We start from the raw sequence: 55,125 nt of genomic DNA on the forward strand, positions 1-55,125 counted from the left end.
GTACCCTAAACCGACACAGGTGGACAGGTAGAGAATACCAAGGCGCTTGAGAGAACGATGTTGAAGGAACTCGGCAAAATACCTCCGTAAGTTCGCGAGAAGGAGGCCCGGGTCCTACGCAAGTGGAATCCGGGGGCACAAACCAGGGGGTGGCGACTGTTTATTAAAAACACAGGGCTCTGCGAAGTCGCAAGACGACGTATAGGGTCTGACGCCTGCCCGGTGCCTGAAGGTTAAAAGGAGGGGTGAGAGCTCCGAATTGAAGCCCAGGTAAACGGCGGCCGTAACTATAACGGTCCTAAGGTAGCGAAATTCCTTGTCGGGTAAGTTCCGACCTGCACGAATGGCGTAACGACTTCCCCGCTGTCTCCAACATCGACTCAGCGAAATTGAATTGCCTGTCAAGATGCAGGCTTCCCGCGGTTAGACGGAAAGACCCCGTGCACCTTTACTACAGCTTCGCACTGGTATCAGGATTGTGATGTGCAGGATAGGTGGTAGGCATCGAAACCGTGACGCAAGTCGCGGTGGAGCCTCCCTTGAGATACCACCCTTCGCACTCTTGATATCTAACCGCGGTCCGTTATCCGGATCCGGGACCCTGCGTGGCGGGTAGTTTGACTGGGGCGGTCGCCTCCTAAAGAGTAACGGAGGCGCGCGAAGGTTGGCTCAGAGCGGTCGGAAATCGCTCGTTGAGTGCAATGGCAGAAGCCAGCCTGACTGCGAGACTGACAAGTCGAGCAGAGACGAAAGTCGGCCATAGTGATCCGGTGGTCCCGAGTGGAAGGGCCATCGCTCAACGGATAAAAGGTACGCCGGGGATAACAGGCTGATACTGCCCAAGAGTCCATATCGACGGCAGTGTTTGGCACCTCGATGTCGGCTCATCTCATCCTGGGGCTGGAGCAGGTCCCAAGGGTACGGCTGTTCGCCGTTTAAAGAGGTACGTGAGCTGGGTTTAGAACGTCGTGAGACAGTTCGGTCCCTATCTGCCGTGGGTGTAGGATACTTGAGAGGAGTTGCCCCTAGTACGAGAGGACCGGGGTGAACGAACCACTGGTGGACCTGTTGTTGCGCCAGCAGCAGTGCAGGGTAGCTATGTTCGGACAGGATAACCGCTGAAGGCATCTAAGCGGGAAGCCCCCCTCAAAACAAGGTATCCCTGAGGGCCGTGGAAGACCACCACGCCGATAGGCCGGAGATGTAAGTGCAGCAATGCATTCAGTTGACCGGTACTAATCGCCCGATAGGCTTGATTTGATCCAGTAACAGACAGTGTTACGGAAAAACCAAACAAGCAAACACATCCCATAATACAAACGCTTGGACAACGTTGATTGCAGCCGAACGCATTTGGTAATGTCCCCGTGACATAACTCAGGTGCGGTCTCTCGCGCATTTACTTCGTAAATACGCTGCCGACCGCCACACGAGAAAAATCCAAATGCCTTCGGTATTTGGATTTTTCTCGGTTTGGTGGCTACAGCACAAGTGAAACACCCGGTCCCTTCCCGAACCCGGAAGTTAAGCACTGTCGCGCCGATGGTACTTGGGCTCAAGCCCTGGGAGAGTAGGTCACCGCCAAACCTAGTAAAATCCAAATATCTCTCAATACGGTCTCAAAAAAACCTGACGCGGGATGGAGCAGCCAGGTAGCTCGTCAGGCTCATAACCTGAAGGTCGCAGGTTCAAATCCTGCTCCCGCAACCAACACAATTTCCTCATATATATCAAAGGCTTCGGATCTACCGTCCGGGGCCTTCTTCGTGTTCACCCCTTCCGCACCCGCCGCAAGATGCAATAGACCCGCCAGATCGCCCTCAAGGGTCAGATCCAGGCCAGCGCCCTCCGCCGCAGGCGTCAGCACGATCCGCTCCACCAATGCGCGCAGTGCCTCCTTGGCCTCTTCCATGCCTGCGGCGGAACCAAGGCCCTTGATCAGCCGGGTGACCCGCTCCCGGTAGGCCTCTGCCATCGACGGGTGAAACACCACCGTGTCCGGGGCAGGGGTCTGCTCCAGCTCCCGTTCCAGCTGCTGGCGCCGCGCGTCGAGCTCGATCATCCGGTCCTTCACCTGATCTGCGGGAATGCCTGCGATGATTGCATCCACCAGCTTCTGGTGATCGCGCTTGGCACGGGCGAGCGCCTGTTCCTTTTCCTTGCGGTTCCCGGCGGCTGCGGCCTTCAACCGGTTGCGCTCGGCAGTGTATTCCTCGCAGAAGATCTGCACCGCGTCCGGATCCATCAGGTGGTTGGCCAGCGCATCCAGCACCCGGGCTTCCAAGTCGGCCTGTTTGATGGTGCGCTTGTTGCTGCAGACTGCGGCACCCTTGTTCCGGGCCGGGGAGCAGCCGAAGCTGTCCTTGGAGACCTTGGCAAAGCCGCCGCCGCAGCAGCCGCAGGCCATCAGGCCGGAGTGATCCTCCCCCAGTGAAGTGGTCCGCCGTTATGTTTAGGAAAACGGAGGATCAGAATGGGAACGAAGCGGCACAAACCCGAAGAAATTGTCACGAAGCTGCGGCAGGTTGAGGTGCTTGTCGGGCAAGGGATTGCGCGGGTGGATGCGATCCGCGAAGTACGCGTCACCGAGCAGACCTATTACCGCTGGCGCAAACAGTATGGCGGGATGGGAACCGACCAACTCAGGGAACTCAAGCGATTGCAGAAAGAAAACGAACGGCTGCGTCGCGCCGTCTCGGACCTGACCCTGGACAAGCTCATCCTGACGGAAGCTGCGAAGGGAAACTTCTGTGCCCCGCCCGCCGCCGGGCCTGTATCGACCATGTGCGCAGCCTGTTCAGGGTGTCTGAGCGGCGCGTCTGCCGCGTCCTGAAGCAACACAGATCCACGCAGCGCAAGCTGCCCAAGGGCCGGGCGGACGAAGCACGCCTGGTTGCGGACATGATCGTGCTTGCCCGCCAGTATGGCCGCTACGGCTATCGGCGGATCGCAGCATTGCTGAGAGGGGCAGGCTGGCAGGTCAACGACAAACGGGCCGAACGACTATGGCGGCGTGAGGGGCTGAAAGTGCCAATGAAACAACCTAGGAAGGGGCGTCTGTGGCTGAATGACGGCTCCTGTGTCCGGCTGCGGCCAGAATACCGGCATCACGTCTGGAGCTATGACTTTGTCCATTGCCGGACGGAGGATGGCAAGGTCTTCCGCACGCTGAACATCCTCGATGAGTTCAGCCGGGAATGCCTGGCGATCCGGGTGAAGCGAAAGCTGAACTCAGGTGACGTGATCGACGCCTTGAGCGACCTGTTCATCCTGCGCGGTATCCCGGCCTATATCCGGTCTGACAACGGGCCTGAGTTCGTCGCCCAGGCTGTCCGGGACTGGATTGCAGCCGTTGGTGCCAGAACCGCTTACATCGAGCCTGGATCACCCTGGGAGAATGGGTACTGCGAAAGCTTCAACGCCCGGCTCCGCGATGAACTGCTCAACGGTGAGATATTCTACGGCCTCCGCGAGGCTCAAATCCTGATCGAACAATGGAGGAAACACTACAACACCAAGCGACCACACAGTGCTCTGGGGTATCGCCCACCCGCGCCGGAAACCATCGTTCTGGTGGATCAAAGGCCGGTCATGCACTAACAATCAAACCGGACCACTCAGGTGGGGCTGATCACAGGCTTTGGCCGCTGTTCGAGAGGGGGACACGTTTATCGTGCCTAAATTGGACCGATTGGCCCGTTCCGTCCCGGATGCGCGCCTCATTGCGGATCAGCTCGAGGCGAAGGGCGTTAAGCTCGCCCTTGGCGCGTCCGTGTACGATCCCTCTGACCCGATGGGAAAGATGTTCTTCAACATCCTTGCGACCTTTGCCGAATTTGAGTCCGATCTCATTCGCATGCGGACCCGTGAAGGCGCGGCTATCGCCCGCGCCAAGGGCAAGCTACGTGGCAAACAGCCCAAGCTGTCAGAGAAGCAGCAGAAAGAACTCCGTCGCATGCACGCCACCGGAGACTACTCCATCAGCGACCTGGCTGAGGTGTTTTCCGTGTCCAGACCTACAGCTTATCGGACCCTGAAACGGACACAGACCTGACCTTCGATGCGTTATGATCGAACTGGAAAGACGCGAACAAGGACGAAGCCGCTACCGCGGCAGGGGCGCCCGGTGATACCGTTGCGGGATGATCTGACGACTGAGATTTTGGGAATGGGCGTGTCTGTCTGACGATTGGGGTCTCTCAATCAACAGACAGGAGGGTCCCATGGCGGACACAAAGACCACACCGCTTCGAGAGCGGATGATCGAAGATATGCGGATCAAAGGGCTCGGGGAGAGTTCGCAGAAAGCGCATATCAGGGCCGTTCGATATTTTGCCGAGTTTCTTGGCCGGTCGCCGGATACTGCAACGCCCGAAGACCTGCGCGCTTACCAGCTGCGTATGGTGAACACGAATGTCACCCCTTCGACCTACAATGTGCGGCTTGTCGGGCTGCGGTTCTTTTTCGAGATGACATGCCAGCGCCCGGAGATGAAGCAATGCCTGCACTACCGCACGGAGCCAAGGAAGCTACCGGTCGTGTTCAGCGCCGAAGAGGTGTTCGAGCTGCTGAAGGTCGCGCCCGGCCCGGGGCTGAAGTACCGCGCTGCACTCAGCATTTCCTATGGCACCGGGCTCCGGGCGTCGGAGGTCTGCAATCTCAAGGTCACCGATATCGACAGCGACCGGATGCTGATCCATGTCGAGAAAGGCACGAGAAAGGCACGAGAAAGGCAAGGGCGGCAAGGATCGCAAGGTCATGCTGCCGCCTGGCCTTTTGGCGCTTCTGCGCGACTATTGGCGCGAGGCGCGGCCGGATGGCTGGCTCTTTCCAGGCAAGCCCCGGATCAATCCGCTCTCACCCCGCCAATTGCACCGTGCCTTCAGCGCAGCCAAGCATCTGGCTGGGATCAAGAAGCCGAGGAGCACGCTGCACAGTTTGCGCCACAGCTTCGCAACCCGCCTGCTAGAAGCCGGAACAGATGTGCGGGTCATTCAAGTTCTGCTTGGGCACGCCAAGCTGAGCACGACGGCGCAATACACCCATGTCGCGACCAAGCTGATCCGCGACACCGACAGCCCCTACGAGTTGCTGGTGCAGCTCAGGGACCGAAGGCCGGAGTGACGCGCGCGGGCAGTGCCGCGCCCGAAGCTGGAGGTTGCTGACATCTTTCGAACCCACGGTCCTGCCTATCGGCGGGCCAATGCCGGGCATCTGAACCTGGCGCAGTTGAAGGCCATGTCAGCGATTGAAGCCTGCCGAACGGGGGCGCTCGGCGCCCGTGTCGGCTTGACCAGTGTGCTGCACACCTGGGGCTCGGCGTCGTGCTGAAAGCACGCCTCCGGCGTGGCCCCATCATCCCCACATCCACATGATCGTCCCGGGTGGCGGCCTGTCGCCGGACGGCACCCGGTGGGTCGCGTGCAAGCCCGGATTCTTTCTGCATGCACGCGTGCTGTCGCGGCTGTTCCGGCGGTTGTTTCTGGACGGGCTGATGGCGCTGCACGGTGCCGGGCACTTGAGACTCTTCGGAGATCTTGTGGGATTGGCAGACGCACCCGCCTTCGCTGAATGGCCGGCCCCGCTGCGCAAGATCGACTGGGTTGTTTATGCCAAACCGCCCTTCGGTGGTCCGGAGGCGGTGCTTGCCTATTTGAGCCGGTACACACACCGCGTGGCGATCTCAAACCATCGCCTGGTCAGCGCTGACGCCGACACCGTAGCGTTCCGCTGGAAGGATTACCGGATCAAGCGCGGGGACCGGATGAAGGTGATGCGGCTCAACCGACGAGTTCATCCGCCGCTTTCTGATCCATGTCCTCCCCGGCCGGTTCCACCGCATCCGGCACTATGGCTTCCTCGCGGGCAGTGGTCGCAAAGAGAAAGTCGCCCGGGTCCGCGCGGTTCTCGGAACGGCGGGCTCTGGCGAACCGGATCAGCCAGCAGACGGCCTCAAAGAACCCCTGACCCTGCGCGAACCATGCCCCGATTGCGGCGGACCCATGCGCATCATCGAAACCTTCCGGAGCGGTGAGGTTCCGCGATCCCGGGTACCGCCAAGATTGCAGGCTGCATGATGAAAAGCCCGTCTCACAACCACTCTGAGATCAGAAACTTCCCATGCTGGTCAACGGTGCGCTTTGGCCTACGCCCGTGCTCGCAGCTCAAGACGATGAAAACCGCCCCGGCAAGACCCGCGAAGTTTCCAGACACTGCCCCAAAGGCCGTGCCGCCAATCGCCCAAGCTCAGCAAACCCCGCGAAAATTCCACCAATATCCATGGCGGATGCCTGCGCTTTCCCCATAGCGCAGCATACACATCCCGCGGCTTCCACCTTGTCAGATTTGTCAACGCGGGCCACCCCGCCAAGCCCAACCTAACCAACTGGCCCGCATCGACAAACCTTAGACATTCAAGGCCGGCATTAAATAACAACTTCACTATGCCATGTCCTTCTAAAGGCTGGTATCTGCGGCGTATGATCAACAACTCATCTATTGCCGCACATCTCTTTCTTGTTTTTGCATGTCTTGCATGGGGCGGTTCCTATGCGGTTGGCCGATTTGGCTTGAGCGAAGGATCGGCCCTTTGGCTCACTCTTTGGAGGTGGGGACCGGGCTCGGTTCTGTTCGCTGCCTATCTAATTTCAAAATGGGATCAGCATGGGTCAATTATCCGAGCGAACCTACCGCGCCTGACACTGATTTCAGCATTGGGCGTCGTCGTGTATCCAGCGACGCTGTTTATGGCTGTCGCTCAGACCACGGCACTTAACGCATCCCTTTATCTCTCCGTCGCGCCAGTCTTGATCGTGCTGATTTCGTCCTTTGTCTGGAAAGAACGGGTTGGATTGGTTGGTGCAGCGGCAGTATTGTTTGGCCTACTGGGCGCGCTTGTTTTGGTATTCAGGGGAAGTTTAGAGGCTCTCTTCGCGTTCCAGATCGCAAGTAGTGATATTTGGGCAATCGTATCCGCACTCGCGTGGGCCGGATATTGCGTGTCGTTGCCTTTGAAACCTGCGGGCTTATCAGAAGTGTCATTTCTCGGTGTGCTGGTGGTGATAGGCAGTTTGGTATTGGCTGCTTTAGCGGTTGCAAGCGGAGGTGTTGTTCCGATGCCCGACACCCCCTTAGTTGCATGGTCGATGGTTTATTTCGCGCTGTTCCCTTCCATTTTAGCGTTCCTTGCTTGGAATTGGGGAACAAGGCGTGTCGGACCTTCTATCGCGGCCCCATACAACAATTTGGTCCCGTTCTTTGGAGGTGCGCTTGGCGTTCTTTTGTTGGGTGAGAGGATTGAAACCTACCATCTTTGGGGTGGCAGCTTTGTTTTGCTGGGATTGGTCCTGAACAGTATGCGCCGTTGAAAGCAGCCGTTCGTGCAGAACGCAGCATCAGTTATTATGGGCTCATGCCGTAGGTTCACCGCGCCCAGCCTGAATGGCGGATCTCTGAGACAGAGGCCGTTCGCTTGGTCGGGCTTGGACTAGCAGTGAGCGGACTATGCTGCCATTGCCTTTCCGGGTGTTTGCTGACGCAGCAATCGTTTGCAGGTGCGGCGCGCTCATCGCTGCGTTGCAACCGAAGTCGCGAGACCGGCCATTCAAAGCCACTCTGAGACGCTGAATTCAAACCGCCCTTTCGTTGCAGCCAGGAGCTGCTAACGAAGAGCGGGACAAAGCGTGAATTAGCTGCGCATCCCTCCAATGGCAAAGAGTATTTTCGTCGGCCCGTCCAATGTGAAACTGCAACTCGTTGACAGGGGAACAGTCCTCGGTACAGTCACACTGTCCACTCAGATCAGGGAGGGTTGGATGCATTTCAAACGTTATCACGACCGAACCCGTGGACCTGTCTTGGCCCCGCAGAATGGTTTGCGGGGTTGATCAGACGCTTCTTTCACGAGAAAAGCCTTTCGGTAGAGACGCCTTCGGGCTGCTTTTTGCCAAAGTGAAGCTTACCCGCGTCTGATATCCGCGCTCGGCTTCGTGCTGCTCCTGATGCCCATGCAAACCTAGGATCCAACCCGGAGAACCCCGGGGCGGATACTTTTCGCTTTTCAGGGCATTATCGGACAATTTCAAATGAATAACCTTTTCAAAATCTATCGCCGCGCGCTTCCGCTGAGTCTGGCAAACATGTCTCTGGCCGCATTGGTCTTTACCGACATGGCCATGCTGGGACACCACGATCTTTCGGGGATGGCCGAAGGAAGCATCATGATGCAGGTCTATCTGGTAATACTGGTTCTGGGTGAGGGCATCGTGTTTGGCTTCAGCCCAATCTACGGCCGCAACCATCGGGACAAGGGGGCGGGCGAACCGCACATCGGAGCGCTTTCGGTGGTCCTCTGGCTGATCGTGTTCTATGCGCTTGTCGGCTTAACCATGCTTGCTCAGGCCAATTGGGTTCTGGGCTCTTTTCTTAAAAACTGGTCGGTTTCGGACAGCGCCCATTCCTATGTCATCCTGCTGGGCATTGCGTTGCTTCCGAACCTATTCTGCATCGTCTTCTGGGAACTGTTGGCCTTCGAGGAAAAGGAAATTCTGGTGTTGTATGGGGCACTGGTCCAGTTCGGAACCAACATCACTGCGAACTATGCGCTGATCTTCGGTCATTTCGGAGCCCCCGCACTGGGGCTGACTGGCGCGGGTTGGGCAACAATGATCTCCTCCACCCTTGGTGCGGCGGTAATTGGTCTTTCCTGCAGCAGGCATGTCGATGGTTTCGCACAGGTTGGCCGCCACCTGTTTAGGGACGCCCGAAAAAAAATGCGTGTCGGGTTTGAAATTCTTAGAACCGGTCTACCTGCCGGGATAACCATCATGTTGACGATCAGCTTCCTGAGTCTCTCCCTGGTGTTGATGGCCCAGTTCGGTACGCAGGCTGTCGCGGCCCACAGCGCCGCCATGCAAATTAGCGAGGTTTTGGTGCTCTTTGCCCTGGGTTTCGGAGATTTTGCAGCCATCCGCTTTGCGTCTCTCGGAGATCTTAACCAGGAAACCGCAAGGCGCGAGCTATCGCAGATCCTTCACGCAGCCCTGCTGCTCTTCGTGCCGCTTGTTGGTCTTGCTCTTCTGGCGCGGCCTGTCCTGGCTCTGGTCTTTTTTGACGTGGGAGGCCCTGAATTCGAAGCGGTGACGGCCCTTCTGTATGCCTTTACCCTCTGGTCATTGCCGTCACTGATTTTCAGCCTTGTGCTTATGGTCCTGCTGGGCAGCCTACGGGGTGTTGGGGTGACAACCAGGTCAGCGATTGTTGTGCTTTTTTGCTACTGGTTATTTGCGGTCCCGGCGCAAGTCTTCTTGCTCAGGCAACAAGATCCTATGCCGGTCTCAATCTGGCACGGTCTTGTGCTCGGTTTCCTGTTAGCGACCCTTGTTCTGGGCCTGCTGTGGAACCGTCTCATCCTCCCAAAGAGCGCCCATTTGCACGAATCCTGAACTGCTGCCACGGCGCGTAGAGCGGTGCCCCGGTCGCAATAAGCATCTGATGAAAGGAACAAAAATGACGATGTTCACTTAAGCAGGCAACATCGGCGCCGAAACTGAGGCGCATTTTTCACACGGGCTTTTTGAAGAACCTTGAAATTCTACCTGCTTGAAGTTTCCAAAGAAGGCGGACCCCAGCTCAAAATCATTCCACAACAAGGATGACATCAAATGACCAATGTCTCATACCGACGTTCAAATTCCGCGGATGCACAAACGGTTTTTGAACTCGTTTCGCGCTCAGTTTCTCGGCTGGCTCCCACACCTTATTGTCAGGAAGTTGTTGACACATGGATGGTCGGCCGCGTCGCAGGTGACTATCAGGAGGATTGCGCTGGAAAAGTTATCTGGATCGCGGAACTGGACGGCGAACCAATTGGCTTTGCGCATGGTGAGGCCGGAGAGGTAGTTCGCCTCTTCGTAGATGCCGACCATACGGGTCTAGGTGCTGGCGCTGGCCTGATGCAGCGTGCTCTTGAGGATGCCCTTCCCAACAAAAGCGGAATAGTCAAAATCGAGGCGACGCTTAACGCGGTTCCATTCTACCAGAGATGGGGTTTTGCTAAAGTAGGAAACGGCGTGTTTTCTGGGCGAGATGAAAACCTTCCGCCAATTGATATCGCCATACTTGAAAAGGTGTTCTGACTGGTAATCTGCGCTTCGCTTCCCGACATTCATGTGGTGCGCGGCACTAGGGGCTTTGGGCCCACTGCCGCCGAATGCCAACGCAGCAAGCACCGCGATAGGGACAGGACGGTACCGGCCATCAGCGAAATCGGCTAAACCCTTGAACTTCAGCGGTCTCTTTCGCGGGGCGGCCGTTCGTTTCTAATGAGCCGACCTCCGGGCCGGAAGCGGCGAAATAGGGTGAAGAGCCCACAATGACCGATGCTGCGGGATGGACGAATGGCTGGTTTCAGAGCTCCTAGGCTCTGGCCTCATTGAGTTTCAAAGCCAGTAGATAACGAGGGCTGCAAGCGCGATTGCTGACAGGAAGACTTTTGGGCATCTGTCGTATCGTGTTGCAACCCGCCGCCAGTCCTTCAGCCTGCCGAACATAATCTCAATGCGGTTGCGCCGCTTGTACCGGCGCTTGTCGTATCTGATGGCTTTCTTGCGCTGCTTTCGACCGGGGATGCAGGCGCGTATCCCTTTGTCTTTCAACGCTTCTCTAAACCAATCGGCATCATACCCGCGATCTCCGAGAAGCCATTGGACGTCAGGCAGGCCACTTAGCAGCGCCTTTGCACCGGTGTAATCACTGACCTGTCCGGCGGTCACGAACAGGTTCAGTGGACGCCCCTGGCTGTCACAGATTGCGTGCAGCTTAGTGTTCATGCCGCCCTTAGTGCGCCCGATCAGGCGCCCACGCCCCCCTTTTTAACCCCAAGACTGGAGGCCGTACGGTGTGCTTTCAGGTAAGTTGCGTCCATTGCCCGGCAGGGCATCACGAGGTGATGTCCCGAGAGGGGATCATCACGGTCTTTTCCTCACCGTGATCAGCAGCCAGACCGGCCATCATCTGGGCAAAGATGCCTTTGTCGCTCCACCGCTTCCAACGGTTGTACAAAGTCTTGTGCGGGTCGTAATCTTTGGGAGCATCACGCCAGCGCAAGCCATTGCGATTGATGAAGATAATTCCGCTCAGAACACGCCGGTCATCAACACGCGGCTTACCGTGGGACTTCGGAAAATAAGGCTCAAGACGGGCCATCTGCGCGTCCGTCTGCCAGAAAAGATCAGACATATCACCGCTCATTTTTCGAACCGTGAATCACACCACCCACCGGAAATCAATGGGTCCTGACCCTAGCGATCGCGAACGTTTTAGCGGGGTCTAGGCTCGCACCGCTGGGCGTGTCGAAATCGGCGATCGCACCCCAATGCAACGGCAGAACTGTTCAACTCTGCCGGGTTAGGATCAAACCTATGCGTTGACGATATTCATCAACAAATTCAGCGAACCGTCCCAGGCGTTTCAGTCAAACTCGAAGCGTAAAACGGCACTCTTGCACGAAGCTGCGCGGCGATACCTCTTCGAATTTCAAGGATTGGTACCCAACTAAAATTCTGTCGGGCAACTTCATTTCTTAGGCCGATTGCATTTTCAGCGCTTGCCCGTCGTGCTTGTCAGACGTTGCGGCCTCTGCCAGCACGGCGGCCACGTCGGCGCGGCTGGCCTTTGCAGACGGATCGACCTTATCGCCAAGAATGACATTGTCACTGCGACCGTCATCAGTCAGCGAGACGGGCCGCAGGATGGTATAGGTCAGGCCGGACGCCATGAGGTGTTCGTCGGCGTCATGTTTTGCCTTTAGGTAGTGCGCCAGGTCGCCCGACGGGTCGGATTGATCCGCGCCAATGGAACTGAGCATCACGAAGCGTTCAACGCCCGCGTCGTTCGCCAGATCGATCAGCCGCATCGCGCCGTCGCGATCCACCTTATCGGTCATCTCGGGCCCGGTCGATCCACCAGAACCTGCAGCAAAAATCACTACTTCGGCTCCGTCGCAAACGCCCGGTTGCAGGTCGGTCAGATCGCCGTGCCGCAGGGCTGTGCCTTCGGGCAGGGTCGATGTATCAGAGCTTTCGCGGACAAATGCAGTCACGTTGTGGCCTTGATCCAGCAAGTTCTGAGTCAGATGCAGGCCGGTCTTGCCGGTGGCACCGGCAATCAGGAAATTCATCGGCATAAGAGAGTCTTTTCGTTAAATTCAAGCGGGCGGTGCCATCGGGCCCGCCGCTCGGGTTGCAGCGATGTAGCCGGGCTGTTCCTGCAACGCGTCCCAATAGGCCGCGATTTTGGGATGATCGGCCAACAGGCCCAAGCGCGCCAGCAACGCGATGATATAGGACATCTGGATGTCCGCCAGCATCGCGGTGTTGCCGAACAACATCGGCCCGTCACCGATGGCCCGCGCGATATAGCCAAGGTTGGTATCGAGCGCCGCTTTTGCATCGTCAGGCACCGGGTTTCCCTGAAATGCGGGCATGATCGCCCGCACGGCAACCTCGGCAAAGGAGGCCTCAACATAATCGAATAGCGCTTCGTGCCGCCAGTAATCGGCCGTGTCGCGCGGCGGCGTGTGGGTGTCGTCGTCGAACTTGGCCGCCAGATAACGCAGGATCGTGGTGGATTCCGCGATCATCTCGCCGTCGTCGTCGATCACTGGGGATTTGCCCAGCGGGTGAACCTTGGACAATTCATCGGGCGCGCGAAAATCGTCTGTCCGGTTATAGCCGATCCGGTTGCAGGGCTGGCCCAGATCGGCCAGCAGCCACAGGATGCGGGTGGCGCGGGAATACTGCAGGGCGTGGAGCGTAATCATGGCAGGCGGATCGCTTTCATCTGTAAGTGGTCGTTCGTGCGCTCACCGGGTCTTGGTCGCACGGCCCAAACGAGGACGTCCCAAGGTATCGAGCGCACATGATGCAGGACTAGAGCAGCGCCAGCAGTTTCTTGGCCGCATGTTCCGAAGAGGCCGGGTTCTGGCCTGTCACCAATTTTCCGTCCGTCACCACAAAGGATGCCCAGTCTTCGCCCTTTTTGTAGTCGCCACCGTTCGACTTCAGCATATCCTCGACAAGGAATGGCACGACGTCGGCCAAGGCCGACAAACCGCCAAACCCCTTACGCATGTCCGTGACCCCGGCCGCCAGCCAGACCTTTGTGTTTGCCGGAACCGGGATCACGTCGAAAGCTTCCGGATCAATGCGGCGAGCGCATCGGGATCAAAGCCGCCCTGAACCTTCAGGCGGTGGCCGTTGGCAAGTTCCACCTCGATCTGCGCACCGGCATCCGGCCGGGCTGAAGCAGGCTCAGCGTCCAGAACTTCAACCGGGAGGAAGCGGGGTACTTCCTGCTCCTCATCGGCCTCCGCCGCAAACCGCGGCTCTTTAAGCCAATTGAAAACCTGATTGGCATTCACATCGTAGCGCCGCGCAACTTGGGCAACCGATACACCGGGCACCCGCGTCTGCGCGCAAATCATGCGCTTCTCGCGTTCAGACCAAGTCCGCCGCCTGCGCCGCTTCGACATGTTCCACTCCGATAATGTCCATTTGTTCGTTAATGGACATTATCCCTCACTTACGATCACCGTCAGTGCGGGCAGACCGGACGGTTACGGTAATGCTGACAAACCAACAGGAAAACCGGCAGCCCACCGCTTAACCGCGCCGGCCTGCCGGAGATGCATGACGCTTGCTGCGATGACGCGGCCTCAAGTCAGCCAATAAGCCAGGACACATCGGTGTATCAGGCGGCTCTCTGAGGCCATGTATCAAAGAGGGGCGCATGCAGCATAGGTTTCCTGGCTAGTCACACATGGCACAGGCAGAAAAGTGCTTTGCTGTCTCTGCCTGAGCCAGTAGCGGGTTTAAGACCGTCACAGTTATCGCTCTTGTACACTGGAACGCTATCAAGCCGGCACTTAGGCTGGGCCAGCCCCTGCCCGGGATTTGTCATCTGACGGCACCAGGATCGGCCAAGCAGCTGCATTCAACGCGGACCAATGGTCTGAAGACACCGAGATGCCACGCTCCAGCGACTGATCATAATTGGCCGCCAGCTGCGCTGCGGTGACTTCGAACCGCTGCAGTTCAGGATGCTCGGCCTGCCGCGTGACTGCATCCGCCAGCAAGGCTGCCTGCGTAGTACAGATAATGGTCAGAGCAGAAGTCTCTTGTCCTGCTCCGGCGTGTTCCACCCTCCAATAGTTGGGGAACACCGCGCCGCTTTCGAAGCTGGCCCCATGCCGTCCAGCCTGATCGCTCCAGTAGGCGGCGATATAGACCCCTTGCTGGGCTACCAGCGACAGGCTGCGCAGGATCAAGTCTGGATACCGGCAATTGATCAGCTCCACGATGGCAAAGCTTGTTTCCTGTGCCTTGGCAAAGGCGAGATCAGCCGCGAGGGAGCCGTGCTCACAGACTTCGGCGCCGCCCGCGTCAATAACTGCGAGCCCTGCGTTTTCATAATCCAGCCGAGGCGCCACGCCGCCTTTGGGGGCTTCGGGCGGCAGCGTGATGCGCTCAAACCCGCCCAACCCGCACATGTGCGACCAGGTGATCAGCTGTGCAGCATCCTCATAATCTCCGGTCTGATGTCCGGCACCTTCATATGCGCGTGACAGCGCCGCGATCATTTCGTTGCGGGAAACTCTCATGCCCGGACCTCCTCCATTTGGGGTTTCAGCGGCAGGAACCAGCTATCGTATGTCTGGCCGATGTCCTCGATCAGCGGGGCGCCTTGGTACATAGTGTTGCGCACCCACAGTTTGGAGCGCGGGTCGAATTTACTGACGCCGAAGAACGCCAGCTTACAGCGCAGCATGTCCATCGGGCGGATGTCGCGGCTGGCCAGATTGGCCCGGATTTCCGCGTATTTGTGCCGGGACATGGTTTGAATGCGGCGCACTATGCTTTTCATCGCCGGGTGGCGCAGCAGGAAATGCACCACATCGCTGTCGGTGTTTTCCGCCAGGTCCTGTATCAGAAGATCATAGCATTCGCGCACCCGGCGCCCGATCGGCAGCGGCATCTGCTTTTCCACCCCTGGATCGGCCCCGGCAAAACCCAGCCGCGGCTCAAGCTTTTCTTCCGAGCGATACCAGAAGGCATCGGTCTCAGTGGCGTCGGAAAAATCGATCTCCAGCGCCCAGCCGTACCGGGTTTCGATCAGCTGCCGCAGGGCTGCAGTGCTCATCGCCGGATCAAGCACCGGGTTGGGAATTACGGCAAAATTGTCTTCCAGATCATTGACCAGCTCGGGGTGGATTTCCAGGCAGATGGAGTTGACCAGTTCCTGGGTTTCCAGACTCCAGGCATCGCGGGCGTAGTCCGTCAGCTCCGACCAGGTTGTCAGCTGATCGCCTGAAGCGGCCAGCCAGCTGTCCACTTCGCTCAGTTCCGCAATCAGTATTTGGTTGCGGTCGATCTGCTCGGCCTCGCTGGTGTGGCTTTCGCCGAAGTGCTGCTTGGCACGGCTGACCAGATCGTGGAACAGACTGATGCGCCAAGCGGTCGGAGCCGCCTTTTGCAAGACTTGCGCCAACGCCGTTTCGCGCATTTCCACCCATTGGCTGAATAATTCGCCATGGTTGATCAGATATGGCGCCATGCCCAGGCCCGTGGAATTGCCGATGCCAAAGAACCGCTTCAGCCGACCGTCCAGCAACACCGCGGTATCCGGTGTGCGGGATTTGGCGACATGATCCACCTGGTCCAGACTGAACTGGCGCAGCATGAAGCAAATGAACATTTCCGGTGCAAACGGGCGGTTGAAATCCGGAAACTTCGCCCGGACCTTGTTCCAGTCCGCCATGCCCAGTTTGCCGCTGCCGTAAACCGCCGTCGTTCGGTAGAGATAGCCGACTTCGGCAATGCGCTGCGCGTCGGGCTGGCGGCCTGCGCTCAACTCATCCAGCACATAGCTGAACAGCCGGGAAGAACGGTTGGCCCGCGACAGGCTGAACACCCGCGCATCAACCCGGCCCGCTTCCTGTTTCGGCACATTGCGGCGCAGGTCCTCCAGCCAAACATCATCCACCAGGCCTTCGCAAAGCGCCATGGTCAGATCCCAACTGGTTGCAATGACCCGGTCATTTCGCTCCTCATCAGGCAATTCGGTGGAAAACAGCACAAAGCTGAAAACCCCATTGGGCGTTCGGATTTCATAGATGGCCGTGCCGTAGCCCTCCGGGTCCAGATCAAACAGCCGGCGGCTGATGTCCCATTCTTCCTTCATGATCCGCCGCACCAAAGTGCGCATGAAGCTGAGCGTTGAAGAATGCAATGACCCCAGGCGTTGCAGATCCATGACCTCCGCCTCCGGCCGCATCCTTTCGGTAAGTGCTGCGAGCATGTAATGCCCTCCCATTTCAGTCCTGCGCGTTCGCAGACAGCTTTGGCCGGGAAGGGAAGCCAAGTAAAATTTGAAGAATCGAAAGACTTATAAGTCAGGCAAATAAATCAGCCCTCGGTAACTGATGCCTCAACAGTCCGGTTCGGAAACCGCGCGGAAATCTGCCGTGCCTGTCCCTGCAGATACTCCAGAAAGCTCTGAGCCACAGAGGACAGCGGGCGGTCTTTTGCCACCACCAGCTGAAGCTCCCTGTACAGAGTTGGCGCCGACAGGCTGCGGTAGACCAATGCCGGGTTAAGGTAATCCGGTGCCGCCAGCGCGGGCACCGCAGACACCGCTTCGCCGCTTTCAACCAGTCCGGCCAGCGCCGCCATCGTCAGCACTGTGAAATCGGGGCTGGTTACAGAGGCCGGCAGCCCTTCACCCGCCTTGGTCAGACGGCTGACCCCGGTATCCTTGGCCATACCGGCAAACGGCAAACCATCGAGGCAATCCCAGCTCAGCGGCTCAGTGCGGCGCGCAAGTTCCTGGGTGTTGCGGCAGATCAGCCCAACCTGATCGCGCAGAAACGGCAGATAGGTCAGCCTGGGATCATCAGACCAGCTGCTCGATACCCCGAAATCGGCACGTCCTTCCAGCACCTGCGCCTCCACTCCGCGCGCGTTGTCGTCCTGCAAGTGGATCTTTGCCTGCGGCATCTCTGCCGCAAAGCCGCGCATCGCTGGTGGTAAAATCCGCACCGCCGCCGAAGGCAGCACCGCCACCCGCACCTGATTGAACTGATCCTGCGCGCTGGTCCTTACTGACAGGACTGAGGCTTCGATATCGTTCAGAATCTTCTCTGCCTTCGGCAGCAGTTCCTGCCCCTGCGCGGTCAGCTCAACCGACCGGGTGGTCCGCTTCAGCAGGGACACGCCAATAATTTCCTCAAACTGCTGAATACTCAGCGTAAGTGCCGGCTGCGACACCGCCAGATTTTGCGCGGCCCGACTGAACGAACCGCACCGAGCCACCGCAACAAAGGCGCGAAAGTGTTTGAGAGACAGGTTGCGGGCGATTTTTGTCTTCATCCCTGGAACCTATTACTTGCCAGCCAGCCACTGAATGGGACAAAACGCCTGCGGCTGAGCATCCTGCCAGTGTTGCGATCGTTCAAATTACACGCCCCGCCGTAGAAAAACCAATCTAATTGACGTCTGTAGTCAACGCCGTTTTACGCCCAGCGACATAAGCGCAAGGGGCGGTCAGCGTTTAAGCGAACAGCAAGTTTGGGTCATCAAGTCTTACAGCTCAAGCGAAGGCCAAGTTCACGGCTTGAGCCTCCCTACCTGAACTGGTCCTTTGCATTGTGTAGTTTCACGGTTTCAACTCCGCTGCACCTTGAATGAATGGCCGAGATCTCCGCTGCACCGCAGACCGGCTTTCCATGCCAGCACAGAAAATTCTTCCACTTTGCTTCTGCAGCACAATTTTGACAGGTCCGCTATGGGCTCTTCACCCAATTTCGCCGCTTCCGGCCCGGAGGCCGGCTCACTGGACACGAACGACCGCCCCGCGAATGAGCCTGCTGAAGTTCAAGGGTTTAGCCCATTTCGCTGATGGCCGGTTCCGTCCTGTGATAATCCCCCCGTTTTTGCGGGGGCATGGTCGTAGAATTTACGCGGCCATCTTCCGTTTCTGTGCGGGCGTCATCCCGCCGTTGCCCATGTTGGGGCGTTCATGGTTGTAGGACCAGAGCCACTCGGTGGCAATCTGCTGGACCTCCTCAATGCTTTCGAAAATGTATAAATCCAGCCATTCGTGCCGGACCGTCCGGTTGCAGCGCTCGACATAGGCGTTCTGCTGAGGCTCTCCGGGCTGGATGTATGCCAAGGCAATGCCCCGGTTCCCGGCCCGTTCCATGAGGGTGCCGCTGACGTATTCCGGGCCGTTGTCGACTCGAATTGCCCTAGGGGCACCACGCCATTCGATGATCTGGTTCAGGGCTCGAACAACCCGTTCCGCAGGCAGTGAGAAGCCGATCTCAATGCCCAGTCCTTCGCGGTTGAAGCCGTCCAGAACGTTCTGCAGCCGGAATTGCCGTCCATCCCCCAGCCTGTCGGCCATGAAGTCCCCTATCGGCGATGCTGGCATCGCCTGCCGGGCAGGGATCGACCAGACCTCATTCGGGACCTCAGGCACAGCCAGTTCGTCCGGCTTTTCCCGCTTCAGACGCTTGCGCGGCGTTCGCCATTGGGCTTGAACCAATGGCGCCTCAATGGCTCACTCCGCAGGTTCAGCTCCAGTTCGTGGCAGATCCGGTAAACCCGCTTGCCTATAACAGCTGCAAGAACCGCCACTGCCCCAAATGCCAGTGACCGGCGGCACGCGATTGGATGGACGCCCGCGCGGAGGATCTGTTGCCGGTGAAAAATTTCCACGTGGTCTTCACGATGCCTGCCGAGATCGCTCAGATCACCTATTGGAACAAGAAGGAAGTCTGTGGGCTTCTGTTCAAGGCGAGCGCAGAAACAGTGATGACGATCGCGGCAGGCAGCCCGATGCGGCCACTGGGTTAGCAATCTGCATCTAAAGAAACTAATCTAGCCTTCAAAGGCCAGGCCGCGGGATCGGGAGGCAGTCCGGCCGTCGAGAAATCAACCGCCCGGCAGAGTGGACGTAAGCCAGGGGCTTCAGGAAAAACTCCGGCGCAATTGGATTGCGCCGGAGTTCAGGGCTTAGGAAGTGAATTTCTTCAGCTCGCCGCTTTTCAGGCGGTCGGTATAGGAAAAGAGTTCCTTTTTCACCAGTTTCATCAGGAAATAGAGGCAGAAGATGTTGACCACAGCCATGGCAAAAATCGCTGCATCAGAGAAGTCGATGACCGGACCCAGGCTTGCTGCTGCACCAATCACAATGAAGATGCAGAAGATGATCTTGAAGGTCAGCTCTGCCAGCTTGCTTTCGCCAAACAAGTAGGTCCAAGCCTTCAGCCCGTAGTAGCTCCAGGAAATCATCGTCGAGAAGGCGAAGAGCACAACTGCGACAGCCAGGACATAGGGGAACCAGCTGATGCCGGAGGCAAAAGCGGCGGAGGTCAGCGCAACACCAGAGTTGCCATCGACAGTTGCAATGGCTGTGCCCGCTTCATTCAGCATGTAGTTGCCCGTCGCCGGGTCGATAAGCAGCTGCTGCGAGATGACGATCACCAGCGCCGTCATGGTGCAGATGACAACCGTATCAATCAGCGGCTCGAGCAGGGACACAAAGCCTTCGGTGATCGGTTCCTTGGTTTTTACCGCAGAGTGGGCAATCGCTGCCGAACCGACACCAGCCTCGTTTGAAAAGGCCGCCCGTTTGAAGCCCTGGATCAGCGCGCCAACCATGCCGCCTGCCACGCCAAGACCGGTGAAGGCGCCGTCAAAAATCTGGCCGAAAGCCCAGCCGATCTTGTCATAGTTCACCACCAGAATGACCAGTGCGGCGCCGACATAGAGGATCCCCATAAAGGGCACGACCTTTTCTGTGACATTCGCAATGGATTTGATGCCGCCAATGATCACGGCAAAGACAATGCCAGCAAAAACGAGTCCGGTGATCCAGCCCGGATAGTCTCCGACAATGCCGGATATCTGGGCATGTGCCTGGTTCGCTTGGAACATATTGCCGCCGCCGAGTGCACCAAGGATGCAGAAGACCGAGAACATGACCGCCAAGAACCGCCCGCCCGGCAGGCCAAGTTCTTTGAACCCCTTGGAGATATAGTACATTGGTCCGCCGGAAACGGTCCCGTCGGAATATTCGTTACGGTACTTCACACCTAGGGTGCACTCGGTGAACTTCGATGCCATGCCCAGAAGGCCTGCAAGGATCATCCAGAACGTCGCACCAGGCCCGCCGATTCCAACGGCAACCGCGACCCCTGCAATGTTGCCAAGGCCGACCGTGCCGGAAAGAGCGGTGGCAAGCGCCTGGAAATGGCTCACTTCGCCCGCATCATTGGGGTCAGAGAAGTCGCCTTTGACCAGCTGGACAGAATGTTTGAAGAAGCGGAACTGAACAAAGCCGAAATACAGGGTGAAGATGCTGGCAGCGATGACCAGCCACATTACAATCCAGGGAAAGCTGGTGCCTGGAAACGGTGCAAATATCAGCCCTACAAAGGGGCCGGTCAGATCCGCAAAGACCTGATTGACCTTTTCGTCAATACCCATCGCCTCCTGGGCGGAAAGCGGGGTGGACGCGAAGGCCGCGGCTGCGGCCAGCCAGAGTTTGGTCATTTTCATGATCTTGCCCCTATCCTACAACCGTGACAGGCACATCGGCGTGCATCACGAGGTTCTGCGTCGAGCTGCCGAAAATGCGTTTGGCAAATCCGTCCGAAGAGACCCGGCCAACGATGATCTGCGACCCGCCGTTTTCGACTGTGATCTTGTTCAGGGTCTCTGCCACATCGCCGTGCCGCACCAGACCGGTTGCCTTGAACCCGGCTTCTTCCAGCGCGGTGACAGCAGGTTCGACAATCCGGCTGTTGGCCAGTTTGATCTCCTCCTCGCGCCGTTTGTGGCGCTGAGCGTTTTCTTCGGGGGTCTGAAACGTAAATGGCGACCATTCGATGACATAGACGGCAAGCAGCTCACAAGCGTCGATTTTCGACGCCAAGTCCTTTGCAAAGGCGAGTGCGCGTTCACCGGTATCTGTCCCGTCAAGCCCTATGACGATTTTGACAGTCATTTTTTCCTCCGTGTGCAGTGTTTTTTGACTTGGAGAGCGGTTGCTCCCGGATTGAGGCAGGCGGGATGCAAATGATTAACGTCCTTGATCCCCGGGATCAGTATCAGTGATAATCACTAGTAATTGGGCATGTTGTCAGCGTTTGTGCAGGAAATATTGCCTGAAACCAGCCGAAGAACAGGAAATATCACTGATGAGTAGGGATTTGGACAAAATTGACAATCGGATCCTGGAAGAACTGGAATCTGACGGGAGACTTTCGATTGTCGAGTTGTCTCAGCGGGTGAACCTGACCAATACCCCCTGTTCAGACAGGGTCAAGCGCCTGGAGAAATCCGGGTACATCAGCGGCTACCGGGCAGTTTTAAACAAGGAAAAGCAGGGACTGGGCCATTTGACCGTTGTGCAGGTTTCACTTGCGGCAACTGGCGGTGATAATTCGCTTGATGCGTTTAACGCGGCTGCGGCCTTAGTTCCTGAAATTGAAAGCTGCCTGATGATCGCCGGTTCATTTGACTATCTTCTGACAATCCGCACCCGGGACATCTCGCATTTCCGCCAGGTTCTGGGGGACAAAATCAACAGGCTGCCGAACATCCACCAGACCAATTCCTATACAGTTATTGAAGTTGTAAAGTGATCTGTGGTGGAGGGGGCGGAGTTCGGCACGGCTGGGCTGCCAAGCTCAGCAAAACGCAATCCAGAAAGTTGGAACTCGCGGCAATGTTCCTTGGCGTTTCCTGGCGGAAAACCCTTGCCGCAACCGGAAACCCTTGCCGCAACCGGGGCCGCCACCTCCTGCTGGATTGCTGCTTTTAGAAAAATCAGCCAAGTGCTTCGCACTCGCAGCAGAGCAGTCACTGCGCCTGATGCGAAGGTCGAGTTTGGGCTGATCCAGTGGAGAAACACCTGCTCGCACGCGCAGCATTTTGGCGATTTGACAGAGCACGCACGCCTTCTCTGTTAGGCTTTGCGCAACTGCTGCGGTGCGGAGAGTATCTTGGCCGGTTTCCGGAGTATCTGGACGGTTGCGGCGAGGAGGGATTCGTCATTTGCATCGCATGCACGGTGCGAGCCGCTCAGGTGCTTGAGGGTGTGGAAGAACTTTTCCCAGGCCCACCCGTCGTATTTAACGTAGGCCTTCAGCCATGCTTCAGACGGTTCTCGGTCGTTCGGAGAGCTGGCCAGCGGGTCGATTACGATTTCTGAAAACACTTCCTCGTCTATCCCCCGCTCATCGTTTGCATAGCGCGTCAGCCCCATCCGGCCAAGCGCTTCAAGGAGGTTCAGAATGGCCCGGTTCAGCGGTCTTGCGACTGCCGGGTCAACCTCTTGTGCGCCTTGGCGGTGGCGCTGAAGAAAGATTGCGATCTTGGCGATTGCCGGCGCCAGCGACGCATGTGGATCCATTGAATGAAAGTAATGGAGAACGGGGTAAGAGCGGTGGCGTTCGGCAGTCAGAGAGATTGCTGCCACAAGTGAGACCAACTGGAGCTGGAACTGGTCCTCCTGGCAATCCTGCATGAGCGTGCGGAGGTTGTCCGGCCTGCTCCGGCGAGGGCAGGAACTCAGCCGGGACGTCAAGTATCCATGTGCGGAACATGCTGTAGAGGATGATCTGGCTGATTGCGGCAATTGCGAATGCGGCGAGGCCGATCCTGGGAAGCAAGCAGATGCCTGCCGCCACGGCCTAGTCGAGGATCAGATAGGAAACGTCCAGGCTTTGCCACTTCAGCGGTGCCGCCGACCAACTGAACCCTTTCATTCCCGTCATACTGGCCACATGCACTCAGGCGCCATACAGGTAGGCAGTGGAAAGAAGATATTTGAGCCGCGGATGCAGAAGTTCCATTGCTGTAGCTCCTTGTGAGGGACGGCCAGTTGGCCGGTATGGAACCCGTGCCAGAAAGATTGAAGGTTGGCAGCCATGACAAAGGCCGACAAAATTCTGCTTGAGCCGTCGACGGTCAGCTTGAAAAGAATGTGTACGAGGCTGTCACCGTGCCGCCCGATGGCGGGCTCGTCCGATCCTGGTCCGGCTTTGAAGTGAACACGGCTAGCTGTGCTGTCGTGACGCCGGCAATGCATGGCACAGTTCTCGCCGTCGGCGGTGTCGAGGATGTGATTGCAGCTGCCTGTGGAAATGAAGTCCTCATGAGCTGGCTGCGCAAGGATTCGGAGAGCGTCGCGCGGGTTGGGTCGGTGTGTACGGGTGCATTCCTTCTCGGAAGCGCAGGGATAATCGGTAAGAAGCATGTGGCGACCCATTGTATGGCTGTGGATGTGCTTGCGGACCTGTATGAGGACGCAGAAGTCGACAGCGGATCAATATACGTCAATGACGGCAACCTCTGGACTTCTGCAGGCGTGACCAGCGGAATCGACATGGCTCTGGCAATTGTCGAAGAAGACCACGGTCCCGACATCAAGGCACGGGTGGCCAAGGTGCTTGTCGTCTACGCCCCTAGGCCTGGCAATCAGAGCCAGTTCAGTGATGTCTTGTCCGCACAAATGGTGTCGGCGAGAAGATTTTCAAACTTAGTCGACTGGGTCTTGAGCAACTTGAATCGCCAGTTGCGCGTCGAGGATCTGGCGATCCAGGCTGGCATGAGCGAGCGAACCTTCGTTCGTAAGTTTCGGGCACGTATGGCGCCGCCTCCGGATGTTGTCTGGCTCTTCCGTCAGCCTATCCTGGCTGAATGGCGAGATCGCGGCAATGTCGAGCTGAACGAGTTGATCGCGCATGTTGTTATTCACGAATTTGCACATCATTTTGGATGGGCTGACGAGGAGATCGCAGCCATCGACCAATGGTGGGTCTGAGCCGTTGTTTCCTTCCCGGGAGAGTTGCAATGCATGCGGTTGACCGTTCACAGCCTTTAGCCCCGAAACAATAGAAAAAGCGTCAACGACCCGCCTCTGACCAAATGCGCGCAAGCATCCTAGCCGCAACACAAGCTGCCGGCAGTGCTTCGTTGGAAATCAGAACGCCAAACAGCCAGCTGCCGCAGCCTGAAAAGGAAATTTGCCTTTCATCGTGTCCCGATCTCAGTGATCAGGACGGTTGCAGGCAACAGCAGTCAGCGACAGAGACGGGATTGGCATCAATTCAGGACCGGCGCAGGAAGCTTGCGGGGCTTCATCTCCATAGCATCAGCTGGCATTTTGCAGCTTCACTGGCTTTTGCGGTCCAAACTGTCCCGGGCCGCCTGCAGCGAGTTCAGCAGTATATCGATATCTAGATCGCTTGTGCGCCAGGACGATACGCTGATTCGCAGGGCCGGTTTGCCGTTCCAGACGGTGCCGCCGAACCACGCTTTCCCGGAGCGCTCTACCAACTGCTGAAGCTCTCTGGTCTGCGCCTCAGTGCCATAGCGGAACAGGATCTGGTTCAACGCGGGCTCGCACAGCAGCTCAAATCCAAGACCGGGCAGAGTTTTGGCGATACGGGCAGCCATGCTGCAGTGCCGCTCGACCAGCTCGGCGACACCGGCGCGGCCAAGCGTGCGCAGCACTGCCCAGATCGGCACGCCGCGCGCGCTCCGGGAGAATTCGATGCCCAGATTTTTCTGACTCCCAGTGGACGCGGTGGAATAAACTGCGTCGCTGTTCATGGCGGCCGCCATCGCGTCCCGGTCGCGGCAGATGCCGGCAGCGCCGTCATACGGGGTGTTGAGCCATTTGTGGCCGTCAGTGGTCCAGCTGTCCGCGCCCTCTATGCCGTTGGTCAGCCCGCGCTTGGCTGGCGCCGCGCGCGCCCACAGGCCAAAGGCCCCGTCGACATGCACCCATGCGCCGGCCTGTTTCGCTTTTTCGATAAGCGGCAGGAAGGGATCAAAGCTGCCGGTATTCACCTCGCCGGCCTGCAGGCACAGAATGGTCTGCCCATCCAGTGCAGGAAGCCGGGCCGGGTCAATGCGGCCGGCGCTGTCGACCGGTGCTTTGATCAGCCGGGCCTGGCCGAAGCCCAGAATTCTGAGGGCTTTGAGAACCGTGATATGGGCCAGCTCTGAAACTACAACCTTGATTTCCGGCGCGCCCAGCAACCCCATGGCATCAAAGTCCCATCCCTCCTTCTTCAGAAGTTCGCGCCGCGCGACGCTGAGGCAGACAATCGTACTTGCGGTTGCCGAGGTGCCAAACGCCACGCCGCTTTCGCGGGGCAGGTCCAGGATCTCCAGCAGCCAACGCGCCGCGACTTTCTCGATCTTGTCCGCCACCGGCGAGTTCATTTGCGAGGAGGCGCATTGATCCCAGGCCGACGCCAGGCGTTGCGCGGCGGCGGCGACCGGCAGCGTTGCGCCGATTACAAAGCCAAAGTACCGGGGACCGTTTGAAACAGTTGTCGCCGGGGAGCCGGCCTCGTCCAGCAGCGCCAGCGTTTCGGTTGCATCCCTCCTGGTGTCCGGCAATGGCTCATCAAAGCGTGCAAGCTGCTGCCGGGCGGCGGCGGCGGGAAAAACTGGCATCTCCCCCACGCGGGCAATGTAGCGCGCGGCCCTGGCGTCAGCATCGCGCAATAGCTGGAGCTCGTCCTGCGGGTCTTTTGTCGTCTTGCGTTGCATTCTGAACTCCTTGTCCAAGAAGGTTTCCTTGTTGATAGCAGACCAGTGGGAAGCGAGCATTGCAGCGCGCAATGCGCCTGGGCTGCACCCGCATGTTCTTGGCCCCATGCATCCGCGCGAGGGGCGGCGCAGATGCACAGCCATGCCGGGAAACTGCCCGCCGTTCAGCTGGCTGAAATAAACTCAGACACCAGTCCGGATACTAGCTGCGGCGCGTCTTCCGGGCTGTAGTGGCCGGTTTCGGGCAAGGTCTTGACCTGGCCGCCGGGGAACGCTTGCCGGAACAGGGGCAGAAACTGTTCTGCCTGCAGCGTCCTGTCGGCTTCGCCCCAGATGGCGATAGCAGGTTTCTTTGCCAGCTCGGACTTTACGGCGCCGCTCGCCTCTTCGAACGCATGTTTGCCGGTAGCAAAGCCTTTGGCCCAGCCGATTGCGCCCGCAGCAAATTCAGGCGTGGGAAACGGCGCCCGGTAGGCATTCAGCCAAGTATCGGTGATCAGCTCATTGCGGACAAATCCATTCAGCTTGAGGGTCGACAGGATGTTGTAGTCAAGCTGGCCGAGCACCGCTTCCAGGGTGCCGTTTTCCTCGGCCTGCATGATCCACTGGAACCAGGGTGCAGCGTCGGCATTGGCAATCAAGCGGTCCAAAAGATCAGGTTGCCCCAGGGGCGTCGGGCCGTTGACCGAAACGATCCGTTTGATCCGGTCCGGGTGCCGGATGGCTACGCCCATGCCAACCGGCCCGCCGAAGTCGTGCATGACAAGGGTCACATCCCTGAGATTCTGCTCCAAAACAAAGCGTTCCGCATTGTCTATATGGTCCTGCAGCCAATAACTGCGGTCTTGCGGGGTGGCGCTTTTGCCAAATCCCATATGGTCAAGGGCAATCACACGGGCACCACGGGACCATTCAGCAATCTGAGAACGGTAGAGGTAGCTCCAGGTCGGTTCGCCATGCAGCAGCAGCAGCGTTTCCGGGCCGCTGCCCTCATCGACATAGTGCATCGGATAGCCGGCGGCGGAACTGTAACGGGCTTGAAACGGCCAGGTTCCCTCAAAGGTCTCTTCGGCAGGGACCGCGATCAGGTGCGGATCGTGGCCTGGCGCGGATTGCTGCGATGCCGGTTCACTGGTCTGAAGGTCAACGGTCATTGGGCTTCTCCATTATATGTGTGAGTCACATATGTAAATGGCCTCTTCCAATTCAAGTGTGTGAGGCACATATTCCTCGTATGACGGATGATTCACGGCGGACTGCGAATTTACTGGGGGCGGCGGTGCTCTGCCTGCATGATGAACTGAGGACGGTTCTGGCGAGGCAGTTCCACCGCTCCGGAGAAGGGCCTGCGGCGCTTTGCGCGCTGGGTCACCAGCCAGGTTTGTCGAACGACGCACTGAGCCGGCTTTTGGATCTCACCCATACGGGCACGGTGCGCCTGATCGACAGGCTGGCCGAGGACGGCCTTGTCAGACGACAGGCGGCGGAGCACGACAAGCGCAGCATTGCGCTTTATCTCACAGAAGCTGGCCAAGCCGCGCGGGAGAACATATTGCGAGAGCGGCTGGCCGCACTGGAGGCAGTGACCGGCAGCCTGTCCGCTGACGAACAAAAGGACCTGGCCCGGCTGCTGGAAAAACTGCTGCAAGCTGCTGCCGGTGACGACACGCACAAGCTGCGGACCTGCCGGCTGTGCGACAGCCGCGCCTGCACAAATTGCCCGATACTGGTGCCTGTAAGCGGGGCGGACTGAAGCGCCTGGCAATAGTGCCAGGCTTTGTCGCGCGAACGTCGAGGGGGATTGCCCTCGTTAATCCAGCGTGGCAGCCCAATTTGCCGGATCAGATACCTGCCGGCGGAGAAACCGGTTCGGTCTTACGTAATCCAGAACTAGTCTGTGCAGAAAGCCAGTAGCGGGCTGCAGCCAGGGTTCTAACCGGTCTGATAGCCTCGGACGTAAGCCCAGGTGGCGTCTGCTATGCGGCTTCTGAGCGCTTGGCGGCCGCTGTCTAGATTTGCAGGTTTGCCGATCAGCAAACTGGCAAAACCATGCACCATTGCCCACAAAGGCGTTCCGAATTCATGCGGGTCCAGATGGCCGAGGCCCTGCGCCTTCATGATGCCCGTCAGCTCATCAATAAAGGTGTTGTATGTTGCGCTGCTGGCCACGCGCGCTACATTGATGTTGTCCCGGTTGCGAGCCGCCGCCCACATGAGGTGAAACAGTTCGGGATTGTCTGCGCCAAACTCAGCATAGGCGCAGCCGCCAGCAATCAGGCTTTCAACCGAATACTTTGGATGTTTGGCAAAGGCGTCAATCTTGGCTTTGGAAAATCTCCGGAAGCCTTCGGCGGCGACATTTGCCAGCAATTCATCGCGGTCCTTGAAGTGCCGGTAGGACGCGCCGCTTGAAACTTGGTCGGCGCGGGCGGCATCGGCAACGCTTACGTCCTCAACCCGCCTTTCCCTGATCATTTCAATGGTTGCATCGATCAGGGCGGTCTTGAGATCACCGTGATGGAATTTCTTCTTGGATTGCGGCTAAGTCATCGGGTTTCCTTGAGCGGTTGCGACGGCTGCCAATTTCTACTCCATCAGCTCCGTGAAGTAAGAGAATCTTACACCATGTTGGCAGTACTCGATCTAAGTAAGAGCTACATATTTATCCCAAGGAGCACGCCAAGTCTGGTCTTCCCCCACTGAAGTGGTCCTCCGCTATGTTTAGGAAAACGGCGGAATACCATGGCCAACAAACGGCCAAAGCCCGAGGAGATTGTCACGAAGTTACGGCAAGTTGAGGTTCTGACTGGGCAAGGTATGCCGCGTCTGGATGCGATCCGTCAGATTGGTGTGACTGAACAGACGTCTTATCGCTGGAAGATCGAAGCATCGCAGCGCCATTGGTTCAAGCGTGATGCTGAGGGTACGGTGGAATGGGCACGGACCAGCTGAAAGAACTGAAGCGTCTTCAGAAGGAAAATGAACGGCTGAGAAAGGCGGTGTCTGACTTGACGCTGGACAAGTTGATTTTGGCGGAAGCTGCGAAGGGAAACTTCTAAGCCCCGCTCGCCGCCGCGCTTGCATTGATCGCGTTCGTGCTGAACTGCACATCCCGGAGCGCCGGGCATGCCGGGTTCTGAGACAGCATCGATCCACGCAGCGCAAAGTGCCAGTAGGCCGCGCTGATGAAGAACGATTGGCTGCCGGCATGATCGAGCAGGCGGGACAATACGGTCGATATGGCTATCGTCGGATTGCGGCTTTGCTGAGGGACGCTGGCTGGCATGTGAATGACAAGCGGGTCGAAAGGCTGTGGCGGCGAGAGGGGCTGAAAGTACCAATGAAACAGCCGAAAAAGGGACGGCTCTGGCTGAACGATGGATCGTGTGCGCGTCTTCGGCCACAACGGCGCAGCCATGTCTGGTCATATGACTTCGTGCATTGCCGCACTGACGATGGAAAAGCCTTCCGGACACTGAACATCATCGACGCGTACAGTCGGGAGTGTCTTGCCATCCGTGTGGATCGCAAGCTGAACTCAGGCACCGTCATCAATGTCCTGAGCGGCCTGTTCATTCTGCGCGGGGTGCCGTCGTTCATTCGTTCAGACAACAGTCCGGAGTTTGTTGCTCAGGCCGTCCAGAACTGGATCAAGGCTGTTGGCGCGAAGACCGCATACATCGAACCAGGGTCTCCATGGGAGAACGGATATTGCGAGAGCTTCAACGCACGGTTCAGGGACGAGTTCTTGAACGGCGAAATCTTCTACAGCCTGCGCGAGGCGCAAATCCTCATCGAAGAATGGAGGAAACACGACAACACCAAACGCCCACATAGTGCTCTGGGCTATCGCCCACCGGCGCCGGAAACCATCGTCCAGATGGACCCAAGGCAAGTCATGCACTAACAAGCAAACTGGACCATTCAAGTGGGGCTGATCAGTGGAGCACCGCAAGGTAGTACTCATTCGGCAACTGAACAGAAGACGGGAAGCTTGACTCAGTAAAATGGTTTTGCCATTCAGCCAGTGTGACCGGTTCCGCGAGTGTTTCAATGCGCAGCGGAAGAAATAGGGAACACGGTGCGGCGTACCCATAAGGGACCAAATCCGTGACTGCCCCCGCAACTGTGAGCGGTGAGTGACGCTGAACATGCCACTGGGATCTTTCCCGGGAAGGCCAGCCGAACCAAGACCCGCGAGTCAGGAGACCTGCCGGACACAGGACAAAGACTTCGCTAGCGGAGTGTCTGCCCTTTTCCACCGGACGCCGGGGTGCGCGTCTGGCGCGGCTGCCGTTCAGGCTTTTCCGTGCCACTATCCCCGTTGTTCATTCCTGATTGCAGGTGCGCCTGTGTCGTCGAATGAGGACGAAATGAAACTGAAATATCTGGCCGCAGCTCTGGCCGTATCCCTGCCGGTCACCGCATCGGCGCATTTCCAGCTGAACTACACTGAAAACGTGCTGATCGGGAAGCCCGGCGATGTGCCGATGGGGCTGGTGTTCTGGCACCCGCTGGAAAACGGCCATGTGATGGACATGGGCAAACCTGAAGAATTTTTTATGGTTCACAAGGGCGAAAAGGTTGATCTTTCGGACCGCTTGGAACCGGCCACATTCAAGGGCGCGGAGAACGAAGCCGCCGCCTACAGGGCGTCGGTTCCGGTCAAGCGCTCGGGCGACTATGTGGTGGTGACTGTGCCCGCGCCCTATTATGAGGAAAGCGAAGACATCTATATTCAGCAGATTTCCAAAGTCGTGCTGAACCGCAACACCCTGCCCACCGATTGGGATCAGCCAGTGGGCCTGGAAACCGAGATCCTGCCGCTGAACAAGCCCTATAACGTCATTGTTGGCTCTACCTTCTCGGGTCAGGTGCTGGCGGATGGCAAGCCGGTTCCGGGCGCCGAAATCGAGGTTGAGTTCATGGCATCAGAGCCGGACCTTGCGGCTTTTTCCACAACCAACCCGACGGTTCAGCCGATGTCCGGCGGCGCCATCGTTGCGATCGCAGACCAGAATGGCGTCTTTTCCTTTGGCATTCCGAAAGCGGGCCACTGGGGATTTGCCGCCCTCGGCTCCGGCCCGGCGACTGAGCATGACGGCAAGGAGCTTAGCCAGGACGCTGTGTTGTGGATCCACGCTGAAGAGCTGAAGTGAGAATAGCACCATGCATATCGTAGACGGCGCACTGTCGAATCCGGTTGTGATCGGCGGCGCGGTTGCCGCCGTCGGCGGTATCGCCATGGGGCTGCGGAGCCTGCCGCTGGAACGTATTCCGGCGGCGGGGGTTCTTTCTGCCAGTTTCTTTGTGGCCTCCCTGATCCATGTCCCGATCGGGCCGAGTTCGGTTCACCTGATCCTGAACGGGCTTGCGGGGCTGGTCCTGGGCTGGGCGGCCTTTCCGGCCCTGTTTGTCGGACTGCTGCTGCAGGCGGTGTTCTTTGGCTTCGGCGGGCTGACCGTGCTGGGCGTGAACGCCGTGAACATCGCCCTGCCTGCAGTTCTGGTCGGGCTGATATTCCGCCCGCTGGTGGCCCGCGGCTCGCCTCTGCAGGGTGCCATCTGGGGCGGAATCGGCGGCGGCGCGGCCATTGCTGCCACAACTCTGGCCGTGGCGGTATCGCTGATGCTGTCCGGCGATGAGTTCATCCTGGCCGCGAAACTGGTGTTCTTTTCCCATATTCCGGTGGTGATCATCGAAGCGCTTTTGTCCGGCGCTGCCATTTTCCTGGCGCGGCGTGTGAAGCCCGAGCTGTTTTTCGACACAAAAGGAAGCCTTGCATGATCCGCTCCTGCATTCTGATCCTTGCGCTGCTGGCGCCGCTCCCGGTGATGGCACACAATGTTATCTCAGCTGTTTTTCCGTCCGGTTCCGACATTGAGGGCGAAGTGGGCTTTTCCAACGGTGACATGGCCGCGGACCTGCTGATTGAGATCTTTGACGTGGCCGGCAGCAAGCTGGGAGAGTCCAGAACCGACGGTGACGGCTTTTTCCTGTTCACCCCGTCGGAGCCTGTGACACATATCTTCCGTGGCGATCTGGGGGCTGGCCACGTGGCCGAGATGATGATGGACGGTGCGGAAGTCGCGCAGATCATCGGGCAAAGCCCGGGCGCTGCAGCAAATTCTGCGGCTGCTGCCATGGACATCTCTGCAGCGCCGGCGGCGGCAGGGTCCGCGGGCCTCTCCGATCAAACCCGCTCCGAGCTTGCCACCATGTTGCGTAATGAACTGCGCCCGCTCCGCCAGGAGCTGACAGCGTTCAAGAATAAGTCGGACTTTCAGTCCGTGCTTGGCGGTATCGGCTATATCTGCGGCCTGTTCGGGCTTGGCTTTTACATCGCTGCACGCCGCAAGATCGGCAGCAGCGCATGACCTATGTTCTGACGAGCGAGGAAAAACCGCTCGGCGGGTTCGGCACCTTTCGCGCCAAGGTCACAGCACTTGACCCGCGGATGCGCATCATGATGACGGCCGCCTATGCGGTGGTGGTTGTCTCGCTCAGCAATCTTTGGGTTCTGGCGGCCGCTCTTGGCCTGTCGATGTGGCTGCTGGCCTTCTCTGGCCTGCCGCCCCGGCAAACGCTGAAACGGATGGCGATGATGGACAGTTTCATCATCTTCATGCTGGTGCTGCTGCCCTTTACCGTGCCCGGAACCCCGGCCCTGTCCATTTGGGGGCTGGAGGCCAGTTGGGAAGGCCTGTGGCGTGCAACCGAGATTGCCCTTACCGCCAATGCGGTGATCCTTGCGGTTATGACACTGGTGGGTTCGATGGAGCCGGTAACCATGGGCCACGCGCTCTTTGCCCTCAAGACCCCGGAGCGGCTGGTGCATCTGATGATGTTCACCATCCGTTACATCGACGTTCTGCGCGAGGAATACCAGCGCCTGCGCACCTCGATGAAGCTGCGCGGCTTCCGCCCCGGCACCAACTGGCACACCTACCGCAGTTACGGCTATCTGGTTGGCATGATGCTGGTGCGCTCCATCGAACGGTCGGAGCGCATTCTGGCGGCGATGAAATGCCGGGGGTTCTCCGGCCGCATCATCCTGCTGGAGGATTTTCGTTTCAGCCGGTCCGACCTGCTGTTTGCCGCGGCGCTGTCCGCCGCACTTGCTGCCCTGATCTGGGCGGAGGCCGCCTATGCCGCTTATTGATTTGAACAATATCCACTTTGCCTACCCTGGGCTTGATCCGGTGCTGGAAGGCGCCTCGATGCGGCTCAACGCTGGTGAACGGCTGTCGATTGCCGGGCCCAACGGCGCCGGAAAATCGACATTGCTGAAAATCATCATGGGGCTGCTTGTTCCTGCCAGCGGCACCGTCACCGCCTTTGGCAAGCCTTGCATGGCGGAAGCGGATTTTCACGAGATGCGCCGCCGCGTGGGCTTTGTGTTTCAAGACGCCGACGACCAGCTGTTCTGCCCGACCGTGGCCGAGGATGTGGCCTTTGGTCCGCTCAACCTGGGTAAATCCAAACAGGATGCCTTGGCAATTGTTGACAGCGTGCTGACCCGCCTGGAGCTGATGCATCTGCGCGACCGGGTGACCCACAAACTGTCGGGCGGCGAGAAGAGGCTGGTGACACTGGCCACCGTACTGGCGATGGAGCCGGCGGTGCTTATTCTGGATGAGCCGACCAACGCACTGGACCCGGACAACTACGCGCGGCTGGCCGGGATCCTGAAAGGGCTTGATCAAGCAATCCTTCTGGTCAGCCATGACCAGGAATTCCGTAAACAGATTGCTCCTGGAGGATATCGCTTGAAGGGCCGCGAGCTTATACGGACTTAGGACGTGCGGCTAATCGAACACGATCGACCGCGTTGCCAAGAAGGCATTGGTCGCTCAGCGTAACTCGTAATCTGTGCTACTTTTCGACGTGTTGTTAAAAAGTAGGAGGGATATGTGAGATGGAACGTGTTCGGCGTGGCTTGAGTGATGGGCAAGCGGGAGCTTTAGAATCAGCCTACAGAGCGGCGAAGGCTTTTCGCGAGGATCTGCCTCAGGGGCTGGCCCGCCCTAGCTTGGAACTTGGCGAAGCTGCAAACCGCTTTCTGTCTCCTCTTGCTGAAACAGGGGTGCCGGAGAGTAAGGTTATTGAAGATATCGTGCAGCAGGCTGACGGCGGGCTGCACAAAATGGCAGCCCCGACCTTCTTCGGCTATGTCCTTGGTGCGTCGCATCCCGTCGGTGTAGCTGCTGATTTTTTAGTGTCAGCCTGGGGGCAGAACGCGGGTTCATCCTTTGAGACACCAGCAATCACGGGGATGGAGCGCGCCGTCTGCAACTGGGTTATTGAACTGCTGTCGCTGCCTGCCGAAAGCGGAGCCGGACTGGTGACCGGCGGTACAGTCGCAAACATGGTTGGCATTATGGCGGCACGCCATGCGCTGCTGGCCGCTCAGGGTTGGGATGTCGAAGCTGATGGGCTTTTCGGGGCACCGGAGATTCCGGTTCTGATCGGACAAGACGCACATTCTGCGCCATTTGCAGCCCTGCGCTACGCCGGGTTTGGAGCAAGCCGCACACAAACTGTAGCTGCCGACAGCGAAGGGAGGATTAAGCCGGGCGCCTTTCGGGCAGCAATTAACCGGTGCAGCAAACCGCCGCTTGTGATCCTGCAAGCAGGTCAAATAAACACCGGCGCCTTCGATCCGTTTGACGAATTGATCCCAATGGTGCGCGAGAAGAAGGGCTGGGTTCATGTCGATGGAGCGTTCGGACTCTGGCTCGCTGCAGTGCCCGAGCTTGCAAATCGGCTGGAGGGGGTCGGCGAAGCGGACAGCTGGGCAATCGACCTGCACAAGTGGCTTAACGCTCCTTTTGATGCTGGCATGGTTATAGTACGCGACCGTGCGCCGCTCGTTGCGTCGATGTCTGCCCGTGGCGCCTATCTGCCTGAGACCACTGAGCATTGGGAACCAAGTGATTCAACGCCCGAGTTATCCCGGCGGGCAAGAGGTGTCCCTAGCTATGCGATACTGCGGCATCTCGGCCGGGCGGGTGTTCGCGAACTTGTGGCGCACCATTGCCGCCTCGCGGAGCGGATTGCCCGAACGGTGTCTAACGAGCCCGGCTTAACAGTCCTGAACCGGATCCACAGCAACCAGGTTGCGATTTGCTGCGGCGACGGGACAGATGACGGCAAGCTCACCATGCAGGTCCTGCGGCGTGTTCAAGAAAATGGCAGAGTTTACCCGACACACGGCGAATGGGCGGGCCGCAAGATCATTCGAGCTTCTGTCATTGGATACGGCATGCAGGAAGAAGATGCTGACCTTCTTTCAGCTGAAATAATTGATGCTCATCGCTGCTGTGTCGCCGATGTTCTCTGAATGGCTTGAAACGCAGTCTGAAGCCCCTCCAGTTTACGCAAGCGGCAGGTGCAGTGAAAACCGGCTAGCTTGGCGGGAACATTGCTTAGTATGAAATGCTGCACCCGATGTGCGCCTTTCCTGCCTGCGGCCCCGGCGCACGCAGACTCCCGCCAACGCCTCGGTCTATTGCATATTTATGCCGATGCAACGTGCGGAGTGACTGGTCAGCATAGCTGATCCGGGTGCGCCGCGGCAAAAGCAGGGTGCGCCGCGCAGGCTGTTTCCACGGCGCAGATCCGTGGCAGGTTCGCAAAGTCCACTTCCCAGCGGCGTGCATTGTAAAGCTGCGGCATCAGGCAGATATCGGCGAGCCCCGGTACCTTTCCAATGCAAAAGGGCGACTGACTGAAGTCGGCAAGTAATGCCTCAAACGCTTGCAGGCCAGGTCGAATAAAATGCTGCATCCAGGCCTTGGGCATGTCCGCCGCACCGCTGCTGAGTTGGGTCGCGTGTCTGGCCACTTGCAAGTTACAGACTGGATGCACATCCACCGCAACCGAATGGGCCAACGCCCGTGCCCTGGCACGCAGGCCTGGGTCTATGGGCAATAGGCCGAGGTTCCGGGTTTCGTCCAGGTAATCCAGAATCCCCAGTGATTGGGTCAGACGCAACCCGTCGATCTCAAGCACCGGCACAAAGCCCTGCGGGTTGCGGGCCAGGTGCTCCGGGCTCTTGTGCTCGCCCTTAACCAGATCAACCGGCACCGAGGTGTATTCGATTCCACCCAGGTTCAGCGCGATGCGCAGCCGGTAGCTGGCCGATGAGCGCCAGTAGTCATAAAGAAGCGTGCTGCCCATTGGCGTCCTCCGGTGCTAAGGAGGCAGCCCGATGGGCTGCCCTAATTGGTTTGGCCATACTCAGGTCTTGTGCAATTCCTTGGCGTGCAGCCATTCGGCATGCTTGGGGGCCTTCTTGGTCTTGGACCATTCTTCCAGCATTTCCCATTTCACCGAGTCCAGCTTCTGCAGCAGCGCCTCTTCCTCGGGATCCGGACAGGCCAGTTCCACCCGGTGGCCGTTCGGGTCGAAGAAGTAGATCGAGTGGAAGATCGAGTGATCGGTGACACCCAGCACTTCGACACCGTTGGCCTCCAGATGGTCCTTGAACTGGATCAGGGTCTCGCGGTCTTTCACCTTAAAGGCGATGTGCTGCACCCAGACAGGCGTGTTGCGGTCGCGGTCCATCTCTGGCTTGGTCGGCAGTTCAAAGAAGGCCAGGACATTGCCGTTACCTGCATCCATGAAGATATGCATGTAGGGGTCGGGTTCATGCGTCGATGGAACATGGTCCTCGGCAATCGCGAGCACGAAGTCCATGTTCAGCATCTTGTTGTACCACTCTACCGTCTGTTTGGCGTCCTTGCAGCGGTAGGCGACGTGGTGGATCTGTTCGATTTTCAAGCGGTGTCCTCCCCAGGTTTCAGCGCGGCCGCGGCCAGCGCCTGTTTCAGGATCGCGCGTTTTCCAATGTGATTTGCCAGCACCAGCACCAGACGCGCATTCAGCGCATCGCTTTCGGCTTTGCTGAGGCCCTCATGCGCGGTCAGGAGATCTGCATAGAAATCGTCGGCGCGCTCGAGGTTGGCGGTCAGGATCAATTGGTCTTCGGTCATCTTGATCACTCCTTGCCGATGGCCCGGCGGATTGCGTGCCGGAACTGGTTTTCGTCAAAGCCGGGGCGGCGGGCAGCAACATGCTGGTCCGGGCGGATCAGGTAAACACCGCTGTCATGCTTGCCCAGATACCGTTCCTTCAGCGCCAGCGTCTTGTCATCCTTGATGGACAGTGCCAGCCGGGTGACCTCAATACCTTCTTCCTCGATCACATCCGGGGCGTCAGCGTCGATGGTTAGCAGCACGAATTTATCTCCCAGCTTGTCCAGCAGGAAACCGTCGCCCAGCGGCACGTCGGGGCAGGAGGAGCCTGGGCGGGTGCGCTCAGGTCCGTCCAGTGCATCTGCCGAATTCAGCGGCGAGCCGTCATAGGTGCAAGGCACCGACAGGCGGCCCGAATTCACCAGCGGGCGGGCGAATTCAAACTGTTCGGACAGGTCCAGAACCGCGTCACGCAGCACCCGGCTCATCTCGGACTTGGGCGTGATGAAATCGGTGGAGCGCGAAGAGTTCAGGATGTTTTCATCCGCACCGTGAACCCGCTCGGTGTCATAGCTGTCCAGCAGGCTTTCCGGCGCGGTGCCGTCGATCACCATTTGCAGCTTCCAGCACAGGTTATCGGTATCCTGAACGCCGGAGTTGGCGCCGCGGGCACCAAAGGGCGAGACCTGATGCGCGGCATCGCCGGCAAACAGCACCCGGCCATGGCGGAACTGCTCCATCCGGCGGCATTGGAAGGTGTAGATCGACACCCACTCCAGCTCGAACGCCACGTCCTCCCCCAGCATCGCCTTAAGGCGCGGGATCACGTTTTCCGGGCGTTTCTCGCGCTCCTTGTCGATATCCCAGCCCAATTGCAGATCAATCCGCCAGACACCTTCCGGTTGCTTGTGCAAAAGCGCCGACTGTCCTTTGTTGAAGGGCGGGTCGAACCAGAACCAGCGTTCGGTCGGAAAATCCGCCTCCATAATTACATCGGCGATCAGGAAGTTGTCCTCGAACACCCGGCCGATGAAATCCAGCCCCAGCATCCGCCGGGTCGGAGAGCCTGCGCCGTCGCAGGCGATCAGCCAATCGGCCTCCAGGTTATAGGAGCCTTCGGGCGTGTCGATTTCCAATGTCACATGGCTGGGATGGGTGCCGATGGCCGAAACCTTGTTGCGGCCGCGGATTTCGATCGGTGCGCCCTGCTGCTGCAGTTCGCGAACCCGGTTCACCAGGTATTCCTCAAAGTAATACTGCTGCAGATTGATGAAGGCGGGGCGTTTGTGGCCTTCCTCCGGCAGCAGATTGAAGTCATAGACCTGACGTTCGTCAAAGAACACCTTGCCGGCATTCCACTGCACGCCCTTGTCCACCATCGGCTGGCCGCAGCCCAACCGGTCGAGGATCTCCAGGGGCCGCTTGGCAAAGCAGATCGCGCGGGAGCCGAAGCTCACCTTGTCGTTGTCATCCAGAACCACCACTTCGGTGCCCTGCTGGGCCAGGTCTATGGCGGCAGCCAGGCCGATGGGTCCTGCCCCGATCACCACCACCTTGCGGCGCACGGGGGCAGGGGCGTCCTGATCCGCGTGGCGCGCATAGGGGTACAACGGGACTTCAAAGATCTTGTTCATCAGGTCTCCTCCCTAATTCGGGTGCCGTCAGGCACAGCTTTACCGCTTCCCGGCGTGGCAGGCCGGGAGGATGGTCTAGCGTCTCACAGGTTCTGCCGGGGCGATACGATCTGGATCAAACCGCCCCGGTTGCAATTCCTGGCCGGGGCTCAGCCCTGCAGGGCCTCCCACATCTCCAGATCGCGCTGGGCGGTCCAGATGCGCGGGGTGTCGATGCCGCGGGCCTCGTCATAGGCGCGGGCGACGTTGAAGGGCAGGCAATGCTCGTAGATCGCATAGTCCGAGAACTTCGGGTCGCACTCGGCACGCACGGCGTCCCAGGCCTCTTTCAGGGTGCCGTTGCGGGCGGCTACCTTGGCGGCGGGGCGGTAGGTGCTTTCGACGAAGTCGCGGGTGTTCTCGATGGCGGCATTCACCATGTCCTTGCCCACCAGCGCGTCGCCGCGGCCTGGTGCGATGGCATCCACATCAAAGGCTGCAATATTGTCGAGCGTATCGCCCCAATCGCTGAAATGCCCATCGCCGCAATAGCAGGCGGAGTGGTACTCCACGATGTCACCGGTGAACATCACGTTCTGGTCCGGCACATGGATCACGATGTCGCCTGCAGTATGGGCCCGGCCCAAATGCATAAGATCCACCCGGCGGTTGCCGAGATACACGGTCATATCGTCGGAAAAAGTCGTGGTTGGCCAGGTCAGACCGGGAATGCTCTCATGGCCTTCGAACAGCCGGGGAAAGCGCTGGAACTCGCTGTCCCAGTCCTCCTGGCCGCGTTCCACCACCATGGCACGGGCCGCGTCGCCCATGATGACTTGTTGCGCGCCAAACGCCGAGGCGCCAAGGACACGCACCGCGTGATAATGGGTCAGTGCCACATGGGTAATCGGCTTGTCGGTCACTGACCGAACGCATTCGATCACCTTGTTCGCCAGCCGCGGAGTGGCCTGTGCCTCAATAATCATCACGCTGTCGTCGCCGATGATCACACCGGAGTTAGGATCTCCCTCGGCGGTGAAGGCATAAAGGCCTTCTCCGATCTCATCAAAGGTGATTTTCTTTTCGGTCATGTCCCCTTGGGACGCAAAAGCCTTGGCCATGGTGGTCTTCCTTATCTTGCGTAGGGGGTTTCAAGCGCGGCCAGAACGGTGCCGGTGCAGTCGCCGAACCCGATGGTATAGCCGTCGCCCTTTGCCGCGCCTTTCAGGGTCAGCGTGTCGCCGTCGGCGATGAAGGAGCGCTCTTCGCCACTGTCCAGCGTCAGTGGTTCCTTGCCGCCCCAGCTCAACTCCAGCAACGAGCCGCGGCTTTCCTTCACCGGGCCGGAAATGGTGCCGGAGCCCAGCAGATCACCTGCATTCATCGGGCAGCCCGAGGTGGTGTGATGCGCCAGCTGCTGCGCGGCGGAATAGTACATTTCCTTGTAGTTGGTTCGCGCGATGGTGGTCGCCTCTTTGCCTTCCGGAGCCATGGTGACTTCCAGGTCAATGTCATAGAGCATCGGCCCGCAGTCCTTCAGGTGGTCCAGCAATTCCACCTCGCGCTCGGGCGTGTCGCAGCGGAACGGCTCCAGCGCCGCTTTGGTCACAATCCAGGGGCTGATCGAGTTGGCAGTCGCCTTGGCCTGGAACGGCCCCAGCGGTTGGTATTCCCAGGCCTGAATGTCGCGCGCCGACCAGTCGTTCAGCAGCACATAGCCAAAGATATGGTCATCGGCTTCCTGCACAGTAATCGGGCTGTCCGAGGGCGTGCCGACAATGGCGCCCATCTCCAGTTCGATATCGAACCGTGCGCAGGGGGCCCAGCGGGGGGCTGTATCATTGGGGCCTTTCAGCTGTCCCCAGGGGCGGCGCACATCGGTGCCGGAGACCACCACAGAGGATGCCCGTCCGTTATAGCCGATCGGGATATGCAGCCAGTTCGGCGGCAGCGCGTTTTCCGGGCCGCGAAACATTGTGCCGACGTTGAAGGCGTGGTTTTTGCCGGCATAGAAGTCGGTGTATTCGCTGACCGCAAAAGGCATGTGCAGCTCGGCATCCATAGCGGAGACCAGCAGGGCTTCCACCTTTTCCTGTTCGGCAGCGCCGTCGGACAGCAGCGCAGTCAGGCGTTCGCGCAGCGCGGCCCAAACCGCCGGGCCTTCCTCCATCAGGTCGTTCCAATAAGGCACGTCGAACAGCGGAGTATCACCCAGCTGGATCAGGCCGGTCTCTTCGGCGGCCTGCATATCCAGGATCATGCCGCCGATGGCCACGCCGCAGCGCGGATCGTCGCCATCAACAGAGAACACGCCATAAGGCAGGTTGTTCAGCGGGAACGGGTGGGCAGCGTCATTGGCCGAGGCCACCCAGGATTTCAGCAGAGGCATCGTGTCTCCAGTTTCCGGATCCGAAGATCCTTTTCATCTTTCCGGAAAGTACTCCGGGGGTGAATGGGCCGGTCAGGCCCAAAGGGGGCAGCGCCCCCTCACCATATTCATTTCAGGCCGGGCGTGCCGTCGAATTTCTTTTCGATGTCGTTCCAGCAGTCGATGTAGTCATCCTGCAGCGGCGCTTCCTTGGCAGCAAATGCGGTCAGATGCTGCGGGAAGCGGGTCTCGAACATGAAGGACATGGTATTCTCCAGCTTTTCCGGGCCGAGGTTGGAATTCGACGCGCCCTCGAATGCGTTCTTGTCTGGTCCATGCGGCAGCATCATGTTGTGCAAGGACATGCCGCCTGGAAGAAATCCCTGCGGCTTGGCATCATACTGGCCATAGATGTTGCCCATCAGCTCCGACATGATGTTTTTGTGATACCACGGCGGGCGGAAGGTATTCTCTGCCACCATCCAGCGCTCGCGGAACAGCACAAAGTCGATATTGGCGGTGCCTGGAACGCCTGAAGGAGCGGTCAGCACGGTGAAAATCGACGGATCCGGGTGGTCGAACAGGATCGCCCCAACCGGGCAGTAGGTGGTCAGATCATATTTGAAAGGTGCATAGTTTCCGTGCCAGGCAACCACATCCAGCGGCGAATGGTCGATCTTGGTCTCGTGAAACTGGCCGCACCATTTGATGGTTACGGTCGAGGGGACCTCACGATCTTCAAACGCTGCCACCGGCGCCTTGAAATCGCGCGGGTTGGCCATGCAATTGGCGCCGATCGGGCCGCGGCCCGGCAGTTCGAATTTCTGACCGTAGTTCTCGCAGACAAAGCCGCGGCAGGGCCCTTCCAGCACCTCGACCCGGTAAACCAGCCCGCGCGGAATGATGGCAATTTCCTGCGGCGCCAGGTCGATGATGCCCAGTTCTGTCGTAAAACGCAGCCTGCCTTCCTGTGGCACTACCAGCAGTTCGGAATCAGCGGAAAAGAAGTAGCTGTCCACCATCGACTCGGTGACGAGATAGATGTGGCTGGCCATGCCGACCTGGGTGTTCACGTCGCCCGCGGTGGTCATGGTCCGCATGCCGGTGAGCCACGTGAGGCCCTGATCCGAATGCGGCACCGGATCCCAGCGGTACTGGCCCAGAGAGATCACGTCCGGGTCCACGTAAGGCGCTGATTTCCAAAGCGGCAGTTCGATTTTCTCATAACGGTGCGAATGTTTAACCGAGGGACGGATCCGGTAGCACCAGGTCCGTTCCGGCGGGTCGGCGGTAAAGGCGGTGCCGCTCAGCTGTTCGCCATAAAGGCCATAGTTGCACTTTTGCGGACTGTTCATACCCTGCGGCAGCGCACCGGGCAGCGCCTCACTTTCAAAGTCATTGGCAAAGCCGGGCATGTAGCCCTCGTGCGGCCCCTGAAGAGAGGGGGCCTGGATCATTTCTTGGGGATCGGCGGGCCGATTCATCGCGCGTTTCTCCTCTTGCTGCTTGCGGAATATTAGTTGTTTTTGTAACTAACAAGGGAGAGGGGAGCAAAATGACCGAAAAAGATGATTTCGCCTTGCAGGATTTCCTGCCGTATCTGTTGAACCGGGCGGCTGAGGAAAGCTCGCTGGGTTTCCAGAAACACTACAAAAACCGCTATGGAATGCTGCGCACAGAGTGGCGGGTGCTGTTCCACCTGGGCAACTACGGTGAGATGACCGCCAAGGAAATCGGTACGCGGGCAAAGATCCACAAGACCAAAATCAGCCGCGCCGTGGCCAAACTATCGGAAAAGCGGTTTGTGACCCGCACCCGCGATGAAAATGACCGGCGGGCCGAACATTTGACCCTGACTGCCGCCGGGGAGGCCGCCTATAAAGATCTGCGCGAACATGCGTTGCAGTTCGACACCGGCATCTGCGCCCGGTTCACCACCGGCGAAGTTGCAATTTTGCGGTATATGCTGCGCAATTTAGCAGGGATAGCCCCATAGACATCGGCGTCTGGAATACCCAAGTAAGGCGGCGGTATTGAAGGTGAAAACATGATACAGATTGATGTCAATTCCGGACCGTTGATTGCCTGGCTGATGGAGCAAGGTCTTCAAGGCGCGCAGCAGCAGGATCTTTTGCAGGGATATTGCCAGCGCCTGGTCGATGCTGGAGTGCCGCTGTGGCGCTTCCATCTGGCACAGCGCGCCTTCCACCCGAAATTCGGTGGTCTCGGTTTCAATTGGACCCGCACCGACGGCATCAGCCACGAGCACTACGAATACCGCGAGTCCCCGCGCGAGGAATGGCTGCGCAGCCCGTTCTTCCACATTCTGGAGCACAATCTGGAAGAATTCCGGGAAAGGATCGAAGACAGCGCTCCGGCGGAATTTCCGCTGCTGCCGGAATTGCGGGAGCGCGGGGCGACCGATTACTTCGCCAAAGGTGTGCGGTTTGCACCGCCCGAAGCGGGTCCGAACGATCCGCGCCATCCGCAGGAAGGTATGCTGGTTTCCTGGTCATCAGACCGGCCCGGCGGGTTCAGCAGCCGCGAGCTGGATCTGATCCGTACCACGCTGCCGCATCTGGGGCTGGCGCTGAAATCCTCTTCCAACCGGCAGATGGCCAGTGATCTTTTGCAGGTCTATCTGGGCCGCGATGCGGGCCGCCGGGTTTTGTCAGGCGAAATTCAACGCGGTTCCTCGCAGCAGATCGATGCTGTGCTCTGCCTGTTTGATCTTAAGGGGTTTACCCAGCTGGCGGAACGGCTGCCCGGAACCGAGCTGATCGAGATGCTGAACGGCTATTTCGGCCTGGCGGTGGAAACCATCCAGGCGCATGGCGGCAACATCCTGAAGTTCATGGGCGACGGCATGCTGACCATGTTCAACCTCGGCAGTATTGAGGAGGACGCCCATGCAGCCCTTGCGGCGGCCAATGAACTGTGCGGCAAAGTGCGCGCCTTCAACTCCGAACGCGAAGAACAGGGTCTGCCCACCGCGGGCTTTACTTTGGCGCTGCACGCGGGTGATATCCTGTATGGTAATATCGGGGCCGAGAACCGGCTGGATTTCACTGTGATCGGCCAGGCGGTGAACCAGACCGCCCGGATCGCGGGGATGCACCGTTCGGTCGGTCAAAGCATCATCATGTCGGAAGACGTGCAAAAGGCGGCCAAGGGCACCAACCACGATCTGGTGTCGCTGGGCCGTTACATGCTGCGCGGAGTGGCCGAGCCGATCGAGCTTTACACCATTTACCGCGGCAATTGCGGCTGCGATGGCTAAACCGCCGCGGGGCAGGATCAGATACTGATCTCGACCCCCGGCAGGTTCACTTCCTTCATCATGTCGCGCAGTTCCTGCCGGGCGGCGATGTTGGAAATGTTCAGCTGCTTGACGCCGATGTCCTTGAGGTCCAGCAGCGTCAGCCCGCGCGGGAACAACTCGCGGAAAATCACCCGCTCGGAAAAGCCCGGTGCGACCCGGAAGCCGATCCGCTTGGACAGCATATTGATGGCGCGCTCCATCTTTTCCTTGTTGACCATGCGCTGAGTGCCGACGCGGTTGCGGATCACGATCCAGTCGATCGGCTTGAGCCCCGCCTGCGCCCGCAGCTGGCGGGCGTTCCAGACCATTTCCGAGTAGACGGACGGCCCGGTAATCGCCTCACCCTTCTGGTCCACATGCGCCAGCAGGTCGAAATCGACAAAACTGTCATTCAAGGGTGTGATCAGCGTGTCAGCCAGTGAATGCGCAACCTGACTGAGACGCGTGTGCGAGCCGGGGCAGTCGATCAGGATGAAGTCATGGCCCGGCTCCAGCGCCGAAACCGCCGCTGACAGCCGGTGGTCATAGATGTTTTCCCCCGGCTGCAAGCTCTCGGGATCAATCTCCGGCAGTTCGTGCATTCCCACCATCGGCAGGTCCAGCCCTGCCTTCGCGCAGAAATCCTTGCGGTTCTCCAGGTACCGCCCCATCGAGCGCTGCCGCAAGTCCAGGTCAAGCGCCGCCACCTTGTGCCCAAGCCGGGCCAAGGTGGTGGCAACATGCATGGACACAGTGGATTTTCCCGCGCCGCCCTTCTCGTTGCCGACGACAATAATATGCGCCATGTACAGGTCCCTTCGCTCGTGCCTTTGGCACGCTTTTATCTTTGCGCCCCTGTATAGGCTCTGGATTCGGTCAAGAAAAGCGGTCTGCGCGGGCTGGTAAACTTAGTGTATCACCTGTGTTTTGAAGGTCCCGCCGGCTTGCGGTTGGGACGGGTGTCACCGCCTTTCCCAGGCTTGGCAAAAGGAGCGCGGGCCTTGTTTTTCTTGCTGTTCGGCTTGCCGGCCGGCGGCTTGGGGCCTTTGGCTTTGTACGGTTTGGCTGCCGGTGCACCGGGCTTGGTCATCCGCTTGGAGGGATCAGAGGCGCCGCGCGGCTTGGCGACAACAGCCGGATCAGGCTTGGGGCTGCTTTCCGGCGGGCGGCTGCGGCGCGGCTCGCGCTCGAAAGGCGGTTTGTCCGCAGAGCGTTTTTCCTGCCAGTCCTTGCGCGGCGGGCGGCTGTCCCGGCTGTCATCGGATTTGGCGCGGTACGGCTTTGGGCCATCCGGTTTGCCGCGGTGCGGCTTGGAGTCCCGGTCGCGGTCGCCTTTGAAGCCACCTTTTGGTCCGCCGGGGCTGCGGCGCGGTGCCGGACCCAGATCAGGGGCTTCGGACAGCTGTGTCAGCACGGCGCCTGGCTCCAGCTCGGTCTTGCCGCCCAGTGCTTTCAGGAAGCCATCAACAGCATCCTGGCTGATTTCGGCAAAGGTTTCGTTTTCTTGTATCCGGATCGCCCCGATAACGTCGCGATCAATATTGCCGGCTTTGCACAGCATCGGCAGCACCTTGCGCGGGTCCGCACCGGTGGCGCGCCCGCCCGACAGCGAGAACCACACCGACGGGCCGAAATCCTTGCGTTCTTTGCGTTCCTTCCGCGGCTCCTCAGCGCCGGCCGGGCGCAGATCTTCCGGCGCCGAATGGCGGCTGCGGAAAAGGCGCAGGTAGGTGGTGGCGATCTGCTCGGCAGAGAAATGCTCCAGCAGGGTCTTGACGCCTGCCTGTTCCTGCTCCGCAACAGGTTCCTGCCAGACAGGATCGGCCAGCATCCGCTCCTCGTCACGCGCCATGATGTCGTCGGCTGACGGCGCTTCGCAGTGTTCTGCCGTCAGCTTGGCCCACTTCAGCAGCCGCAGCGCCTTGCTGCGGGCCTTGGGTGGCGCGATCAATGCGCTGACACCCTTGCGGCCCGCGCGGCCGGTCCGGCCCGAACGGTGCAGCAGGGTTTCATGGTTTGACGGCAGCTCGGCATGAACCACCAGCTCCAGCCCTGGCAGATCGATACCGCGTGCGGCCACGTCAGTGGCCACGCAGACCCGGGCGCGGCCGTCGCGCATTGCCTGCAGCGCTTGGCTGCGCTCGGCTTGGGACAATTCGCCCGACAGCGTCACCACCGACAGACCGCGGTTGGTCAGCCGCGCCGCCAGACGGTTCACCGCCGCACGGGTGTTGGCGAAAACGATGGAGCTGGGCGCCTCATAGTAGCGCAGCACATTGATGATGGCGTTTTCCGCATCTTGCTGCGCCACGCTCATCAGCCGGTATTCAATGTCGGAATGCTGTTTGGTTTCGCCTGCGGTCTGGATCCGCTGCGCGTCTTTCTGGAACGTCTTGGCCAGGCTTGCAATGCCCGAAGGCACAGTGGCCGAGAACAGCAGGGTGCGGCGGTCTTCGGGCGCTTCGCCCAGAATGAACTCCAGATCCTCGCGGAAGCCCAGGTCCAGCATTTCGTCGGCTTCGTCCAGCACCACGCCGCGCAGATTGCTGAGATCAATAGAGCCGCGCATGATGTGGTCACGCAGCCGCCCTGGCGTTGCCGCGACGATATGCGCACCGCGGGCCAGCTCCCGGCGCTCGTCGCGCATATCCATGCCGCCAACGCAGGAGGCGATCACCGCACCGGCGCCCTTGTACAGCCAGCTCAGCTCGTGTTTCACCTGCAGCGCCAATTCCCGTGTCGGCGCAATCACCAGGGCCAGCGGCGCGGCAGCAGCCTCAAATGTCTCAGCCTCACCCAGCAGTGTCGGTGCCAGCGCCAGCCCGAAACCGACTGTCTTGCCCGATCCGGTCTGCGCCGAAACCAGCAGGTCGCGCTCGTTCAGCTCTGGCTGGGTCACAGCCTCCTGCACTTGGGTCAGGGTTTCATATCCGCGCTCTTGCAGTGCGTTGGCCAGGGCTTGTTTCACGAGGAGGGCTGTCTTTCCCGCAAGGCGCATACCGCCTCAGCGTCAGGAGAAAAGAAAGAAGGCTGCCCGTCCGGGGCAGCCTTCGGGAGTTTGGCAAAATACGGCAGGTGGCTTAGAAGCCCAGGCCTTCGTATTTCTTCTTGAACTTCGACACGCGGCCGCCGGCATCCATCAGGCGCGAGGTGCCGCCGGTCCAGGCCGGGTGCACGGTCGGGTCGATGTCCAGCGCCAGCTGATCCCCTTCATTGCCCCAGGTGGAGCGCATTTTGAGGATGGTGCCGTCGGTCATTTTGACGTCGATGAAGTGGTATTCGGGATGAGTGTCTTTTTTCATGATACCGCTCCTCAGGCTTTCTTGGGCTTGTAGTGTGCATCTTCTGCGATACGGGCCGACTTGCCGCGGCGCTCGCGCAGGTAGTACAGCTTGGCGCGGCGCACGCGGCCGCGGCGCACAACGGTGATGCTGTCGATGTTGGTCGAATGCAGCGGGAACACACGCTCCACGCCTTCGCCGAACGAAATCTTGCGGACGGTGAACGAACCGGCAATGCCCGAACCGTTTTTGCGGCTGATGCAAACACCTTCGTACATCTGCACGCGCGAACGCGAGCCTTCGGTCACCTTAAAGCCGACACGGATGGTGTCGCCGGCTTTGAAATCAGGGATATCTTTCCCCAGGGCGGCGATCTGTTCCGCCTCCAGCTGTGCGATCAAGTTCATCGCAACTCTCCTAAATTGGCCTGCAGTTTTTCCGCAGAGGTTTGCACCGTCATGAGAGCTCTTGGTCTTCACCGGGTCCCGCCACAGGCAGCCCGCCAGAGATCACGCAGTCTGTTTCTTGCTTCTGGCGGTCAGGTCCCGGGTGAAAACCGAAGAAGATCTTCAGGTGGATTGATCCAACAGTCAGCAGTCCGGAGCCGCAAAAGCGAATCCAGACTTGCGGACGTATAGGCAGAAATGCGGGCCGGATCAAGGGAAAGAAATGCAGTTCCGGCCGCAGCGGGGGCGGAGCCGGGCCGCAGCATGGAACCTTCGAGGATGACAGGCGTTTTACCTGACCGGAGCCAAGAGAGGAAGACAGATGGAGCAGGTGGATGCGGATGTCGGCAATGTTTTTGAGAAGATAGACAACTGGGTGGACGGCTTTTTCAGGATCCTGCCCAACCTTGGCATCGCGCTGGTTCTGCTTGCCGTGTTCTGGCTGCTGGCCAGGCTGGTTGCCGGTGTCGTGAGTAAGGCCGGGAAAAGACGCGGGCGGGACAATCTGGGCGAGGTCGGCGCAGCCCTGATAAAATGGGCGCTGATCATTGTCGGTCTGATGCTGGCGATCACGGTCATTGCGCCCTCCATCACTCCTGCGGATCTGTTTGCCGGCCTGGGTATCGGCTCCGTTGCCATCGGCTTTGCCTTTAAGGACATTCTGCAGAACCTGCTGGCGGGGATCCTGATTCTGCTGCGCCAGCCGTTTTCGGTTGGGGACCAGATTATCTCTGGCGGGCATGAAGGCACGGTGGAGCGGATCGAAACCCGGGCAACGCTCATTAAAACATACGACGGGCGCCGCGTCGTCATTCCGAATTCTGACATTTATACCGATGCCGTCACCGTTAACACAGCGTTTGAGCAGCGCCGTTCGCAGTATGACGTGCAGATCGGCTGCAACGACAGTTGGGACGACGCCAAGCGGATCATGCTGGAGGCTGCGCGCGGATGCGACGGGGTGCTGGAGGACCCGGCGCCGGAAGTGCTGCCTTGGGCGATTGCTGACAATGGCAACAATATCCGCCTGCGCTGGTGGACCAAATCCGACCGGGCAAGCGTGGTGCAGACCTTTGCCCAGGTGATCGAGGCTGTCTACAAGGCGCTGGATGAAAACGGAATTGACATGCCGTACCCGACCCAAGTGATGCTGTTTCACGACCAGACCGAGGAAACCGATGGCGACCGCAGCCGGCATCGTGAAGGCTGGCCTGCGCGGCCCGATGGCAACAACCCCAGGCCGCTCCGGATCGCAGATGCGCTGGCCGGGAGGCGGCAGACGCAAAGTGAGGAGAGCCAAGGGTAACCGGGTCCCCGGACGGGCGTGGCTGCACAAGGCCGGTGGGCCTTGTGTCTGTCACACCGGCAATCTTAGCCGGTTTTGTCGTCCACTGCTGCATCAGGGGCGTTTTTCTTGACGGACTCGATGCCATTGTCGCGGCCAGAGGCGCTGGCATAGCTTTGCGAGGTGCCGATCACCTGGCCATTGGTGGCTTTCAGGTTGAACATGTGCTTGCCGGCGGCTGTTTCCTTGCGCTCATACCGCCCATCATCACCAGCATTCTTTTTAACTGACTCAATACCGTTCTCAGCACTGGCTTTCTGCTTGTAGCCTTCGCTGGCCAGAATGTTCTCGCCGTTGCCTGCTTTCAGGCGGAAGCGGAATTCGCCCGCATTATCGGTATAAAGTTCGAATTTCCCAGACACCCTGCTCACTCCTAATTCCTGATGAATATGAGGGGACTAAAGCACGGCTTGGGTCATCCGGCAATGTTTTGGGGCTGCTGGCGCTGCTGTAAACGCGGAATTGGCGATGCGGGCCAATCACCCGATCAGCGTTTGTTGTCTTTCTTGCTGCTGTGAGCTTCCCACAGGTCAGGACGGCGGGCCTTGGTGATGTCTTCGCTCATCCTGTGTCTCCATTCCGCAATCTTACCGTGATGGCCTGACATCAGCACGTCCGGGATAACGCGGCCGTTCCACTCGGCAGGCCGGGTGTATTGCGGATGCTCCAGCAGGCCGGAGGAGAAGCTTTCTTCCTCGGTCGAAGCCTGGTTGCCAAGCACCCCGGGAAGGAGCCGGACGGTGGCATCAATCAGTGCCTGCGCGGCCAGTTCGCCGCCGGTCATCACGAAATCACCCAGGGAAACTTCCTGGATGCTGTAATGTTCCAGTACCCGTTCATCGACACCTTCAAACCGGCCGCACAACAGGGTCATGCCATCGCATTGGGCGAAGTTCTGCATCATCTTCTGGTCCATCCGGCGCCCCCGCGGCGATAGGTAGATCAGCGGCCAGTTGCCTTTGGTGCCTGCCATCGTGTGCTCAATTGCGGTGCCCAGCACATCTGCGCGCAGCACCATTCCGGCACCGCCGCCTGCCGGGGTGTCATCGACATTGCGATGCTTGCCGGCGCCGAACTCGCGCAGATCCACTGTCTCCAATTGCCACAACCCGTCCTGCAGCGCCTTACCGGTCAGGCTTTCACCCAGCACTCCGGGGAAGGCTGTGGGAAACAGGGTGATGACCTTGGCTTTCCAAACGCCTGCAAGGTCCGGCGTGGGTGTCATCAGTTCACGCGGTTTCAGGGTCGGGCGGATGGCTTTGCGGCCATGGGATTTGCTTGGTGCTGTCATAGTAATGCTGTTTAGTTCAGTCAGATTTTCGCGCAATAGAAAGCTTTGGATCCTGGATGACTTCGAACCGCACTTCTCTGCCAGCATCCATTGAGCAGCCGGGCGGGTTTGAGGCCGCGCAGCGCCGTGCCGAAGCACTGTGGCCCGGGATCGCTTCGGACCTGGGTCTCCCGGCTGCAGGCGCTTTGTTCAGACGGATGCAGGTCAACCCCAAAAAAGAGGATCATTGCTGCGTCTTGAGGGTTTCTTTGCAAGACGGCAGGGAACTTGTGATGCGGGCTGACTTCTCCGAAGGGAACCTTCACCGGTATCAAGCGAACCTGAAACGCCACCAAACCGCAGCAGAGGCGCTGAAATTCAGGGCGGGTGTATCGGTGCCGCAGCTTCTTTGGTGCGATCCCCAGTATAAGTACACGCTGATGGAATTGGCTCCGGGGGATACAGCATTCCAGGCATTGTATCTGGCTGGCTATGGGCTTGGGGACCGCGACCGGCTGTTGCAGCGGATCGGAGCCGCGGTTGCTGCGCTGCACCGCTGCTCGGCGGCGGATGAGCAGGTATTCTGGCCGAAGCGGCATCTTGAAACTGTGTCACGGACCGCCAGTACCGTTCGCACAGGAGAGGTGACCGTTGTAAAGCCAAAACGTTTCCTGGGGCTTTGTGCGTATCTGCACCGCGCTGGGCGGCGCGCCAGAGGTGTCAGATACCAGCCCTGCCTTGCCCACGGCGACCTGCATTTCCGGAATATTCTGGCCTCAGCTGATCAGATTTCCTTTATCGATTTTTCCAGCCAGAGGTTTTCTATCGCCGAGCGCGATATCTCCAACCTATGGCTTGCAAATGGCCTGGACCATTTGTCTGGCCTGGACGGAGACGCTGGATTTGGCGGGGTTTCACAGGCAGATTGGGCGGCGTTCGAAGAAGGCTACGGGCGGCATGTTTCCTGTGAACCGCTTTTCCAGTTCTGCTTTGCACAGCGGCTTTGGGAATCCTGGGTCAGGTTCTCGGCATCCGGCCGCGCCGCCGGAGAGAAAGGCCAGAGGCAGCTTGAGCAGTTGGTTAAGGTTCTTGATTTACTTCTGGAACAAGAACCGGACTGAGCGGGGCCTGCCCGCTCAGAACAGCCCTTCGGGCGGGTCGGCGATGATGCGGCCCCGGGCCTGGTCCACGGTTGGCACCGCTTCCAGAGTGAAGGGCAGCAGCACCGTGGCTTTCAGGCCGGGGCCGTGGATTTCCAGCAGGTCGGCGGCGCCGTGGTTCTGCACCGATTTCACTGTGCCCAGCAGGGTGCCACCGGTGTCATACACTTCCAGCCCGATCAGGTCGGTGTGATAGAATTCGTCATCCGGCAGCTTTGGCAGCTGGTCGCGGCGGGCAAACAGGCGCAGGCCTCTGACTGCATCGGCCTGCTCTTTGGTTTCAACGCCGCTCAGCAGGGCGGCAAAGCCGTTTTTGACCGGGCGGGTCAGGGTCACCGTAAAACTCCGGCTGCCGTCCTCGCTGGTAAGCGGTGAATAGTCGCCGATTTCTTCGGGGATGGCGCAAAAGCTCTTGAGCCGCACCTCGCCGCGCACGCCGAAAGCGCCGGCCACCGCTCCCACGCAAATCAGGTCGCTCATAGTTTTATTCCTTTGCACAGAACCCAGCGCGCAGCCATTGGCCGCCAGATTGTTCGCAGAGTTCGCTTTGGTGGTTGCGTTCAAAAAAGATGCCTGCGGTAAAGGCCACTGCAACAAAAAACACAAGCCGGATCAACCGTCCCATCACGGGCCTCAGCGGGTTTCAAGCGGCAGGCTGGCCATCCGGCTTTCCCAGCCGGTTTCTTCCAGCTCCGGCGTGTCCGAGAACCGTTCCGGATAGCCAATGCAGAAATAGCCGATCAGCTGCCAGCCTTCGGGGGCGTTCAGGTCGCGGTTCAGCTGTTCGGGATCCAGCACCGACACCCAGCCAAGACCCAGTCCTTCGGCGCGAAGAGCAAGCCAGAACAATGTGATAGCGGTGACCACCGAATAGCGGCGCATCTCCGGCATAGTTGCTGCGCCCAGGCCGTGGCCCTGTGCAGTTTCATCGTCGCAGTAGACCGCCAATTGCACCGGGGCGTCGCGCATACCGGACAGTTTCAGCCCGGCATAACGCGCGGCGCGTTCGCCGGAATACCCCTCCAGGGCTTGCGCATTGGCAGTCTCAAAATTCTTCAGCGCAGCGGCACGGGCGGGGCTGCTGTCCACCCGCAGGATGCGCCAGGGTTCGCTGAGGCCCACAGACGGGGCAAGCGGAATGGCAGAGAGGCAGCGCATCAGCACTGCCTCTTCCACCGGGTCGCTGCGGAACCGGCGCACGTCGCGCCGGAGCCGCATCAGCAGATCAAGCTGGCTGCGGAACTCTTCGGGAAAAGCGCCCCGCAACTCCACGGAATTATTCCGCGTCTGCAGTTGCTTCGGAGGCTTCAGCAGCCTTCGCAGCTTTCTCTTCTGCGCGCTCCTGGGCTTTCTTGCCCGGGGCGCCTTTCTTGGGGTTGCTGCGCTCGGTCTTGGCACGGACACCGGCCGCTTCCAGCATGCGGGCGATACGGTCGGTAGGTTGTGCGCCCTGATCCAGCCAGTGCTGCACGCGTTCCATGTCCATTTTCACGCGCTCTTCGCTGTCTTTCGGCAGCAGCGGGTTGTAGGTGCCCAGCTTCTCGATGAAGCGGCCGTCGCGCGGCATGCGGCTGTCAGCAGCCACGATGCGGTAAAAAGGACGCTTTTTAGAGCCGCCGCGGGCCAAACGGATTTTCATTGCCATGGGTACATCTCCTTTGATGGCGTTGTCCGGGGTTTGCCCCGGTTGTTCCTGTTGTGTGTTGTTATTCTTGGTGTTTCTTATGGTGCCGAATGACTTCACCGATGATGAAGTTCAAAAATGCCTTGGCGAATTCAGGGTCCAGATCGGCCTGTTTTGCCAAGTCTTCAAGCCGCGCGATCTGCGCCGCTTCGCGGGTCGGATCAGACGGCGGAAGGTCGTGTTCAGCCTTGAGCCGCCCCACTGCCTGGGTGTGCTTGAACCGCTCGCCCAGAGTATAAACGAGGATCGCATCCAGCCGGTCGATGCTTTCGCGGTGGCCCTTCAGCAGCTGGGCTGCGCGGACGGCAGGGTCTTGGGTTTCTGTCGTCATCAGGTCCTCCGCAGGGCTGCAATGCCAGGGCGTGCCGGGACAGCAGCGGGCATATACCCGCTATTCACAGCAAGTGGACCGCCACAGCGCAGCGAATGGGTATTCTGGTGCAACTCAGTCAAGTGCCCAACCCTCCGGCTTGAACAACGGGTCGGCGTAGTGGCCGATTTCCATTTCGATGCCATGCGCAATCTGGCTGTCCTTCAGGGTGTCCGGCGCAGGGTGGCGATAGACCGCGTCATTGCCATCGATGGTCGCGGCGCTGTGGTCCTTGGAAGCGCCGAGCCGCTCTGCCAGCCGGATCGAGTCGAGATTTTTGGGATCGATATAGCTGACCGCGGTCTCCCAGCCCAGATTTGAATAAAAATGTCCGCGAGCGGCCTGTGCCGCCTCCAGCGCATAGCCCTTGCCGGCGGCACCGGGCCAGATGATCCAGGCGATCTCGCGCTCGGGCCAGCCTGCGGGCTGCCAGCCGCCGGCCATGCCGTAAGTCTCGTCCGTGGCCTTGTCGTGGATCATCCACATGCCGAAACCGCGCACCTGCCAATGGCCGATCTCGGCGGCATAGAGCATCCAGGCCTCGTAGGTATTCAGCGGTCCGCCCATAAAGCGCGAGCGGTAGGAGCTGAAGGTGGCTTTGAAATCGGGGTAGTCCTGCGGTTCGGGGCCACGCAGTACCAGACGGCGGGTTTCGATCACCGGGATGTCATAGGGCATCAGCGCGCTCCCCCCAGCGGAAGGTCGCGACCGGGCCGGATTATGATCCCGTAACGGCCCATTAGTGCAGCAGGCCCCGTTCGGCCTGCGCGCCGGACAAGCGGGCGGGCGGGACGTGGCGCCAGACGCGGATATTGGGCGCGGGCTGCAGGCGGAAGCTGACCGGCTTTTCCGGGCGGGCGCCGACGCGCTGGGCCAGTGCGATGGAGGCGCCGTTTTCCTCGGGCACGTAGGAGACGATGCAGTCCCAGCCGACCTCGGTAAACAGCCAGTCGAGAACACATTGCGCGGCTTCGCTGGCGTAGCCTTTGCCGCGGCCCGTTTCCATCAGGTGCCAGGACAGCTCCGGTTCCGGCCAGCCCTTGGGGAACCAGGGGCCGACAAGACCCACGGTCTGCCCGGTGCTGCGCTCCACCACCGCGAACAGGCCGTAGCCGTGCAGGTGCCAGTGGCCGATGATGGTGGCAATAGACCACCACAGCGAATCCGGATCTTCCGCCGCATCAATAAAGCGCGCCGCACCTGGATTCAAGAAGGCCGCATTGGCGTCGAACTCCGGATCTGCCGGAGATATCAGCATGAGGCGCTTTGAAACAAGCCGCGGATACGGCGTTTGCACGTCAGTCATCTTGTACCCCTTTGTCCGGGCGGCGGACCGCCCGGCATAAATTTCACCCATCCAATGAGGGAGTATCGGGGAGACTGCGTAATTTTCAGTTAAACGGGCTGCATCCCGGGCTGCTGGGGCGGCCTGGTTTGTGCAAATTTGACAGAAGCTCATGCGTAGGCCTCCATCCCGCCATCGCTCGGCGCATCAGGGGCAGGGTGGCGGTAAACCAGCTCACGCCCGTGTTTAGGGTTGTCGAATTCCGCCTCGAACACCGCGCCCAGCCGTTCGGCCAGCGCCACCGAACGGGTATTGCCCGGGAAGATGTTGGAACTGAGTGCGGGCAGGCCCATGACCTCATAAGCGTGAGTGCGCGCGGCCAGCGCGGC

The 55,125-nt window shown here is 59.3% G+C and carries 51 protein-coding genes, 1 tRNA gene, 2 rRNA genes, 8 pseudogenes and 1 riboswitch (2 of these 63 cut by a window edge); of the genes and pseudogenes, 25 read left to right on the forward strand and 37 right to left on the reverse strand.

Annotated elements, in window-relative coordinates:
• The 3 genes from K3724_RS00360 to K3724_RS00370 form a co-directional block, all read left to right on the forward strand.
• A 23S ribosomal RNA gene (locus tag K3724_RS00360) occupies nucleotides 1-1,260 on the forward strand (it extends 1,584 nt beyond the left edge of the window).
• 212 nt (nucleotides 1,261-1,472) lie between these two features.
• Nucleotides 1,473-1,587, forward strand: a 5S ribosomal RNA gene (gene rrf, locus K3724_RS00365).
• Between the two features lie 46 nt (nucleotides 1,588-1,633).
• Nucleotides 1,634-1,710, forward strand: a tRNA-Met gene (locus K3724_RS00370).
• Here the strand turns inward: K3724_RS00370 and K3724_RS23895 are convergent.
• Nucleotides 1,667-2,407, reverse strand: a complete 741-nt coding sequence (locus tag K3724_RS23895) for a zinc ribbon domain-containing protein (RefSeq protein WP_409201412.1) — start codon at nucleotides 2,405-2,407, stop codon at nucleotides 1,667-1,669. The two genes, K3724_RS00370 and K3724_RS23895, sit on opposite strands and share 44 nt — an antisense overlap.
• 66 nt (nucleotides 2,408-2,473) lie before the next feature.
• Between K3724_RS23895 and K3724_RS00380 the strand changes: the two genes are divergently transcribed.
• The 7 genes and pseudogenes from K3724_RS00380 to K3724_RS00410 all read left to right on the forward strand — a co-directional run bounded on the left by K3724_RS00380 (nucleotide 2,474) and on the right by K3724_RS00410 (nucleotide 10,136).
• A protein-coding gene (locus K3724_RS00380; protein ID WP_259989052.1) for an IS3 family transposase occupies nucleotides 2,474-3,600 on the forward strand; the annotation gives its coding sequence in 2 pieces (ribosomal slippage) (nucleotides 2,474-2,738 and nucleotides 2,738-3,600; 1,128 coding nt in all).
• Nucleotides 3,601-3,640: 40 nt separating this feature from the next.
• On the forward strand, nucleotides 3,641-4,054 hold the full coding sequence (locus tag K3724_RS00385) for a recombinase family protein (RefSeq protein ID WP_409201394.1): 414 nt from the start codon (nucleotides 3,641-3,643) through the stop codon (nucleotides 4,052-4,054).
• Between the two features lie 169 nt (nucleotides 4,055-4,223).
• A pseudogene (locus K3724_RS00390) lies at nucleotides 4,224-5,124 on the forward strand (tyrosine-type recombinase/integrase).
• 12 nt (nucleotides 5,125-5,136) lie between these two features.
• Nucleotides 5,137-6,077, forward strand: a pseudogene (locus K3724_RS00395) (transposase).
• 402 nt (nucleotides 6,078-6,479) lie between these two features.
• Complete coding sequence (locus K3724_RS00400; RefSeq protein WP_259989056.1) at nucleotides 6,480-7,367, forward strand: DMT family transporter; 888 nt, start codon at nucleotides 6,480-6,482, stop codon at nucleotides 7,365-7,367.
• 717 nt (nucleotides 7,368-8,084) lie between these two features.
• The gene (locus K3724_RS00405; protein WP_259989058.1) at nucleotides 8,085-9,443 is read left to right on the forward strand and encodes an MATE family efflux transporter; all 1,359 of its coding nucleotides are present in this window, start codon (nucleotides 8,085-8,087) and stop codon (nucleotides 9,441-9,443) included.
• A gap of 219 nt (nucleotides 9,444-9,662) precedes the next feature.
• On the forward strand, nucleotides 9,663-10,136 hold the full coding sequence (locus K3724_RS00410) for a GNAT family N-acetyltransferase (protein WP_259989060.1): 474 nt from the start codon (nucleotides 9,663-9,665) through the stop codon (nucleotides 10,134-10,136).
• 303 nt (nucleotides 10,137-10,439) lie between these two features.
• Here the strand turns inward: K3724_RS00410 and K3724_RS00415 are convergent.
• The 10 genes and pseudogenes from K3724_RS00415 to K3724_RS00460 form a co-directional block, all read right to left on the reverse strand.
• Nucleotides 10,440-11,238: pseudogene (locus K3724_RS00415) on the reverse strand (IS5 family transposase).
• 343 nt (nucleotides 11,239-11,581) lie between these two features.
• Entirely contained in the window at nucleotides 11,582-12,178 is a 597-nt protein-coding gene (locus tag K3724_RS00420) for an SDR family oxidoreductase (RefSeq protein WP_259992529.1), read from the reverse strand.
• 27 nt (nucleotides 12,179-12,205) lie between these two features.
• Nucleotides 12,206-12,820, reverse strand: a complete 615-nt coding sequence (locus tag K3724_RS00425; protein ID WP_259989062.1) for a glutathione S-transferase family protein — start codon at nucleotides 12,818-12,820, stop codon at nucleotides 12,206-12,208.
• Between the two features lie 109 nt (nucleotides 12,821-12,929).
• Nucleotides 12,930-13,100 (reverse strand): annotated as a pseudogene (locus K3724_RS00430) (type 1 glutamine amidotransferase domain-containing protein); the annotation flags it as partial.
• Nucleotides 13,086-13,184: pseudogene (locus K3724_RS00435) on the reverse strand (IS66 family insertion sequence element accessory protein TnpB); the annotation flags it as partial. The pseudogenes K3724_RS00430 and K3724_RS00435, both read right to left, overlap by 15 nt.
• Nucleotides 13,181-13,531 (reverse strand): IS66-like element accessory protein TnpA, encoded by a 351-nt coding sequence (tnpA, locus tag K3724_RS00440; protein ID WP_259989064.1) that lies wholly within the window; start codon nucleotides 13,529-13,531, stop codon nucleotides 13,181-13,183. The pseudogene K3724_RS00435 and the gene tnpA, both read right to left, overlap by 4 nt.
• 393 nt (nucleotides 13,532-13,924) lie before the next feature.
• Complete coding sequence (locus K3724_RS00445; protein WP_259989066.1) at nucleotides 13,925-14,659, reverse strand: DUF3726 domain-containing protein; 735 nt, start codon at nucleotides 14,657-14,659, stop codon at nucleotides 13,925-13,927.
• Entirely contained in the window at nucleotides 14,656-16,356 is a 1,701-nt protein-coding gene (locus tag K3724_RS00450) for a hypothetical protein (RefSeq protein WP_259989068.1), read from the reverse strand. The genes K3724_RS00445 and K3724_RS00450 overlap by 4 nt, the downstream gene beginning before the upstream one ends.
• A 107-nt stretch (nucleotides 16,357-16,463) precedes the next feature.
• Nucleotides 16,464-17,426 carry a LysR family transcriptional regulator gene (locus tag K3724_RS00455; RefSeq protein WP_259989070.1) on the reverse strand — a complete coding sequence of 321 codons (963 nt, stop codon included), beginning with the start codon at nucleotides 17,424-17,426 and terminating at the stop codon, nucleotides 16,464-16,466.
• A 586-nt stretch (nucleotides 17,427-18,012) separates the two neighbouring features.
• Nucleotides 18,013-18,668: pseudogene (locus tag K3724_RS00460) on the reverse strand (integrase core domain-containing protein); the annotation flags it as partial.
• On the opposite strand from K3724_RS00460, the pseudogene K3724_RS00465 reads away from it, so the two are divergent.
• A pseudogene (locus tag K3724_RS00465) lies at nucleotides 18,666-18,887 on the forward strand (transposase zinc-binding domain-containing protein); the annotation flags it as partial. The pseudogenes K3724_RS00460 and K3724_RS00465 sit on opposite strands and share 3 nt — an antisense overlap.
• 186 nt (nucleotides 18,888-19,073) lie before the next feature.
• Here the strand turns inward: K3724_RS00465 and K3724_RS00470 are convergent.
• Together K3724_RS00470 and K3724_RS00475 are read right to left on the reverse strand one after the other, a co-directional pair.
• Nucleotides 19,074-20,621: a sodium:alanine symporter family protein gene (locus tag K3724_RS00470; RefSeq protein WP_259989072.1), complete on the reverse strand. Its 1,548-nt coding sequence runs from the start codon at nucleotides 20,619-20,621 to the stop codon at nucleotides 19,074-19,076.
• A 10-nt stretch (nucleotides 20,622-20,631) separates the two neighbouring features.
• Nucleotides 20,632-21,069 carry a universal stress protein gene (locus tag K3724_RS00475; RefSeq protein WP_259989074.1) on the reverse strand — a complete coding sequence of 146 codons (438 nt, stop codon included), beginning with the start codon at nucleotides 21,067-21,069 and terminating at the stop codon, nucleotides 20,632-20,634.
• Nucleotides 21,070-21,274: 205 nt separating this feature from the next.
• On the opposite strand from K3724_RS00475, the gene K3724_RS00480 reads away from it, so the two are divergent.
• Nucleotides 21,275-21,709 carry an Lrp/AsnC family transcriptional regulator gene (locus tag K3724_RS00480; protein WP_259989076.1) on the forward strand — a complete coding sequence of 145 codons (435 nt, stop codon included), beginning with the start codon at nucleotides 21,275-21,277 and terminating at the stop codon, nucleotides 21,707-21,709.
• 323 nt (nucleotides 21,710-22,032) lie between these two features.
• On the opposite strand, the gene K3724_RS00485 is transcribed toward K3724_RS00480, so the two are convergent.
• On the reverse strand, nucleotides 22,033-22,593 hold the full coding sequence (locus tag K3724_RS00485; RefSeq protein ID WP_259992727.1) for a hypothetical protein: 561 nt from the start codon (nucleotides 22,591-22,593) through the stop codon (nucleotides 22,033-22,035).
• Nucleotides 22,594-23,052: 459 nt separating this feature from the next.
• On the opposite strand from K3724_RS00485, the gene K3724_RS23785 reads away from it, so the two are divergent.
• The gene (locus tag K3724_RS23785) at nucleotides 23,053-23,892 is read left to right on the forward strand and encodes a metallopeptidase family protein (protein ID WP_311200193.1); all 840 of its coding nucleotides are present in this window, start codon (nucleotides 23,053-23,055) and stop codon (nucleotides 23,890-23,892) included.
• A gap of 350 nt (nucleotides 23,893-24,242) precedes the next feature.
• Here the strand turns inward: K3724_RS23785 and K3724_RS00500 are convergent, their stop codons facing one another.
• Together K3724_RS00500 and K3724_RS00505 are read right to left on the reverse strand one after the other, a co-directional pair.
• On the reverse strand, nucleotides 24,243-25,634 hold the full coding sequence (locus tag K3724_RS00500) for an aminotransferase class V-fold PLP-dependent enzyme (protein WP_259989077.1): 1,392 nt from the start codon (nucleotides 25,632-25,634) through the stop codon (nucleotides 24,243-24,245).
• A 164-nt stretch (nucleotides 25,635-25,798) separates the two neighbouring features.
• On the reverse strand, nucleotides 25,799-26,788 hold the full coding sequence (locus K3724_RS00505; RefSeq protein WP_259989080.1) for an alpha/beta fold hydrolase: 990 nt from the start codon (nucleotides 26,786-26,788) through the stop codon (nucleotides 25,799-25,801).
• Nucleotides 26,789-26,868: 80 nt separating this feature from the next.
• Between K3724_RS00505 and K3724_RS00510 the strand changes: the two genes are divergently transcribed.
• Nucleotides 26,869-27,387 carry a MarR family winged helix-turn-helix transcriptional regulator gene (locus tag K3724_RS00510; protein WP_259989082.1) on the forward strand — a complete coding sequence of 173 codons (519 nt, stop codon included), beginning with the start codon at nucleotides 26,869-26,871 and terminating at the stop codon, nucleotides 27,385-27,387.
• 179 nt (nucleotides 27,388-27,566) lie between these two features.
• Here the strand turns inward: K3724_RS00510 and K3724_RS00515 are convergent, their stop codons facing one another.
• Nucleotides 27,567-28,109: a TetR/AcrR family transcriptional regulator gene (locus K3724_RS00515; protein WP_259989084.1), complete on the reverse strand. Its 543-nt coding sequence runs from the start codon at nucleotides 28,107-28,109 to the stop codon at nucleotides 27,567-27,569.
• 267 nt (nucleotides 28,110-28,376) lie between these two features.
• On the opposite strand from K3724_RS00515, the pseudogene K3724_RS00520 reads away from it, so the two are divergent.
• The 7 genes and pseudogenes from K3724_RS00520 (at nucleotide 28,377) to K3724_RS00550 (ending at nucleotide 34,977) form a co-directional block, all read left to right on the forward strand.
• Nucleotides 28,377-29,541 (forward strand): annotated as a pseudogene (locus K3724_RS00520) (IS3 family transposase).
• Nucleotides 29,542-29,651: 110 nt separating this feature from the next.
• Nucleotides 29,652-29,867: riboswitch (cobalamin riboswitch) on the forward strand.
• Nucleotides 29,868-30,007: 140 nt separating this feature from the next.
• A complete protein-coding gene (locus tag K3724_RS00525) occupies nucleotides 30,008-30,793 on the forward strand; it encodes a DUF4198 domain-containing protein (protein ID WP_259989086.1) in 786 nt (261 codons plus the stop codon).
• Between the two features lie 10 nt (nucleotides 30,794-30,803).
• On the forward strand, nucleotides 30,804-31,421 hold the full coding sequence (gene cbiM, locus K3724_RS00530) for a cobalt transporter CbiM (protein WP_134830866.1): 618 nt from the start codon (nucleotides 30,804-30,806) through the stop codon (nucleotides 31,419-31,421).
• Nucleotides 31,418-32,011 carry a cobalt ABC transporter permease gene (locus tag K3724_RS00535; protein ID WP_259989089.1) on the forward strand — a complete coding sequence of 198 codons (594 nt, stop codon included), beginning with the start codon at nucleotides 31,418-31,420 and terminating at the stop codon, nucleotides 32,009-32,011. Before cbiM ends, K3724_RS00535 begins: the two co-directional genes overlap by 4 nt.
• Complete coding sequence (cbiQ, locus tag K3724_RS00540; protein WP_259989091.1) at nucleotides 32,008-32,796, forward strand: cobalt ECF transporter T component CbiQ; 789 nt, start codon at nucleotides 32,008-32,010, stop codon at nucleotides 32,794-32,796. Before K3724_RS00535 ends, cbiQ begins: the two co-directional genes overlap by 4 nt.
• Entirely contained in the window at nucleotides 32,783-33,433 is a 651-nt protein-coding gene (locus K3724_RS00545) for an energy-coupling factor ABC transporter ATP-binding protein (RefSeq protein WP_259989093.1), read from the forward strand. Before cbiQ ends, K3724_RS00545 begins: the two co-directional genes overlap by 14 nt.
• Before the next feature lie 119 nt (nucleotides 33,434-33,552).
• Complete coding sequence (locus K3724_RS00550) at nucleotides 33,553-34,977, forward strand: aminotransferase class V-fold PLP-dependent enzyme (protein WP_259989095.1); 1,425 nt, start codon at nucleotides 33,553-33,555, stop codon at nucleotides 34,975-34,977.
• A 206-nt stretch (nucleotides 34,978-35,183) separates the two neighbouring features.
• Here K3724_RS00550 and maiA read toward each other — a convergent pair whose 3' ends face one another.
• From maiA to hmgA, 7 genes are all read right to left on the reverse strand, one after another.
• Nucleotides 35,184-35,816 (reverse strand): maleylacetoacetate isomerase, encoded by a 633-nt coding sequence (maiA, locus tag K3724_RS00555; RefSeq protein WP_259989097.1) that lies wholly within the window; start codon nucleotides 35,814-35,816, stop codon nucleotides 35,184-35,186.
• Nucleotides 35,817-35,876: 60 nt separating this feature from the next.
• Complete coding sequence (locus K3724_RS00560) at nucleotides 35,877-36,419, reverse strand: VOC family protein (RefSeq protein WP_259989099.1); 543 nt, start codon at nucleotides 36,417-36,419, stop codon at nucleotides 35,877-35,879.
• A complete protein-coding gene (locus K3724_RS00565; RefSeq protein WP_129369267.1) occupies nucleotides 36,416-36,631 on the reverse strand; it encodes a DUF2783 domain-containing protein in 216 nt (71 codons plus the stop codon). The genes K3724_RS00560 and K3724_RS00565 overlap by 4 nt, the downstream gene beginning before the upstream one ends.
• A gap of 5 nt (nucleotides 36,632-36,636) precedes the next feature.
• Nucleotides 36,637-38,247: an FAD-dependent oxidoreductase gene (locus K3724_RS00570; RefSeq protein ID WP_259989102.1), complete on the reverse strand. Its 1,611-nt coding sequence runs from the start codon at nucleotides 38,245-38,247 to the stop codon at nucleotides 36,637-36,639.
• Nucleotides 38,248-38,396: 149 nt separating this feature from the next.
• Nucleotides 38,397-39,347, reverse strand: coding sequence for an MBL fold metallo-hydrolase (locus tag K3724_RS00575; RefSeq protein ID WP_259989104.1), 951 nt, complete (start codon nucleotides 39,345-39,347; stop codon nucleotides 38,397-38,399).
• A gap of 11 nt (nucleotides 39,348-39,358) precedes the next feature.
• Nucleotides 39,359-40,615, reverse strand: a complete 1,257-nt coding sequence (gene fahA / locus K3724_RS00580) for a fumarylacetoacetase (RefSeq protein WP_259989106.1) — start codon at nucleotides 40,613-40,615, stop codon at nucleotides 39,359-39,361.
• Between the two features lie 107 nt (nucleotides 40,616-40,722).
• A complete protein-coding gene (hmgA, locus tag K3724_RS00585; protein ID WP_259989108.1) occupies nucleotides 40,723-42,078 on the reverse strand; it encodes a homogentisate 1,2-dioxygenase in 1,356 nt (451 codons plus the stop codon).
• A 71-nt stretch (nucleotides 42,079-42,149) separates the two neighbouring features.
• On the opposite strand from hmgA, the gene K3724_RS00590 reads away from it, so the two are divergent.
• The gene (locus K3724_RS00590; RefSeq protein ID WP_259989110.1) at nucleotides 42,150-42,590 is read left to right on the forward strand and encodes a MarR family winged helix-turn-helix transcriptional regulator; all 441 of its coding nucleotides are present in this window, start codon (nucleotides 42,150-42,152) and stop codon (nucleotides 42,588-42,590) included.
• Nucleotides 42,591-42,641: 51 nt separating this feature from the next.
• Nucleotides 42,642-43,874: an adenylate/guanylate cyclase domain-containing protein gene (locus K3724_RS00595; protein ID WP_259989113.1), complete on the forward strand. Its 1,233-nt coding sequence runs from the start codon at nucleotides 42,642-42,644 to the stop codon at nucleotides 43,872-43,874.
• Between the two features lie 17 nt (nucleotides 43,875-43,891).
• Here K3724_RS00595 and K3724_RS00600 read toward each other — a convergent pair whose 3' ends face one another.
• The 4 genes from K3724_RS00600 to rplS all read right to left on the reverse strand — a co-directional run bounded on the left by K3724_RS00600 (nucleotide 43,892) and on the right by rplS (nucleotide 47,583).
• The gene (locus K3724_RS00600) at nucleotides 43,892-44,701 is read right to left on the reverse strand and encodes a division plane positioning ATPase MipZ (protein ID WP_259989115.1); all 810 of its coding nucleotides are present in this window, start codon (nucleotides 44,699-44,701) and stop codon (nucleotides 43,892-43,894) included.
• Between the two features lie 110 nt (nucleotides 44,702-44,811).
• On the reverse strand, nucleotides 44,812-46,863 hold the full coding sequence (locus tag K3724_RS00605) for a DEAD/DEAH box helicase (RefSeq protein ID WP_259989117.1): 2,052 nt from the start codon (nucleotides 46,861-46,863) through the stop codon (nucleotides 44,812-44,814).
• Between the two features lie 112 nt (nucleotides 46,864-46,975).
• The gene (gene rpmE / locus K3724_RS00610; protein WP_129369276.1) at nucleotides 46,976-47,197 is read right to left on the reverse strand and encodes a 50S ribosomal protein L31; all 222 of its coding nucleotides are present in this window, start codon (nucleotides 47,195-47,197) and stop codon (nucleotides 46,976-46,978) included.
• Between the two features lie 11 nt (nucleotides 47,198-47,208).
• Nucleotides 47,209-47,583, reverse strand: a complete 375-nt coding sequence (rplS, locus tag K3724_RS00615) for a 50S ribosomal protein L19 (protein ID WP_129369277.1) — start codon at nucleotides 47,581-47,583, stop codon at nucleotides 47,209-47,211.
• A gap of 361 nt (nucleotides 47,584-47,944) precedes the next feature.
• On the opposite strand from rplS, the gene K3724_RS00620 reads away from it, so the two are divergent.
• The gene (locus tag K3724_RS00620; protein WP_259989120.1) at nucleotides 47,945-48,928 is read left to right on the forward strand and encodes a mechanosensitive ion channel family protein; all 984 of its coding nucleotides are present in this window, start codon (nucleotides 47,945-47,947) and stop codon (nucleotides 48,926-48,928) included.
• A gap of 65 nt (nucleotides 48,929-48,993) precedes the next feature.
• Here the strand turns inward: K3724_RS00620 and K3724_RS00625 are convergent, their stop codons facing one another.
• Nucleotides 48,994-49,329, reverse strand: a complete 336-nt coding sequence (locus K3724_RS00625) for a YegP family protein (RefSeq protein ID WP_129372790.1) — start codon at nucleotides 49,327-49,329, stop codon at nucleotides 48,994-48,996.
• A gap of 125 nt (nucleotides 49,330-49,454) precedes the next feature.
• Entirely contained in the window at nucleotides 49,455-50,258 is an 804-nt protein-coding gene (gene trmD / locus K3724_RS00630) for a tRNA (guanosine(37)-N1)-methyltransferase TrmD (protein WP_259989123.1), read from the reverse strand.
• Between the two features lie 272 nt (nucleotides 50,259-50,530).
• Here trmD and K3724_RS00635 point away from each other — a divergent pair, with 272 nt between their 5' ends.
• Nucleotides 50,531-51,358: an aminoglycoside phosphotransferase family protein gene (locus K3724_RS00635; RefSeq protein ID WP_259989125.1), complete on the forward strand. Its 828-nt coding sequence runs from the start codon at nucleotides 50,531-50,533 to the stop codon at nucleotides 51,356-51,358.
• 15 nt (nucleotides 51,359-51,373) lie between these two features.
• Here K3724_RS00635 and rimM read toward each other — a convergent pair whose 3' ends face one another.
• The 7 genes from rimM to K3724_RS00670 all read right to left on the reverse strand — a co-directional run.
• Nucleotides 51,374-51,877 (reverse strand): ribosome maturation factor RimM, encoded by a 504-nt coding sequence (rimM, locus tag K3724_RS00640; protein ID WP_259989127.1) that lies wholly within the window; start codon nucleotides 51,875-51,877, stop codon nucleotides 51,374-51,376.
• A 153-nt stretch (nucleotides 51,878-52,030) separates the two neighbouring features.
• Nucleotides 52,031-52,615, reverse strand: a complete 585-nt coding sequence (bluB, locus tag K3724_RS00645; protein WP_259992530.1) for a 5,6-dimethylbenzimidazole synthase — start codon at nucleotides 52,613-52,615, stop codon at nucleotides 52,031-52,033.
• Nucleotides 52,616-52,673: 58 nt separating this feature from the next.
• On the reverse strand, nucleotides 52,674-53,042 hold the full coding sequence (gene rpsP, locus K3724_RS00650; protein ID WP_259992531.1) for a 30S ribosomal protein S16: 369 nt from the start codon (nucleotides 53,040-53,042) through the stop codon (nucleotides 52,674-52,676).
• 61 nt (nucleotides 53,043-53,103) lie between these two features.
• Nucleotides 53,104-53,412 (reverse strand): chorismate mutase, encoded by a 309-nt coding sequence (locus K3724_RS00655; protein ID WP_129369284.1) that lies wholly within the window; start codon nucleotides 53,410-53,412, stop codon nucleotides 53,104-53,106.
• Between the two features lie 114 nt (nucleotides 53,413-53,526).
• Nucleotides 53,527-54,129 carry a GNAT family N-acetyltransferase gene (locus K3724_RS00660; protein ID WP_259989129.1) on the reverse strand — a complete coding sequence of 201 codons (603 nt, stop codon included), beginning with the start codon at nucleotides 54,127-54,129 and terminating at the stop codon, nucleotides 53,527-53,529.
• A gap of 61 nt (nucleotides 54,130-54,190) precedes the next feature.
• The gene (locus K3724_RS00665) at nucleotides 54,191-54,757 is read right to left on the reverse strand and encodes a GNAT family N-acetyltransferase (protein ID WP_259989131.1); all 567 of its coding nucleotides are present in this window, start codon (nucleotides 54,755-54,757) and stop codon (nucleotides 54,191-54,193) included.
• A 149-nt stretch (nucleotides 54,758-54,906) separates the two neighbouring features.
• A protein-coding gene (locus tag K3724_RS00670) for a GNAT family N-acetyltransferase (RefSeq protein WP_259989133.1) crosses the window boundary here: on the reverse strand, nucleotides 54,907-55,125 show its end. Its footprint extends 333 nt past the window's final position; only the last 219 of its 552 coding nucleotides appear in the window; its start codon lies beyond the right edge, outside the window; the stop codon is at nucleotides 54,907-54,909.

The organism is Leisingera sp. M658 (assembly GCF_025144145.1).
Classification (GTDB): Bacteria; Pseudomonadota; Alphaproteobacteria; order Rhodobacterales; family Rhodobacteraceae; genus Leisingera.

What these genes read in the sequence shown, in the direction of transcription:
- trmD (WP_259989123.1), bottom strand. Translation starts at nt 50,258, where the DNA reads ATGACAGCACCAAGCAAATCCCATGGCCGCAAAGCCATCCGCCCGACC.
- K3724_RS00545 (WP_259989093.1), top strand. Translation starts at nt 32,783, where the DNA reads ATGCCGCTTATTGATTTGAACAATATCCACTTTGCCTACCCTGGGCTT.
- K3724_RS00445 (WP_259989066.1), bottom strand. Translation starts at nt 14,659, where the DNA reads ATGAGAGTTTCCCGCAACGAAATGATCGCGGCGCTGTCACGCGCATAT.
- fahA (WP_259989106.1), bottom strand. Translation starts at nt 40,615, where the DNA reads ATGCCTCTGCTGAAATCCTGGGTGGCCTCGGCCAATGACGCTGCCCAC.
- K3724_RS23895 (WP_409201412.1), bottom strand. Translation starts at nt 2,407, where the DNA reads ATGGCCTGCGGCTGCTGCGGCGGCGGCTTTGCCAAGGTCTCCAAGGAC.
- K3724_RS00500 (WP_259989077.1), bottom strand. Translation starts at nt 25,634, where the DNA reads ATGCAACGCAAGACGACAAAAGACCCGCAGGACGAGCTCCAGCTATTG.
- K3724_RS00505 (WP_259989080.1), bottom strand. Translation starts at nt 26,788, where the DNA reads ATGACCGTTGACCTTCAGACCAGTGAACCGGCATCGCAGCAATCCGCG.
- K3724_RS00485 (WP_259992727.1), bottom strand. Translation starts at nt 22,593, where the DNA reads ATGCAGGATTGCCAGGAGGACCAGTTCCAGCTCCAGTTGGTCTCACTT.
- K3724_RS00660 (WP_259989129.1), bottom strand. Translation starts at nt 54,129, where the DNA reads ATGCCCTATGACATCCCGGTGATCGAAACCCGCCGTCTGGTACTGCGT.
- K3724_RS00405 (WP_259989058.1), top strand. Translation starts at nt 8,085, where the DNA reads ATGAATAACCTTTTCAAAATCTATCGCCGCGCGCTTCCGCTGAGTCTG.
- K3724_RS00400 (WP_259989056.1), top strand. Translation starts at nt 6,480, where the DNA reads ATGATCAACAACTCATCTATTGCCGCACATCTCTTTCTTGTTTTTGCA.
- rimM (WP_259989127.1), bottom strand. Translation starts at nt 51,877, where the DNA reads ATGAGCGACCTGATTTGCGTGGGAGCGGTGGCCGGCGCTTTCGGCGTG.
- cbiM (WP_134830866.1), top strand. Translation starts at nt 30,804, where the DNA reads ATGCATATCGTAGACGGCGCACTGTCGAATCCGGTTGTGATCGGCGGC.
- maiA (WP_259989097.1), bottom strand. Translation starts at nt 35,816, where the DNA reads ATGGGCAGCACGCTTCTTTATGACTACTGGCGCTCATCGGCCAGCTAC.
- K3724_RS00525 (WP_259989086.1), top strand. Translation starts at nt 30,008, where the DNA reads ATGAAACTGAAATATCTGGCCGCAGCTCTGGCCGTATCCCTGCCGGTC.
- rplS (WP_129369277.1), bottom strand. Translation starts at nt 47,583, where the DNA reads ATGAACTTGATCGCACAGCTGGAGGCGGAACAGATCGCCGCCCTGGGG.
- K3724_RS00455 (WP_259989070.1), bottom strand. Translation starts at nt 17,426, where the DNA reads ATGAAGACAAAAATCGCCCGCAACCTGTCTCTCAAACACTTTCGCGCC.
- rpmE (WP_129369276.1), bottom strand. Translation starts at nt 47,197, where the DNA reads ATGAAAAAAGACACTCATCCCGAATACCACTTCATCGACGTCAAAATG.
- rpsP (WP_259992531.1), bottom strand. Translation starts at nt 53,042, where the DNA reads ATGGCAATGAAAATCCGTTTGGCCCGCGGCGGCTCTAAAAAGCGTCCT.
- K3724_RS00470 (WP_259989072.1), bottom strand. Translation starts at nt 20,621, where the DNA reads ATGAAAATGACCAAACTCTGGCTGGCCGCAGCCGCGGCCTTCGCGTCC.
- K3724_RS00665 (WP_259989131.1), bottom strand. Translation starts at nt 54,757, where the DNA reads ATGACTGACGTGCAAACGCCGTATCCGCGGCTTGTTTCAAAGCGCCTC.
- K3724_RS00475 (WP_259989074.1), bottom strand. Translation starts at nt 21,069, where the DNA reads ATGACTGTCAAAATCGTCATAGGGCTTGACGGGACAGATACCGGTGAA.
- tnpA (WP_259989064.1), bottom strand. Translation starts at nt 13,531, where the DNA reads ATGTCGAAGCGGCGCAGGCGGCGGACTTGGTCTGAACGCGAGAAGCGC.
- K3724_RS00575 (WP_259989104.1), bottom strand. Translation starts at nt 39,347, where the DNA reads ATGGCCAAGGCTTTTGCGTCCCAAGGGGACATGACCGAAAAGAAAATC.
- K3724_RS00570 (WP_259989102.1), bottom strand. Translation starts at nt 38,247, where the DNA reads ATGAACAAGATCTTTGAAGTCCCGTTGTACCCCTATGCGCGCCACGCG.
- K3724_RS00590 (WP_259989110.1), top strand. Translation starts at nt 42,150, where the DNA reads ATGACCGAAAAAGATGATTTCGCCTTGCAGGATTTCCTGCCGTATCTG.
- K3724_RS00620 (WP_259989120.1), top strand. Translation starts at nt 47,945, where the DNA reads ATGGAGCAGGTGGATGCGGATGTCGGCAATGTTTTTGAGAAGATAGAC.
- K3724_RS00655 (WP_129369284.1), bottom strand. Translation starts at nt 53,412, where the DNA reads ATGACGACAGAAACCCAAGACCCTGCCGTCCGCGCAGCCCAGCTGCTG.
- K3724_RS00510 (WP_259989082.1), top strand. Translation starts at nt 26,869, where the DNA reads ATGACGGATGATTCACGGCGGACTGCGAATTTACTGGGGGCGGCGGTG.
- K3724_RS00420 (WP_259992529.1), bottom strand. Translation starts at nt 12,178, where the DNA reads ATGAATTTCCTGATTGCCGGTGCCACCGGCAAGACCGGCCTGCATCTG.
- K3724_RS00450 (WP_259989068.1), bottom strand. Translation starts at nt 16,356, where the DNA reads ATGCTCGCAGCACTTACCGAAAGGATGCGGCCGGAGGCGGAGGTCATG.
- hmgA (WP_259989108.1), bottom strand. Translation starts at nt 42,078, where the DNA reads ATGAATCGGCCCGCCGATCCCCAAGAAATGATCCAGGCCCCCTCTCTT.
- K3724_RS00425 (WP_259989062.1), bottom strand. Translation starts at nt 12,820, where the DNA reads ATGATTACGCTCCACGCCCTGCAGTATTCCCGCGCCACCCGCATCCTG.
- K3724_RS00635 (WP_259989125.1), top strand. Translation starts at nt 50,531, where the DNA reads ATGCGGGCTGACTTCTCCGAAGGGAACCTTCACCGGTATCAAGCGAAC.
- K3724_RS00550 (WP_259989095.1), top strand. Translation starts at nt 33,553, where the DNA reads ATGGAACGTGTTCGGCGTGGCTTGAGTGATGGGCAAGCGGGAGCTTTA.
- K3724_RS00595 (WP_259989113.1), top strand. Translation starts at nt 42,642, where the DNA reads ATGATACAGATTGATGTCAATTCCGGACCGTTGATTGCCTGGCTGATG.
- cbiQ (WP_259989091.1), top strand. Translation starts at nt 32,008, where the DNA reads ATGACCTATGTTCTGACGAGCGAGGAAAAACCGCTCGGCGGGTTCGGC.
- K3724_RS00535 (WP_259989089.1), top strand. Translation starts at nt 31,418, where the DNA reads ATGATCCGCTCCTGCATTCTGATCCTTGCGCTGCTGGCGCCGCTCCCG.
- K3724_RS00600 (WP_259989115.1), bottom strand. Translation starts at nt 44,701, where the DNA reads ATGGCGCATATTATTGTCGTCGGCAACGAGAAGGGCGGCGCGGGAAAA.
- K3724_RS00410 (WP_259989060.1), top strand. Translation starts at nt 9,663, where the DNA reads ATGACCAATGTCTCATACCGACGTTCAAATTCCGCGGATGCACAAACG.
- K3724_RS00565 (WP_129369267.1), bottom strand. Translation starts at nt 36,631, where the DNA reads ATGACCGAAGACCAATTGATCCTGACCGCCAACCTCGAGCGCGCCGAC.
- bluB (WP_259992530.1), bottom strand. Translation starts at nt 52,615, where the DNA reads ATGCGGCTCCGGCGCGACGTGCGCCGGTTCCGCAGCGACCCGGTGGAA.
- K3724_RS00515 (WP_259989084.1), bottom strand. Translation starts at nt 28,109, where the DNA reads ATGATCAGGGAAAGGCGGGTTGAGGACGTAAGCGTTGCCGATGCCGCC.